The following is a 55,044-nucleotide window of genomic DNA, read 5'->3' as shown; positions in this document are numbered from 1 at the left end:
GTGGCGGAATTTGCTATCAATTAAATAGCTATCCGCGCATGTCCATCAAGCGCCAGGGCCATGAAAATCCTGGATCTCGAGCCTAGATCACCAGCGGGTCCACATCCACCAGCCAGCGCACCAGCCCCTTGTGCGCGGGCTGGGCGCGCGTGGCCTGCAGCACCGGCTGCCAGGCGGCCAGGAAGCGCTGCAGCGCGGCGCGGCTCGGGCTTTCCATCAGCATCTGGGCGCGCTCCACGTTGGCCACGCGCTGGATGGTCAGCGGCACCGGGGGGAACAGCGTGACCGCGTCCAGCCCCGGCAGGCCGGCGGCATGGGCGGCGGCCGTGGCGGCGGCCAGGAAGCCCTGGGCCACCTCCTGCGTGCGGGCATCGGCGCGCACCAGGGCCTGGTAGGCGAACGGGGGCATGGCGGCTTCCTCGCGCTCCTGGAGCTGCTGGGCGGCGAAGGCGGGGTAGTCGTGGGTGCGCAGCGCCTCATACACCGGGTGCTTGGGGTGGTAGCTCTGGATCCACATCTCGCACTGGGTGCCCTGCGCGGCCATGTAGGCGGCGTCGCGCCCCGCGCGGCCGGCGGCCTGCATGAGCAGCGCGAACAGGCGCTCGGGCGCGCGGAAGTCGCTGCTGAACAGCGCGCCGTCCGGCTGCACGGCCGCCACCAGCGTGATGCGCCGGAAGTCATGGCCCTTGGCGATCATCTGCGTGCCCACGAGCACATCCACCTCGCCCGCGTGCACCTGTGCCAGCTGGGCCTCCAGCGCGCCCTTGGCCTTGGTGGTATCGGCGTCGATGCGGGCGATGCGCGCGGGCGTGCGGTCGGGCCGCAGCACCTCGGACAGCAGGGTGGAGAGCTGCTCCTCCAGCTGCTCCGTGCCCCGCCCCATGGAGTGGATGTCGGGGCTGCCGCAGGTGGGGCAGGCGCGGGGCACGCGCACGGTGTAGCCGCAGTGGTGGCAGCGCAGGGTGCGGTCGGCCTTGTGGAAGACCTGGTGGGCGCTGCAGTGCGGGCAGTCGCTTTTCCAGCCGCAGTCGGCGCAGTGCAGCACGGGGGCGTAGCCGCGCCGGTTGAGCAGCACCATGCTCTGCTCGCCGCGCGCCACGCGTTCGGTGATGGCGGCCAGCAGCGGCGCGCTGAAGATCGCGCGGCGCGGCTGCTGGTTCATGTCCACGCGGCGCACCCGCGCCAGGGCGCCCGCGCCGATCCGGCTGGGCATGGCCAGGCGCGCGTAGCGCCCGCCCTCGGGGTCGTCCGGCGTGGGCGGGCGGCTGGCGTGCCAGCTTTCCAGCGAAGGCGTGGCCGAGCCCAGAAGCACCTTGGCGCCCTGCTCGCGCCCGCGCCAGATGGCCAGGTCGCGCGCGGAGTAGCGGGCGCCCTCCTGCTGCTTGTAGCTGGGGTCGTGCTCCTCGTCGACCACGATGAGCTTGAGGCCCGGCATGCTCGCGAACACCGCCATGCGCGTGCCCAGCACGATGCGCGCGGCGCCGCCGTGCGCGGCCAGCCAGCTCTTGAGGCGCTGGGGGTTCGTCATGCCGCTGTGCAGCGAGACGACGGCCCCCGCGCCGAACCGCGGGGTGAAGCGGGAGACGAAGCGCTCCTCCAGCTGGGGCGTGAGGTTGATCTCGGGCACCATCACCAGCGCCTGCGCCGCCGGGTCCGCCTCCAGCATCTCCTGGGCGCAGCGCAGGTACACCTCGGTCTTGCCGCTGCCGGTGCTGCCGAACAGCAGGAAGGGGCCGGATTCTGAAGAAATCCGGGCCCTGGCGCTTTCCTGTTCAGCGGTGAGTGCTATTGTTTGCATAGCGTCCGTGGTGTCCCCGGCCGCCTTCGCGGGGCGGCGCAGGCGGCGGGCCAGCTGCTCGGGCCGCAAATCGCGCAGCTGGGGCGGCAGGGCCGCCAGCGCCACTTCGCCCAGCGCGCGCTGGTAGTAGCGCGCGGCAAAGGCCACCAGGCGGCGCCAGGGCAGGTCCAGCGGGGCCACGCCCTCCAGCACGCCCGCGATGGGGCGCAGGGTGGCCCCCTCGGGCAACTCGCCGGTGCCCTCGGCCGCGTCCCACACCACGCCCAGCACTTCGCGGCTTCCGAGCGGCACCCGCACCAGCGTGCCGGGCGGCAGGGCCTGGGGGCTGGCGTAGCTGAGCAGGTCCCCCACGCCGCTGTGGGACGGGGTGTGCAGCGCGACGTGGACGATGGCGAGGGAGGCGGACACGGACGGGAGCGAGTTACAGAGGCTTGTGGAGGCGGTGTGGAGGTTCGGGGGCTAAGTGCTTGATTTGTTGGAGCGAGCGAGTAATCCCGTCTTTCTGTGGATAACTTTGTTGACATCCTGCCCCGGCACCCTGCCGACCCGCATGAATACTGGGCCTGAACAGATTGCACACAAAATCGGCAGCTCCAAAAAATCCTTATGAATCAATCATCTGAAGGATTTTCGGTACAAATTCTGTGCTAGGGCTGCCGGGCCCGATTATGTTGCGTCGCATCAAGATTTGTGTGCATAAGTCGAACATCGATCGGCCGTCAAGGCCCGGGGAAGCCCCAAAATTGTGCTAGCCGCCCCATTCCCTGCTGAGGCTTTCCTGCGATGTAGGCCGCAAGTGCTTGATTTGCCTCAGGTTTTGCGAGAAATCCAGAATTTCTGTGGATAACTTTGTTGATATCCCCTGTGTTTGGCGTGCAAGCCCTTGTGCCGCCGTGCTTTCGCCGGAATGCCCGCAAAAAAAGCAGTCCTGCTACATCCTTTGAAATCAATGACTTACGTGCTGGTTGAGAATATTTCCGTTCGGGCCTGCCCGGCGTGCCGCGCCGCGCGGACGGCGCGGGCCCTGCGCCAGTTTTGTGCATAAGTCAGGCCTTCGGCCGCACGGACTGGCTGGAAATGCGCCCGCGCGGCCGGGCATTGTCGCAGGGCGCGGCGGGCGGCCCTGAGGTCGCTTTGCTTCAAGACGGCGGGCACCGGCCTCGCCAAGATGCCGCCATGGCTTCCTCCTTCTCCTCCCACCCCCCTTTCCCCGCCGAGGCGGCTCCCACGCTGGAGCGCGATGGATTCATGCTGGCCCGGCTGGACGACGTGGTCCAGGCCGCGCGCTCCGACAGCCTGTGGTTCATGACCTTTGGCCTGGCCTGCTGCGCCGTGGAGATGATGCACGCGGCCATGGCGCGCTACGACCTGGACCGCTTCGGCATCATCCCGCGCTCCAGTCCGCGCCACAGCGACCTGATGATCGTGGCCGGCACGCTGACCAACAAGATGGCGCCCGCCATCCGCAAGGTCTACGACCAGATGCCCGAACCCCGCTATGTGATCTCCATGGGCTCGTGCGCCAATGGCGGAGGCTACTACCACTACAGCTACTCGGTGGTGCGGGGCTGCGACCGCATCGTGCCGGTGGACGTGTACGTGCCCGGCTGCCCGCCCACGGCCGAGGCGCTGCTCTACGGCATCCTGCAGCTGCAGGGCCGGATCCGGCGGCCCCGGGTCATCCCGCGCTAGCACCGGCTAGCGCCGCGCGCCAGGCGCCGCTGGCATTTGCGCGGGCCGGCGCAGCAGCCAGTCCGCGTCGTCGGCGGGCTGTTGCGCGTGGGTCCTGAGCGCCGCGGGGGAGCGCTCGTAGAGCGTGCGTGCCTCGCGGCTGAAATGGGCCTGGTCGGCGTAGCCGTGCCGCAAGGCCGCGTCGACGACGCTCGCGCCCGCGTCGCGCATGGCCAGCAGGGCGTGTTCGGCGCGCAGCATGCGCTCGACCTCGCCGGGGCGCAGGCCGGTGATCTGGTGCGCGCGCCGCTGCAGGTGGCGGGGCGTCCAGCCCAGCTCCCGGGCGAGGGCCTGGCGCGCCGGGCGCTCCCAGCGCCCCTGCAGCACGCGCAGCCAGGCCGCATGCTGCCGCGCCACGGCGGCCCAGCGGGGCGCCAGGAACGCCTCGCACAGGGCCATGCGGGCACCGTGGCCGGGGGCGGCGTGCATCGCCTCGAGCCAGCAAAGCCAGTCGGCGCGCCCGGGGCCGGCGGGCAGCCAGTCGCGCGCGTCCTGCACGCGGTCGGTGAGGGGCTGCAGGTCCTGCCCCGTCAGCAGCGCGAGCGCGCCTGGCTGGAAGGCCAGGCAGAAGAAGTCGCCCGCGGGTTCGGAGGTGGAGTGGTAGGCGTGCCGGTGCGCTCCCGAGAGCGCCGTGCGGGGCAGCCATTGGTCCGTGGCCTGGCCCGCGCATTCATGCAGGTGCACGGCGCCGCGCACCAGCCAGAGGATTCCGGGGTACGGGCTGGCCGGCACCCGCGTGTCGCGCGGAGCGCCGGCGGGCAGCGCGGCCAGGTCGCGCCAGATGTAGGCGCGCACGCAGCCGGCGAGCGCGGGCGGGGGCGCCAGCAGGGCCGATGCGGGCAGTGCCGCCATCGCTGGTGGCCGGTTCAGCCCTGGCGCTGCGCCCGGGAGTGGCCGTGCACCGCCTCGACCAGCGCGGCCACATGCTCGGGTGGCGTGAACTGGCTGATGCCGTGGCCCAGGTTGAAGATGTGGGTGGGGCCGGTGGTGGTGGGGTCGGTGTGCGGCGTGCCGAAGCTGTCCAGCACGTGGCGCACCTGCTGCGCGATCTGCGCGGGGGGCGCGAACAGCACGTTGGGGTCGATGTTGCCCTGCAGCGCCTTGCCGGGGCCGCCGGCCTGGCCGCCGACGATGGCCCGGGCCTTGCCCAGGTGGGCCGTCCAGTCCAGGCCCAGCACCTCGCAGTCGATGCCCTTCATGTCTTCGAGCCAGATGCCGCCACCCTTGGTGAAGACGATGCGCGGCACGTCGGTGCCGTCCACGCCGGTGCGCTTCAACTGCGCCAGCACGCGCGTGGTATAGGCCAGGCTGAACTCCTGGAAGGCGCCGTCGGCCAGCACGCCGCCCCAGCTGTCGAAAATCATCACGGCCTGGGCGCCCGCGTCGATCTGGGCATTCAGGTAGGCGGCCACGCTGTCGGCGTTGATGGCCAGGATGCGATGCATGAGGTCGGAGCGGCTGTACATCAGGCTCTTGACGAGGCGGTAGTCGTCGCTGCCCTTGCCCTCGACCATGTAGCAGGCCAGGGTCCAGGGGCTGCCCGAGAAGCCGATCAGCGGCACGCGGCCGTTCAGGGCCTTGCGGATGCTGGTGACGGCGTCAAACACATAGCGCAGCTTGTCCATGTCGGGCACGGCCAGTTCGGCTACGGCGGCCTCGTCGCGCACCACCTTGGCAAAGCGCGGACCCTCGCCTTCGGCAAAGGTCAGGCCCAGGCCCATGGCGTCGGGCACGGTGAGGATGTCGGAAAACAGGATGGCGGCGTCGAGCGGGAAGCGCTCCAGGGGCTGCAGGGTCACTTCGGTGGCGTAGTCCACATTCGTGGCCAGGCCCATGAAGCTGCCCGCCTGGGCGCGCGTGGCCTTGTATTCCGGCAGGTAGCGGCCCGCCTGGCGCATGAGCCACAGGGGGGTGTAGTCGGTGGCCTGGCGGCGGCAGGCGCGCAGGAAGGTGTCGTTGGAGAGGGGTGCAAAGCTCATGCACCGATTGTCGCAGGGTGGGCGGAGGCTCGGCTGATCTGTGCCAAGGGCGCGCCTCTGCCAGCGCCACCGTGGAACCGGCTTTGCCGGGCCACGGGTGGCGTCCCCCCTCAGGGGGGAAGACGCGAAGCGGCTCAGGGGGGAGCTATCTCTCGGCGATGTAGTGCGACATGCGCACGACCTCGCCGGGCGCCAAGAAGGCCCGCACTTCCGTCTCCAGCGCCTGGTCGGCCATGGTGGCGCGGGCGCGCTGGTGCAGGTAGTCGGCCCAGGATTCGACGATGAAGCGCTCCACGTAGCGCGAGGGTTCGCCCAGGTCCTTGTACACGCGCCAGAAGGTGGCGCCGTCGCGCCGGCGCGGGGCCTTCATCTGGCTGATGGTGTCGAGGAATGCGGCGTCGGTGCCGGGCGCGATGCGGTAGCCCACCTCCACGGCCACGGGGCCCGCCTCGGGCAGGGGTTCGGCCTCGATGAACAGCTCATCCCAGGGGGTGGCCTGCGTCACCTCGTGCAGCGCGCCCATGCGCAGCGGCATGGGGCGCGCCAGCAGCAGGCCCACGCCCATGAGCGCGGCGGCCACGTACAGTGTGGGGGCCAGGCCCATGATGTCGGACGCCGCGCCCCAGAACGCCGAGCCCATGGCGAACGCGCCCAGCGCCGCCACCATGTGCATGGCCACGGCGCGCGAGCGCACCCACTGCGGCGCGCTGGCCTGCGTGGCGGTGTTGAAGGTGGACATGGCCGACATCCATGCGGCCCCGGCGAACAGCATCGCGATGTAGACCAGCCAGGCCATCTTGGTCAGCGCCGCGACCAGCATGGCCATGGCGAACACCACCCCGCCCGCGCCCACGATGGCCTCCATGCCAAAGCGCGCGCGCAGGCGCCCCAGCACCAGGCCCACGGCCACGGCCCCGGTGCCCAGGCAACCCATGAGCAGGCCGAAGCCCTGTGCGCCCGTGCCCAGCTGGCGCTGGGCGATCACCGGCAGCAGCGCCCACAGGGCCGAGCCCGCCGCGCTGAAGGCCATCACCCGCACCAGCTGCGCGAGGATGATGCGCGAGTGCCAGGCAAAACGCAGGCCGCTCAAGGTGCCGCCCCACAGGCGTTCGGCCGGCAGCTTGGACGGGGGATGGGCCTTGGGCGGCCAGCGGCGGATGGACTGCCACATCACCAGCGTGGTGGTCACCGTGACGGCGAACACCCAGCCCGCGCCCAGCTGGGCAAACACCAGGCCGGCCATCGTGGGGCCCACGGCGCGCGCGGCGTTGTAGGCAATGCTGACGGCGGTGATGGCCTGCGGCCACTCGTCGCGCGGCACGGGGTCGATGACCGAGGAGTTCCATGCGGGCGTGAGCACGGCCGTGCAGCAGCCGCACACGAACACCAGGAACAGCACCGACGCCGGGCCGCCCCAGCCGCCCAGCACCAGCAGCGTGAGCAGCGCGCTGGCCCCCACCTGCGCCAGCAGCGCGCCGGAGATCAGGCGCCGCCGGTCGGTGGTGTCGGCCAGCACCCCCGCCGGCAAGGCCAGCAGGAACATGGGCATGAACACGGCCGTCTGCACCAGCGCGGCCAGGAACGAGGAGCCCGTGAGCTCCACCATGAGCCAGGCGGCCGCCATGGTCTGCATGCCGCTGCCCACGAAAAAGATGCCACCGCAGATCCACAGCCCCCGGAACGCGGGTTGGCGCAAGGGGCTCCACAAAGAGGTTGGGTGCTGGGACATGAAAGGTGGTCTGCGGGGGGCGTCGTGGTGGGGCCGTCGGGCGGGAGAGACTCGGCTGGGCGGGCGCGCGGCCGCTTTCCGGCGGCGGCGGCATGCGGAATGGAAGGATATCGCCTCATCCCTGTTTTGGGGCGGTGCCGGCGGGATGCCCCTCAGTCGGTGTGCCGTCCGCCCCGCAGCCGGTAGGTGCGCGGCACGTCGGTGCGCGCCGCGACCAGCGCCTCGGCGCGCTGCTGCATGTCGGACAGCGCATGGTCCAGCGCCCGCACATCCGGCGCTTCCAGGCCGGCCAGCAGTTCCTGGTTGAGCGCCTTCACCTGCGGGAACAGCCCGTCGTGCACCGCCTGGCCCGCGGGCGTGAGGGTCAGCACGGCCTGGCGCCGGTCGCCGGGCATGGCGTCGCGGGTGATGAGTTTCTTGGCCAGCAGCGAGGTGACGGCCCGCGAGGTGCGTGCGCGGTCCAGTCCCAGGCGCCGGGCCAGCTCGGCCGGGGGCATGCCGGGGTGCTGGGCCAGCATCATGAGCAGGCCCCACTCGCGCCGCGTGATGCCGTAGCCGCCCTCGCACAGCCGCACCACCAGGCTGCCCGCCACGGCGAGCAGGCGGTTGAGCCGGTACATCAGCAGGTCGTTGGCGGCCTGCGGGTCGGTCAGGCGGTGGCCGGGCGGTGCGGGCATCAGGGTATTTCCGGGCGAGAATTGATTAGATCAATTGATTGTGTGGCCAATACAGTGCGCCCATCAACCTCACCACCTGCGCGGCCGCGCAGGGCCCATGCCCTTGCCCTGGAGATATTTCGACCATGTGGAAACCCCTTGCCTTTGCGTTCGCCACCGCGCTTGCCCTGTCCGCGTCCCTGGTCCAGGCGCAGGAGACGCCCCTGCGCATCGTGGTGGGCTATGCGCCCGGGGGCGCCACCGACCGCGTGGCCCGCATCGTGGCCGACAAGCTGGGCACCAAGCTCGGCACACCCGTGATCGTGGAGAACAAGACCGGGGCGGGCGGCCGCCTCTCGGCCCAGGCCGTGAAGGCCGCGCCCGCCAACCAGCCCACCCTGCTGCTGGCCAACCCCGCCGTGATGCTGGTGGCGCCCCTGGTGTTCCCCGACGCGGGCTATGACCCCGAGCGCGACTTCCGTCCCGTGAGCCACGTCAACAGCTACGAGTTCGGCGTGGCCGTGGCCAGCGCCGTGCCCGTGAAGGAGCTGCCGCACCTGATGGCCTGGCTGCGCGCCAACCCGGACAAGGCCAACTTCGGCGTGCCCGCCACGGGCAGCCTGCCGCATTTCTTCGGGCTGATGGTGGGCGATGCCGCCAAGGTGCGCGCCGAGGTGGTGGGCTACCGGGGCTCGGCGCCGCTGCTCAACGACCTGCTGGGCGGGCAGGTGCCCGTGGCGTTCGACACCTTCGACACCCTGCTGCCCCAGCACGAGGCCGGCAAGATTCGCATCCTGGCCGTGTCGAGCGCCAAGCGCAGCCCGCTGGACCCGAAGATTCCCACCTTCAAGGAAGCCGGCATGGACCTGGCCGCCACCGGCTGGAACACCTTCTTCGCCCCGATGAGCATGCCCAAGGCCCAGGCCGAACGCCTGGCCGGGCTGATCGTGGAGGTGATGAAGGACCCCGACACCCAGCGCAAGTTCGAGACCGCCAAGATGGAACCCGTGGTGGCGACCATGGCCCAGACCGATGCCATGCTCAAGGCCTACCGCGCGCAGTGGGCGCCGGTCGTGCAGCGCTCGGGCTTCAAGCCTTGACAGGAAGCACCCCCTGAGCGGCTTTGCCGCTTCCCCCTCGAAGGGGACGGCGGCCTTGCTGCGGGGCGGCCCTTGCTTGCCGCCCCTCGCCTCGGCCGTGCCTGTTGCAAAGGCAATGGGCGCGGTTTAGTGAAACTGGACTTCGAGATGACCATCAAAACCCGCCCCAACATCATCTTCATCGTCGCCGACGACCTGGGCTATGCCGACCTGGGCTGCTACGGCGGGCGCGAAGCGGCCTTCGGCCCGGTCTCGCCCGTGCTCGACGGCCTGGCCGCGCAGGGCTTGAAGCTCACCCAGGGTTATTCCAACTCGCCCGTGTGCTCGCCCACGCGCTTCGCGCTGATGACGGCGCGCTACCAGTACCGCCTGCGCGGCGCGGCCGAGGAGCCCATCAACAGCAAGAGCCGGGGAAGCACCACGCTGGGCCTGCCGCCGTCGCACCCCACGCTGCCCTCGCTGCTGCGCGCGGGCGGCTACCGCACGGCGCTCATGGGCAAATGGCACCTGGGCTACCCGCCGGCCTTCGGGCCGCTGCAGTCAGGCTACGAAGAGTTCTTCGGCCCCATGTCGGGCGGGGTGGACTACTTCACGCACTGCAGTTCCAACGGCACCCATGACCTGTACCTGGGCGAAGAGGAAAAACAGCAGGACGGCTACCTCACCGACCTCATCACCGACCATGCGCTCGGCTACGTGGAGCGCATGGCGCCGGGCGCACAGGCCGGCACGCCGTTCTTTCTGAGCCTGCACTACACGGCGCCCCACTGGCCGTGGGAGACGCGCGATGACGGGGCGCTGGCGCAGGAGGTGAAGGGCAACCTCTTCCACCTGCATGGCGGCAACATCGAGACCTACCGCCGCATGATCCACCACATGGATGAAGGCATTGGCCGCCTGATGGACGCGCTGCGCCGCCACGGCATCGAGCGCGACACGCTGGTGGTCTTCACCAGCGACAACGGCGGCGAGCGCTTCTCGGACAACTGGCCCCTGGTGGGCGGCAAGATGGACCTGACCGAAGGCGGCATCCGCGTGCCGTGGATCGCCCACTGGCCCGCCGTGATCGCACCGGGCGGCGTGAGCCCGCAGACCTGCATGACCATGGACTGGTCGGCCACGATGCTCGATGCGGCCGGCGTGGCGGCGCATGGGGACTACCCGCTCGACGGCCGCTCGCTGATGCCGGTGCTGCGCGATGCCGCCCTGCACGATGCGCCGCCCCTGTTCTGGCGCATGAACCACCGGGGTCAGCGCGCCATGCGCCAGGGCGACTGGAAATACCTGCGTGTGGACGGCAACGACTACCTGTTCGATCTGTCGCAGGACGAACGCGAGCGCGCCAACCGGGCTCCCGTGGAACCCGAACGGCTGCGGGCGATGCGCGCGGCCTGGGAGGCATGGAATGCGTCCATGCCCGCGATCCCGGACGACGCGACGGTGAGCCTGGGCTACTCGGTCAAGGACATGCCGCAGCGGTGACGGGCGGCCGGCGGCTGTCGGCTGTCGGCTATGGTGTGGGGGGCGCATGCCATCCGCCCGTCTTCCTTCCGAATCCATGCCTTGAAGATGCCCCCGTTGACTTCCTTTCCCCTGCGCGCGCCCATCGCCGTGTTTCTGGCGGGGCTCGCGGCCGCGCTGCACATCGGCAAGATCCCACCCGCCATCACCGTGCTGCGGGAGACGCTGGGGGTCTCGCTGGTCGAGGCGGGCTTCCTGCTGTCGGCGGTCCAGCTGGCGGGCATGCTGCTCGGCGTTCTGGTGGGGGCGCTGGCCGATGGTTTTGGCCTGCGGCGCAGCATGCTGTATGGGCTGGGCGTGTTGTGTATCGCCAGCCTGGCGGGCGTGGGGGCCCGCCATCCGGCGGACCTGCTGGCATTGCGGGCGCTGGAGGGGCTGGGTTTCCTGTGGGTTGTGCTGCCGGCGCCCAGCTTGATGCGGCAGCTGGTGCCCGCTGCCAGGCTGCCCGCCTTCATGGGGCTGTGGGGTGCCTACATGCCCGCCGGCGTTGCCCTGGCGCTTCTGGCGGGGCCGGTGGTCATGGGGCTGTGGAGCTGGCAGGCCTGGTGGGGTCTGCTGGGTGTGCTGGCGGGCTGCGCGGGGCTCTGGCTGGCCCTGGCCGTTGGCCCGGATGCGCTGCGCGCCACCGTGGCGCGGCCGCGCACGGACCCGCTGTCTCCCGCGGTGGTCCTTCTGGCGCGGCGGCTGCGGCTCACCCTGGCCAGTCCCGGGCCCTGGGTGGTGGCGGTGGCGTTTGGCATGTACTCCTGCCAGTGGCTGGCCGTCATCGGGTTTCTGCCCTCCATCTACATGCAGGCGGGCGTCAGCGGCGTGGCTGCCGGTGCGCTGACCGCACTGGCCTGCGCGGCCAACGTGGTGGGGAACCTGGGGGCCGGTGGCTTGATGCGGGCGGGTTGGCGCACGCACCGTCTGTTGTCCCTCGGTTTCGGCGGCACGGCATTGGCCACGGTGGTGGCCTTCAGCCCCTTGGCGGGGGATGGCGCGGTTCTTCGGTTCGCTGCCGTGGTGGCGTTTTCAGCGGTGGGCGGGATGATTCCGGCCACCTTGTTTGCCCTGGCGGTCCGGGTGGCGCCCAGCGAGCACACGGTGTCCACCACGATGGGCTGGGTGCAGCAGTGCTCGGCCTGTGGCCAGTTCCTGGGCCCGCCGCTGGTGGCCTGGGTGGCGGGCCTGGCGGGCGGCTGGCATTTCACCTGGGCGGTCACCGGCGTGGCTTCGGTGGTGGGCCTGGGGCTGTCGTGGTGGGTGCGCCGGCAGCACCCGGCCTGAGACCGCAAACACGTCCTGGCGGAGCGGGCAGGGGCCGCGGCGCCCCGCCACCTGCCGCCCGCCCGATCACGCTGCCGCAGCGGACCCCGCCTGCACATGCTCGCGCCGCTGCACGATCACGAAGCGGTCGGCCACGAAGGCCAGGTTGGTGTAGCTGGCGTTGGCGGCCGGGTTGCCGCCCGTGGCGTGGTAGTCCGAGAACGACGCCGACTGGTTCACGAACACCCCCTGCGTGAGGTTGATGGACAGCGCCACGCGCGTGCGCCGGCCCAGGGCGATGGCGGCGTCGATGTAGGCGCGGTCGGTGGAGTACACGCCCAGGGTCAGTGCGCCATGCTCGCGCAGCGTGGCCTCGGCCACCTGCAGGCTGGCGGCGCCCGAATCGGTGGCCACCAGGTAGGACACGGGGCCGAAGCATTCCTGGCCGTAGATGGCGCTGTCGGCCTGCTCCAGCGCCACGATCACGGGCGTGTGGATCTGTGCGTTCGCGAACTCGGGGTGGGGCAGGGCGCGCGAGGCCAGCACCAGGCGGCCCTGGCCGCTGGCCCGCTGCATGCGCGCCACGGTCTCGGGCGAGCCCACGGCGCCCAGCACCGAGGTGGCCACGCGCGGGTTCGAGGCCAGCTCGGTCACGGCGGCGGCGAGGTCCGCGCCCACCTGCTCGAAGCTCTTGTGCCCTTCGTCGGTGGCGATGCCGCCGCGCGGCACCAAAATGTTCTGCGTGGTGGTGCACATCTGGCCGCTGTACAGCGACAGCGTGAACGCCAGGTTGCGCAGCAGGGCCGCGTACTGGTCGGTGGATTCGATGATCACCGTGTTCACTCCGGCCATCTCGGCATACACGCGCGCCTGGCGGGCGTTGTCGATGAGCCAGCGGCCGAACTGGTTGCTTCCCGTGAAGTCGATGCTGGCCACCGCGCTGTGCGTGGCCAGGGCCTGGGTGTCTTCGGCGCGGGGGCTCAAGGCCAGGGTCACGGTGTTCGGGTCCAGCCCCTGCTCGGCCAGCACCTCGCGCAGGATGTTCACCGAGATCGCGGCCGGCAGCACGGCATGGGGATGGGGCTTGACGATGACCGGGTTGCCCGTGGCCAGCGCGGCGAACAGGCCGGGGTAGGTGTTCCAGGTGGGGAAGGTGGCGCAGCCGACCACCAGCGCGACGCCGCGGCCCACGATCTCGTAGTGCTTTTGCATCACCAGCGGCGGGTTCTTGCCCTGGGGCTTGTCCCACAGCGCCTCGCCGGGCACGTCGGCCATGGCCTTCCAGGCGTAGGCGATGGCTTCGAGCGCGCGGTCCTGGGCGTGCGGGCCGCCGGCCTGGAAGGCCATCATCGGGCCCTGGCCGGTGGTCAGCATCACGGCGTGGGCGATCTCATGGCTGCGGCGGTGGATGCGCATGAGCGCCTCCAGCAGCACGCCCACGCGGCCTTGCGCGCCCAGTGCCTGCCACGCGGGTTCGGCCGCCTGGGCCGCTGCCACCAGCGCGTGCACGTCGCAGTCGGGGTAGCGCACATCCAGCGCCACGCCGTAGGGCGAGCGTTCTGTCGCCAGCCGGCCCTGTTCACCGGGCTGCTGCAGCGGGAAATCCTTGCCCAGCAGGGCGGCCACGGCCGCCTGGCCGTCGGCCTGGCCGGTCTCGCCATAGACCTTGGGCGAGGGCGATTCGGGGAAGGGCGTCCAGTGGCCGCGCGTGGCCAGTGCGTCCAGGGCGCCATCGAGCAGGGCACGGTGCGTATCGAACAGGGGCATGTATTTGTCTCCGTTAAGGGTTTGCCCTGAGGGGTTTGACTTGTGTCAGGGTTGTGGAAAGTTTATTCTCTACCGAACGGTCGGTCAATAATGTTTGCGGCCGATCAATACAACGTTTCCCCACTTTGGTAGGCAGGAGCATCCATGTCTGAACCCCTTGTCCTTGTGACGCAGTCGGGCGCCGTGCAAACACTGGCGCTCCACCGGCCCGCCGCGCTCAACAGCTTTACCGCCGAGTTGCATGCGCAACTGCTGGACGCCCTGGAGGCCGCTGCGGCTAACACCGAGGTGCGCTGCGTGGTGCTCACGGGCACGGGCCGGGCCTTCTGCGCCGGGCAGGACCTGGCCGACCCGGCCGTGGCGCCCGACCTCACGCCCGGCGCCGCGCCCAAGGACCTGGGTGAAGTGATCGAGAAACTCTACGGCCCGCTGTGCCTGCGCATCCGCAGCATGCCCATCCCCGTGGTGGCCGCCGTCAACGGCGTGGCCGCCGGCGCGGGCGCCAACCTGGCGCTCTCGTGCGACCTGGTGCTGGCTGCGCGCTCGGCCAGCTTCATCCAGGCCTTCACCAAGATCGGGCTGGTGCCCGACACCGGCGGCACCTGGCTGCTGCCGCGCCTGGTGGGCCGTGCGCAGGCCCTGGGCCTGGCGTTGCTGGGCGACAAGCTGCCCGCGGCCGATGCCGAGCGCCTGGGCCTGATCTGGCGCTGCGTGGACGATGCGGCCCTGCAGGACGAAGCCCAGGCCCTGGCCCAGCGCCTGGCCGCCATGCCCGTGACGGCGCTGGTGGCCACGCGCAATGCGATGGATGCCTCCGCGCAGATGGACTACGGCCAAGCCCTGGCCCGCGAGGCGGCCGTGCAGCGCACGCTGGGCGCCTCGGCCGACTACCGCGAGGGCGTCGAGGCCTTCATCGGCAAGCGCGCCCCCGTCTTCAAAGACCGCTGATCGAGTAGCCCCATGGATTCCTCTACCACCGCCATGGACCCCCAGGCCATCGCCGAGCACGTGCGCACCGGCATGCTCGCCAACGACCGCGCTACGCAGGGCCTGGGCATCGCCATCACGGCCATCGCGCCGGGCCGGGCCACGCTCGAGATGACCGTGCGCGCCGACATGCTCAACGGCTTCGACATCTGCCACGGCGGCTTCATCACCACACTGGCCGATTCGGCGTTCGCCTTCTCGTGCAATGCGCGCAACGACATGACCGTGGCCTCGGGCCTGTCCATCGACTTCCTGGCGCCCGCGCGCGAGGGCGACCGCCTCACGGCCGTGGCCACCGAAGTCTCGCTGGCCGGCCGCACCGGCGTCTACGACGTGAACGTGCACAACCAGCGCGGCGAGGCCATCGCGGTGTTCCGCGGCCGCTCGTACTGCATGAAGGGCAAGCACACCGTGCCGCTTGCCGATGCCGCCGGCCGCTGACCCCATCACCATTACAGGAGACATCCATGGCCGTGCGCCACCCCGCTCCAGGCGACCTGGAGCCCATCGAAACCGCCAGCCGCGACGAGGTCCAGGCGCTGCAGCTGCAGCGCCTGCGCTGGACGCTGCAGCACGCCTACGACAACGTGCCGCACTACCGGCGCGCCTTCGATGCCAAGGGCGTGCACCCGTCGGACCTGACGCAGCTGTCCGACCTCTCCAGGTTCCCCTTCACCGTCAAGAAGGACCTGCGCGACAACTACCCCTTCGGCATGTTCGCCGTGCCGCGCGAAAAGGTGGCGCGCATCCATGCCTCCTCGGGCACCACGGGCAAGCCCACGGTGGTGGGCTACACGCTCAAGGACATCGACACCTGGGCCGACCTGGTGGCACGGTCCATCCGCGCAGCGGGTGGGCGCGCCGGCGACCTGGTCCACATCGCCTACGGCTACGGCCTGTTCACGGGCGGCCTGGGCGCGCACTACGGCGCCGAGCGCGCGGGCTGCACGGTGATCCCCATGTCGGGCGGTCAGACCGAAAAGCAGGTGCAGCTGATCCGCGACTTCGGGCCCAGCATCATCATGGTCACGCCGTCCTACATGCAGGTCATCAACGAGGAGTTCGTGCGCCAGGGGCTGGACCCGCGCGAGAGCTCGCTCAAGATCGGCATCTTCGGCGCCGAGCCCTGGACCGAGGCCATGCGCCGCGAGATCGAGACCAAGGCCGGCATCGACGCGGTGGACATCTACGGCCTGTCCGAAGTGATGGGCCCGGGCGTGGCCAGCGAGTGCATCGAGAGCAAGGACGGCCCCGTGGTCTGGGAAGACCACTTCTACCCCGAGATCATCGACCCCGAGACGGGCGAGGTGCTGCCCGACGGCCAGGAGGGCGAACTCGTCTTCACCTCGCTGAGCAAGGAGGCGCTGCCCATGATCCGCTACCGCACGCGCGACCTCACGCGCCTCTTGCCTCCGACCTCGCGCGCTTTCCGCCGCATGGGCAAGATCGTGGGCCGCTCGGACGACATGCTCATCATCCGCGGCGTGAACGTGTTCCCCACGCAGATCGAAGAGATCGTGCTGCAGAACGAAAAACTCTCGGGCCAGTACCAGATCCTGGTGGCGCGCGACGGCAACCTCGACCAGGTCACCGTGCGCTGCGAGTTGCAGCCCGGCGTGGCCGACGGCGAGCGCCCCGACCTCACCGGCTGGGTGCAGCACCGCATCAAGACCCTGGTGGGCATCACCTGCCAGGTCGAGGTGCTGGCCACCGATTCCATCGAACGCACGCTGGTGGGCAAGGCCCGCCGCGTGATCGACCAGCGCCCACGCTAACCCTTCACGAAAGGACCACACCATGTACACCCAGGCCATGGACACCATGGGCAAGGAAGGCGGCGACGCCGGCAACAAGGCCCTGCGCAGCGCCGAGGAGATGCAGCGCCAGGAGGCCTTCGACGCGCGCATCGACGCGGGCGAATTCATCGAGGCCAAGGACTGGATGCCCGATCACTACCGCAAGACCCTGCTGCGCCAGATCAGCCAGCATGCGCACTCGGAGATCGTCGGCATGCTGCCCGAGGGCAACTGGATATCGCGCGCGCCCACGCTCAAGCGCAAGGCCATCCTGCTGGCCAAGGTGCAGGACGAGGGCGGCCACGGCCTGTACCTGTACGCCGCGGCCGAGACGCTGGGCAGCTCGCGCGACCAGATGCTGGATGCGCTGCACACCGGGCGCGCCAAGTACAGCTCCATCTTCAACTACCCCACGCTGACCTGGGCCGACATGGGCACCATCGGCTGGCTGGTCGATGGCGCGGCCATCATGAACCAGGTGCCGATCTGCCGCTGCTCGTACGCGCCGTATGCGCGCGCCATGGTGCGCATCTGCCGCGAAGAAAGCTTCCACCAGCGCCAGGGCTACGACGCGCTGCTCACCATGATGCAGCAGGGCACCGACGCCCAGCGCGCCATGGTGCAGGACGCAGTCAACCGCTGGTGGTGGCCCTCCATCATGATGTTCGGCCCGCCCGACGACCAGTCGCCCAACTCCGCGCAGTCGATGCGCTGGGGCATCAAGCGCGTCTCCAACGACACCCTGCGCCAGAAGTTCATCGACGCCACGGTGGAGCAGGCCCGCGTGCTGGGCGTGACGCTGCCCGACCCCGACCTGCAATGGAACGAGGAGCGCCAGGCGCACGACCACGGCGCCATCGACTGGAGCGAGTTCTGGCGCGTGATCGGCGGCGACGGCCCTTGCAACGAAGAACGCCTGGGCGCGCGCGTCAAGGCCTGGGACGACGGTGCCTGGGTGCGCGAAGCCGCCCTGGCCCATGCCGCCAAGCACGCCCCGGTGCGCGCTGCCGCCTGATTTCACCGAGATCCGAGATTTCCCCATGACGACCCCATCCTCTCCCTCCACCCCCGCCGCCGATCCCGCCATGGCCACCGAATGGCCGCTGTGGGAAGTCTTCGTGCGCAGCAAGGCCGGCCTGGACCACAAGCACTGCGGCAGCCTGCATGCGGCCGACCCGCGCATGGCCATCCAGCTGGCGCGCGACGTCTACACCCGGCGCCAGGAAGGCACCAGCGTCTGGGTCGTGCGCTCCGACCAGATCGTGGCCAGCGACCCCGGCGAGAAGTCCATGTACTTCGATCCCGCGCAGGACAAGGTCTACCGCCACCCCACCTTCTACGTGCTGCCCGAGTCCGTGGACCACATGTGAGCGCGCCCGCCATGCAAGCCACCAGCATCCACACCAGCCAGGACCCGGCCGTGCAGTACCTGCTGCGCATCGGCGACACCTGCCTCATCCTGGCCCAGCGCCTCTCGGAATGGTGCGGCCACGGCCCCGTCCTCGAAGAGGACATCGCCCTGTCCAACATGGCGCTGGACCTCGTGGGCCAGGCGCGCGCCGTGCTCACCCGCGCCGGCCAGCTCGAAGGCCGCGGCCACGACGAAGACCAGTTGGCCTTTCTGCGCGACGAGCGCGACTATGTCAACGTGACCCTGGTGGAGCTGCCGCGCGGTGACTTCGCCTTCACCATGGTGCGCAACGCCATGGTGGCCACCCTGTTCAAGCTGCTGTGGGAGCGCCTGGCCAGCTCCAGCGACACGGAGCTGGCCGCCATTGCCGGCAAGGCCCTCAAGGAGGCGCGCTACCACCAGCAGCATGCGGCCGACTGGGTCGTGCGCCTGGGCGACGGTACGGTCGAATCGCGCCGCCGCACCGAAGCGGCTTTGAAGGCCCTGTGGCGCTACACGCCCGAGCTTTTCGTGGTCGACGCGGTGGACGAATCCGCCCACGCCACCGGTCTGGGCCCGCGCTGGGCCGACCTGCAGGACGCCTGGACCGGCGAGATGGCGCAGATCCTGGCCGCTGCCAGCCTGGCCACGCCCCAGGAGTCAGCGTTCCGCAGCACCGGAAAGCAGGGCGTGCACAGCGAGCACATGGGCTACATCCTGACCGAGATGCAGTACCTGCAGCGCAGCTTTCCCGGAGGCGTGTGGTGATGATGGCCGAAGCCGTGGCGCCTTTTGAGACCGCCGACGCGCGCATTGCCCGCGCTTGGCAGGTGCTCGACGGCGTGCCCGATCCCGAGGTGCCCGCGGTCTCCGTGTGCGACCTGGGCATCGTGCGCGCCGTGCGCCTGGCGGGCGATGGCCTGGAGATCGTGCTCACCCCCACCTATTCGGGCTGCCCGGCCACCGAGGTGATCGAGCACGACGTGCTCGCCGCCATCGTGGCGGCCGGCCTGGGCCCGGCCCGCGCCACGCTGCAGCGTGCCCCGGCCTGGACCACCGACTGGATCACCGAACGCGGCCGCGCGCGCCTGCTGGCCTACGGCATCGCGCCGCCCGGCCCGCTGCCGCCGGGCACCGAGGTGCCGCTGCGCTTCATGCCGCGCACCGGGGCTGCAGCGCCGGCTTTGGCCTGCCCGCGCTGCGGCAGCCTGCAGACCGAGCGTCTCTCGGCCTTCGGCTCCACGGCCTGCAAGGCGCTGTACCGCTGCATGGCCTGCCGCGAGCCCTTCGAACATTTCAAGCCGCTGTGACGGCCACCCACCACAAGACACCGACATGAGCGTTATCTTCCATCCCCTGCGCGTGCGCGCCATCGAGCCCGACACGGCCGAGGCCGTCATCGTCTCCTTCGACGTGCCGCCCGAGCTGCGCGAGGTCTTCGGCTTCACCCAGGGCCAGTACCTCACGCTGCGCACCGACATCGGTGGCCAGGACCTGCGCCGCTCGTACTCCATCTGCGCCGGCGTGGACGACGCCGAGCTGCGCGTGGGCGTGCGCAAGGTCAACGGCGGCGTGTTCTCCAACTGGATCAACGCGCAGCTCAAGGTGGGCGACACCCTGCAGGTCATGGCGCCGCAGGGCCGCTTCTTCGTGCCCATCCAGGCTGCCGCGCAGCGCCACTACCTGGGCATCGCGGGCGGCAGCGGCATCACGCCCATCCTGTCCATCATGAAGACGGTGCTGGCGCGCGAACCCCGCAGCCGCTTCACGCTGATCTACGGCAACCGCACGCTGCAGTCCACGATGTTCAAGGAGGAGATCGAGGACCTCAAGAACCGCTACCTCACGCGCCTGGTGCTGCACCATGTGTTCTCGGCCGAGCAGACCGACGCGCCGCTGAACATGGGCTTCGTGAACCGCGAGAAGCTCGCCGAGTTCCTGAAGGCGCTGATCCCCGCGCAGAAGATCGATGAGGCCTTCATCTGCGGCCCCTTCCAGATGAACGACGAGGCCGAGGCCGCGCTGCTGGCCGGCGGCGTGCCGGCCGAGCGCATCCACGTGGAGCGCTTCGGCGTGGCCCTGCCCGCAGGAGGGCAGGTCGGCGCGGTGGTGCACGAGGCGCTGCCGGGCGATGCCAAGACCTCCCGCATCGCCATCGTGCGCGACGGCCTGCGGCGCGAATTCCCGTTCTCGGGCGAGCAGGCCAGCATCCTCGATGCGGCCTCGGCCGCCGGGCTGGAGGTGCCGTTCTCGTGCACCTCGGGCGTGTGCGGTACCTGCCGCGCCAAGTGCGTGGAGGGCGAGGTGCGCATGGAGCGCAACTTCGCGCTCGACAAGAACGAGGTGGCCGCCGGCTTCGTGCTCACCTGCCAGTGCCGGCCGCTGTCCGACAGCGTGGTGCTGTCGTTCGACGAACGCTGATGGTCGCTATGACGGCATCCACCGCTGCACACGGTGCCTGGCATCGGCAAGGAATGGGCCGCCGTGGGCCTGCGATGCCCCCGGATGCGGCAAGATGGCGCCCCTTCACTCCAGGATGCAAAGGAAAACTGCCCATGGCCCGAGGACGCTCCCCCGGATACGACGACCAGCGCGAAATGATCCTCCGCCATGCCGCCGAACTGTTCGCACGCCGCGGCTATCCCGCCACCTCGATGAACGAGGTGGCCGAGGCCTGCGGCCTGTCCAAGCCCACGCTGTACCACTACTTTCGCGACAAGTACAACCTGCTCGTGCACATCGCCGACGGCCATGTCTCGCGCCTGCAGGCGCTGGTGGAGGAGGTCGAGGCCCAGCAGCTCGCGCCCGAGGCGCGGCTGCGCGAACTGATCCACCGCTTCGTCGAGGAATACGCCGAGGCCCAGCACGCCCACCGCGTGCTGACCGAGGACGTGCGCTTCCTGCAGCCCGAGGACAGCGAGCGCATCCTGGGCAAGGAGCGCGCCGTGGTGGCCGCCTTCGCCACCGCGCTGGGGCAACTGCGCCCCGACACCGATGCCGCCGGCCTGACCAAGGCGCTGACCATGCTGCTGTTCGGCATGATCAACTGGATGTTCACCTGGCTCAAGCCCGACGGCGAACTCGACTACGGGACCATGGCGCCCATCGTTGCGGACCTGTTCTTTGGTGGATTTCCTGCCGTCCGAATGCCCATTGAACAGGCCCAAAGACCCGCGCGTCCATGACAATGGCCACGCACGTTCACCACCGCGTACCCGATACCGGCCGACAAGAGCCGGAACAGCGCTGAATCTTCCTTGCTTGCCTGCGCTGACAACACCATCCTTTCTTTTCCACAGGAGACAAACGCATGAAAAAAACCCGCTTCGCACAAATCGCGCTGGTGGCCGCAGCCGCCGCCATGGCCTGCGGCGCCGCCCTGGCCGACATCACCGTCGGCGTCACGGTGTCGGCCACCGGCCCCGCCGCCTCGCTGGGCATCCCCGAGAAGAACACCATCGCCCTGATGCCGCGCACCATCGGCGGCCAGAAGGTCAACTACATCGTGCTCGACGACGCGTCGGACACGACCACCGCCGTGGGCAACACGCGCAAGCTGATCAGCGAAAGCAAGGTCGACATCATCCTCGGGTCGAGCACCACGCCCAACTCGCTGGCCATGATCGACGTGGTCGCCGAAGCGCAGACGCCCATGATCTCCATGGCCGCCTCGGCGCGCATCGTCGAGCCCATGGACGCCAAGAAGAAGTGGGTCTTCAAGACCCCGCAGAACGACATCATGATGTCGCTGGCCATCGTGGACCACATGGCCAACGCCGGCGTGAAGACCGTGGCCTTCATCGGCTTTGCCGACGCCTACGGCGAAGGCTGGTACCAGGAGTTCGGCAAGGCCGCCGCCATCAAGAAGATCCAGATCGTGGCCAACGAGCGCTATGCGCGCACCGACACCTCGGTGACGGGCCAGACGCTGAAGATGATCTCGGCCAAGCCCGACGCCGTGCTCATCGCCGGCTCCGGCACGCCGGCCGCATTGCCCCAGAAGGCGCTCAAGGAGCGCGGCTTCACCGGCAAGGTCTACCAGACCCACGGCGTGGCCAATGCCGACTTCCTGCGCGTGGGCGGCAAGGACGTGGAAGGCACCTTCCTGCCCTCCGGCCCGGTGCTCGTGGCTTCGCAGCTGCCCGCCTCGCACCCGGTGAAGAAGTCGGCCAGCGCCTACGTGGCCGCCTATGAGGCCGCCCACGGCAAGGACAGCGTCTCCACCTTCGGCGCCCATGGCTGGGATGCCGGCGTGCTGATGGCCGCCGCCGTGCCGGTGGCCCTGAAGAAGGCCAAGCCCGGCACCGTGGAATTCCGCACGGCCCTGCGCGATGCGCTCGAGCAGATCAAGGAAGTGCCCGGCGCGCACGGCATCTTCAACATGTCCGAGAACGACCACCTGGGCCTGGACCAGCGCGCCCGCGTGATGGTCAAGATCGAGAACGGGACCTGGAAATACATTCCCTGACCCCCTGAGGCGCTGCGCGCCTTCCCCTCCAAGGGGACGCCACCCGTGGCCTGGCGAAGCCAGTTCCACGGTGGCGCTGGTCTGGGGCGCGCCGGTTTCGTGGTGTCCGTCTCTTCGGCGAAGAGCTGTCTGGAAATACCATGAAAATGGCCTCTGGCGCTTACTGGTAAAGCGCTGGCAGCTATTAAATATGTAGTAAGTGCTGGTCGACCTGCTTCTCAAAGAAAGCTGAATATGGATTTGCAGATTGCCCTGCTGCTGGGGCAGGACGGCATTGTCAATGGCGCCATCTACGGACTGATGGCGCTGGCGCTGGTGCTGGTTTTTTCCGTGACCCGGGTGATCTTCATCCCCCAGGGCGAGTTCGTGGCCTTCGGGGCGCTGACCATGGCCATGATGCAGGGCGGGCGCATCCCTGCCACGCTGTGGCTGCTGCTGGGCATGGCCGCTGTGGTGCTGCTGGTCGAGGTGGTGCGCTTTCAGCGCGGCAGCCCCGTGAACTGGCCCGCCACCGTGGTCTGGTGCCTGGTGCTGCCGCTGCTGGCGTGCGCACTCATCATCGGGCTGCGCCCCACCTCGCTGGGCATGCAGGCGCTCACCACGCTGATCCTCATCACGCCCATGGGGCCGCTGTTGTACCGCCTGGCGTATCGCCCGCTGGCCGATGCCACGGTGCTGATGCTGCTCATCGTCTCGGTGGCGCTGCATGGCGTGCTGGTGGGCCTGGGCCTGCTTTTCTTCGGCGCCGAAGGCTCGCGCACGCCACCGTTCTCGGAGGCGCGCTTCGACCTCGCGGGCATTCCCATCTCGGGCCAGTCGCTGGTGGTGCTGGGCGTCACGCTGGCGCTGGTGATGCTGCTGTTCCTGTTCTTCGGCCGCTCCATGGTGGGCAAGGCGCTGCGCGCCACGGCCCTCAACCGCGTGGGGGCGCGCCTCATGGGCATTCCCACCGAACTCTCGGGCGACGTGAGCTTCGCCCTGGCCGCGCTGATCGGTGCGGTCTCGGGCCTCTTGATCGCCCCACTCACCACCGTGTACTACGACACGGGTTTCCTGATCGGCCTCAAGGGCTTCGTCGCGGCCATCGTGGGCGGCCTGGGCAGCTATCCCATGGCGCTGCTCGGCGCGCTGATCGTGGGCCAGCTGGAGGCCTTTGCATCGTTCTGGGCCAGTGCCTACAAGGAGGTTCTCGTGTTCACGCTGATCGTTCCCGTGCTGTGGTGGCGCTCGCTCAACAGCCGCCATGTGGAGGATGAGGAATGAGCACGCCCGTCAAGACGAATATGGCTGCCGGCACACAAGATGCAGGCACATCGCGCGGCATCGCCACGCGCACCCAGCTCACGCTCGCGGCCGTGGCGCTGCTGGCCCTGTGCTGGGGCTTCCTGCCCGATTTCACCGTGGTCATGCTCAGCTACATCGGCCTGTATGCCATCGTCGCGGCGGGCCTGGTCATGCTCACCGGCGTGGGCGGCATGACCTCCTTCGGCCAGGCGGCCTTCGTGGGCGTCGGCGCCTATGCCACGGCCTGGATCTGCACGGCGCCCGCGTCGGTGCAGGCGCTCTCGGGCATCGTCGGCATGGCCGGCCTGCCCTGGGTGGGGCTGGTGCTCGGCCTTGTGATCACCTTCGCGGTGGCCTGGGGCCTGGGCTCGGTCACGCTCAAGCTGTCGGGCCACTACCTGCCGCTGTGCACCATCGCCTGGGGCCTGTCGCTGTACTACCTGTTCGGCAACATGGAATTCCTGGGGGGGCAGACCGGCATCACCGGCGTGCCGCCGCTCGTCGTGGCGGGCCTCTCGCTGGCCTCGCCGCGCGCCATCGGCGTGCTGATCTGGGCGGTGCTGCTGGTGTCGCTGTGGCTGCTGCACAACCTGCTCGACTCGCGCGAGGGCCGCGCCATCCGTGCGCTCAAGGGCGGGCGGGTGATGGCCGAGTCCATGGGCGTGGACACGGCGCGCTACCGCATCAAGCTCTTCGTGCTGGCGGCGCTGCTGGCGGCGATCTCGGGCTGGCTGTATGCGCACCTGCAGCGCTTTGTCAGCCCCACGCCGTTCAACCTCAACATCGGCATCGAGTACCTGTTCATGGCCGTGGTCGGCGGCGCCGGCCACCTCTGGGGCGCGGTGCTGGGCGCCACCCTCATCACCCTGCTCAAGGAAAAGCTGCAGGACGTGCTGCCCTCGCTGCTGGGCACCAGCGGCAACTTCGAGGTCATCGTCTTCGGCCTGCTCATGGTCTTCGTGCTGCAGCGCTTTGCCGACGGCCTGTGGCCCACGCTGAACCGCCTGAGCGAGCGCTGGCTGCGCCGCGAGGCGCCGCGCGCGGTGCGCGAGGCTGCACAGCTGGGCCAGCGTACCTTGCCCACGGCCGGCACGGTGCTGCTGCAGGCGCGCAACGTGACCAAGCGCTTCGGCGGCCTGGTCGCCAACAACAATGTCTCCATGGACGTGAAGGCCGGCGAGGTGCACGCGCTGATCGGCCCCAACGGGGCTGGCAAGAGCACCTTCTTCAACATGATCTCGGGTGTGGACGACGCCACCGAGGGCGAGGTGCGCCTGGTGGACCAGGCCATGCTGCGCCGCCCCTCGCGCGCCTTCGCGCGCCTGGGCATGGCGCGCACCTTCCAGCACGTGCGCCTCTTGGGCCAGCGCAGCGTGGTCGAGAACGTCGCCCTGGGCGCGCACCAGCGCGCCCACCGCGGCTGGATCGCCTCCATGCTGCGCCTGGACCGCGCCGAGGAAGCCGCCCTGCTGGCCGAGGCGCGCCGCCAGATCGAGCGCTGCGGCCTGGGTGCCCATGCCGATGCGCCCGCCGCCTCGCTGGCCCTGGGGCAGCAGCGCATCGTCGAGATCGCGCGTGCCCTGGCCGGCCAGCCGGCCATCCTGCTGCTCGACGAGCCCGCCGCCGGCCTGCGGCATCTGGAAAAGAAGGCCCTGGCCGACCTGCTGCGCCAACTGCGCGCCGAGGGCCTGGGCATCCTGGTGGTGGAGCACGACATGGAGTTCGTGATGAACCTGGCCGACCGCATCACCGTGCTGGAGTTCGGCACCGTGATCGCCGAGGGCACGCCCGTGGAGGTGCAGAGCAACCAGCGCGTGCTCGATGCCTACCTGGGCGGTGCCGACGACGACCTGCCCGCCGCTGCCGCCACCGAAGGAGCCCGCGCATGACCGCCTTGCTGCAACTGCAGGACCTCTCCGTGTCGTACGGCCCCGTGGAGGCCGTCCACCAGGTCCGGCTTGACGTGAACGAGGGCGAGATCGTCACCGTGATCGGCCCCAACGGCGCCGGCAAGACCACGCTGCTGTGCGCGGCCATGGGCCTGCTGCCTGCCACCGGCTCCATCACCCTGGCCGGCGAGCGCATCGCCCGCCCCAGCGTGGAAGCCATGGTGGCGCGCGGCGTGGCCCTGGTGCCTGAAAAGCGCGAACTCTTTGGCGAGATGTCGGTGGAGGACAATCTGCTGCTCGGCGGCTTCTCGCGCTGGCGCAAGGGCCAGCGCGACCAGGCGCAGCGCATGGAAGAGGTGTTCGGCATCTTCCCGCGCCTGCGCGAGCGCCGCGTGCAGCTGGCCTCCACGCTCTCGGGCGGCGAGCGGCAGATGCTGGCCATCGGCCGTGCGCTGATGGCCCGCCCGCGCCTGTTGATGCTCGACGAGCCCTCGCTCGGCCTGGCGCCGCTCATCGTGCGCGAGGTGCTGCAGGTGGTGTCCTCGCTGCGCCAGCACGGCGTGTCGGTGTTGCTGGTGGAGCAGAACGCCCGCGCCGCCTTGCGCGTGGCCGACCGCGCCTATGTGCTGGAGATGGGCGCCGTGGCGCTCACGGGCGCCGCGCAGGACCTGCTCAACGACCGCCGCATCATCGACACCTACCTGGGTATGGGAGGGGCGGCGCACGCCCGGGCCGAAGCCCATTGAAAGTCCCGAGGACCGCCGCGCAGCGCAGCGACCGTCCTGTTTCGCCCTTTCGCAGGCCTTGGGGCTGCGGAAGGGCTTTTGCGTTGTGAAGATCCATGAATACGACAGGAGACAAAGCATGAAGACAGGCGTTCAGCCAGGGTTGGCACGCAGGGCGTTTTTGCGTTCGGGTGGGGCATTGGCCGCGGGTCTGGCGGGAACGGCCTGGGCCCAGGACAGCGCGGGCGTGACCGACAGCGAGATCGTGATCGGCCAGTCCTGCCAGCTGAGCGGCCCGCTCGCGGCGCTGACCAGCGAGGTGCGCCAGGGCGCGGCCCTGTATTTCGACCATGTGAATGCCTCGGGCGGCGTGCGCGGCCGCAAGATCCGCGTGGTCGCCATCGACGATGCCTACGACCCCAAGAAGGCCGCCGAGAACACGAAGAAGCTGATCGACGAGGACAAGGTGCTCGCGCTGTTCCAGTACGCGGGCACCCCGCCCGCGCTGGCCGCCCTGCCGATCGCCGAGGAGCGCGGCGTGCCCTTCATCGCGCCGTTCACGGGCTCCGACGGCCTGCGCCAGGCCAGCAGCCGCTACGTGTTCAACATCAAGGCAGGCTATGCGACCGAGCTCGATGCCACCGTGAAGCAACTGGCCTCGGTGGGCATCGCGCGCATCGCGGCGGTCTACCTCAACAACCCCTTCGGCACGGGCGGGCTGGCCTCGGTCGAGAAGTCGGTCAAGAACCACAAGGTGGAACTCGTGGCCCAGGCCCCGCTGGAGGTGGATGGCTCGAAGATGGCGGACGCCGTGGCCTCGGTGGCCAAGGCCACGCCCCAGGCCATCATCGTCATCAGCGCGGGCAAGCCCAGCGTGGATTTCGTCGATGCCTACCTGGCGGCCGGGCACCGTTCCACCTTCTACATGCTCTCGGTGATCAGCAACGCCCAGCTGGTCAAGGCGCTGGGCGAGCGCGCGCGGGGCGTGGTGGTGTCGCAGGTCGTGCCCTCGCCGTGGAACCAGAGCATGCCGATCTCTCGCGAGTTCCAGACCCTGGCCAAGGCCAAGGGCATCACCGAGTACACCTTCAGCCAGATGGAGGGATTCATCTCCGCCCGCTTCTTGGTCGAGGCGCTGCAGCGCGCGGGCGCCAAGCCCACGCGCGCAGGGCTGGTGCAGGCCATGGAGTCGATGAAGAGCGTGAACCTGGGCGGCTACCCCGTGGAGCTGTCGGCCACGCAGCACAGTTCGGGCAAGTTCGTGGATCTGCTCATGATGGGCCGCGACGGCCGGTTCACCAAATAGGCCGCACAGGCAGCACGCGCTGCTCAGGAGTTGAGCAGCGCACCTCCCTCGGAGGCTTCCAGCAAGCGCGTGAGCAGCGGGTGCATGACCTTGCGCGCGTTGTAGATCAGGTGGAACTGCTCCTGCACGTCGGGCGTGGCGCCCACCTGCACCAGCCCATGGGTTTGTTGCAGGTGCGCGCCCACCGACACGGGGGCCGGCATCACACCCATGCCCGTGGCGGCAAAGGTGCTGAGCAGGGCGCTGTCCTCGAACTCGCCCGCAATGCGTGGGCGGATGCGTTCGCGCTCCAGCCAGTGGTCGATGCGCGCACGCATGGCCGCATGGTCCGTGGGCAGCAGCACGGGCACCACCGCCAGGCTCTGCGGAAACTGCCGCGCCGCCGCTTCGGCCCACACGGGTGGGGCATACCAGGCCACGGCGCTCGTGCCCAGCAGCTGGCTGGTGGTCTTGAGGGCCGGGTTGGGCGGCGCGGCGCGGTCGGCCAGCACCGCGTCGAGCTTGTGCAGCGCGAGCTCGCCGAGCAGCGGCTGGAACTCCCCCTCGTGGCACAGCAGGCGCAGGTGGGGCTCGTCGAGCACGGGCGTGAGCAGCCGGTGCATGGCCAGCTTGGCGATGCCGTCCGAGATGCCCAGGTTCAGCCGCAGCGTCTGGCCGCTGGCGGCCTCGCGCACGCGGTGGGTCAGCTGCTCGCCCAGGGCAAAGATGTGGTCGGCCTCGTGCAGCGCGGCCACGCCGGCCTCGGTGAGCACCAGGCTGCGCCCCTCGGTGCGCAGCAGGCTGGTTCCCAGGGCCTGCTCAAGGGAGCGCACCTGCGCGCTGATGGTCTGCACGGCCATGTCCAGCCGCTCGGCGGCGCGCGCGATGCCGCCCTCCTTGGCGACCACCCAGAAGTAGTACAGGTGGCGGTAGTTGAAGCTCTGGCTCATGGTCTTGCGTATCCCAGTGCGTTGAAGGGGTATCGGTGCAGGAACTGATTGGTTCGTAAAAACCGAACAAATAGTACCGTGAAGGCAGGTTTTTAAGATGCAAAAGCATCCCTACAGTGCGGGCTTGTCCTGAATGCCAACCCATTGCACCGGAGAGAACCCATGCGCCACGCCGCACCCCTTCCCCTGTCCGCCCCGACCCCGGGCCTGCCACCCCTGCCGCGTTCGCGGCGCTGACGCCGTCGCGCGAAGGAGCAAGACTTCATGGAAACGATCGGAACCTGGTGGATGTGGGCGGGCTTTGCCGTCTTCGTGGTGGTGGCCATCGGCATCGACCTGCTGGTGATGGAGCGCCAGGGCGCGCACAAGGTCACGATGAAGGAGGCCGCGCGCTGGAGCCTGCTGTGGTTCTCGCTGGCCTTCGTGTTCGTGGGCATCCTCTGGTGGTACCTGGACGGCAGCCAGGGCCGCGAGGTGGCCAACACGGTGTCGATGCAGTTCATCACCGGCTACCTGGTGGAAAAAAGCCTTTCGGTGGACAACATCTTTGTGTTCCTGATGCTGTTCAGCTATTTCGCCGTGCCGCCGCAGTACCAGAAGCGCGCGCTCATCATCGGCATCATCGGCGCGATCGTGCTGCGCACGCTGCTCATCCTGGCAGGCGCCTGGCTGCTGGCCACCTTCCACTGGCTGCTGTACGTGTTCGGCGCGTTCCTCGTGGTGACGGGTGCCAAGATGTGGTTCGCGGCCGGGCAGGAGCCCGACATCGCGACCAACCCCGTGCTCAGGTTGCTGAAGAAGCGCATCCGCATCACCGACCAGTTCGACGGCGAAAAGCTCTCCACGCTGGTCCAGGGCGTCAAGCACTACACCCCGCTGTTCGTGGTGCTGGTGCTCATCGGCACCACCGACATCATCTTCGCGGTGGACAGCATCCCGGCCATCTTCGCCATCACCAGCGACCCGTTCATCGTGCTCACGGCCAACATCTTCGCCATCCTGGGCCTGCGTGCGCTGTACTTCCTGCTGGCGGACCTGGCCGACCGCTTCCACCTGCTGGCCTATGGCCTGGCCCTGGTGCTGGTGTTCATCGGCGGCAAGATGCTGCTCATCGACCTCGTGAAGATTCCGATCGGCTACGCGCTGCTGGTCACGGCATCGCTGATCGCGGGTTCGATCTTCCTGTCGCTGCGCAACTCGGCCCCGGGCGCCCACAAGCCCCTGGCATCGCCATCCAAGGACTGAAGGGAGTAGGAGACCATGCAATTGCTCGATGCCATCATGCTCTGTGTGCTGGTGGGCCTGGTGGGGGCGACGGTGACGGCGTACCGCGCCGGCAATGAGCGGCGGGACGTGCGCCTGCTGGCGGGCCTTGCCGCCCTGTGGGGCGCCGGCACGGCCGCGGCCCTGGCGTGGAGCTGATCAGGGTGGTGATGCAGATGCTGTGCACCCTGCGCCGCTGGCTGCGCGGCCTGGAACCCCGGGCCCGCGTGCACCTGGACCGGGGCTGGCTCGCCCGCTTGCGGCCCTGGCTGGAGCGGCGCGAGCTGTTCCGCTTTCAGCGCCAGCCGCTGGCGCGCGGTGTGGCGGCCGGCATGTTCTGCGGGCTCATTCCCGGCCCGCTGCAGATCCCCGGCACCCTGCTGGTGTGCGCGTGGCTGCGCGGCAACGTGGTGGCGGGCGGCGTGGCCACCTTCTATACCAACCCGTTCACCACCGTGCCGCTGTATGCCCTGGCCTTCTACCTGGGCGCGCTGGTGATGCCCGGCACGCAAACCCTGCCGCCATGGAACAGCGTGGCGCCGGGCGGCGATTTCTCCGTGCAGGCGATGGCGGCCTGGATCCAGGCCCTGGGCACGCCACTGCTGGTCGGCCTGCCCACGCTGGGATTGCTGCTCGCGGCGCTGGGTTACGCCGTGGTGCAGGTGCTGTGGCTGGCCCCCGCCCTGCAGCGCAAGCGCCGGCTGGCGCGCTGCCGCTCAGCCGCCGCGTAACGGACGAATCGGCGCTGCTCGCTTTCCGAAGCGCGAAATCCCGCAGATCCTGGAGTCCACGGGCAGCGAAACCGGCGCGCTGCTATCGCCAGTGCCACCGCGGGACTGGCTTGGCCAGGCCGCGGGTGGCGTCCCCCTGAGGGGGAAGCGGCGCAGCCGCTCAGGGGGCTCAATCCAGCTTGACGCCCACCTTGGTGATCACACGCCCCCACTTCTCGCGTTCGGCGCGCGCGAAGCTCCCCATCTGCGCGGCGGTGCCGGGCAAGGGTTCGACACCCAGGGCCTGCAGGCGCGCACGCGTGCGGGTGTCGGCAAGGGCGGTTTGAAGGGCCTTGCTGAACTGGGCCACCGCCTCGGCCGAGGTGCCATGGGGGGCGACCAGCCCCTGCCACGCAAAGCCCTCGAAGCCCTGCAGGCCCTGTTCGGCAATGGTGGCCACGTCGGGCATGGTGCCCACGCGCTGCGGGCTGGCCACGCCGATGGCCTTGACCTTGCCGGCGGCAAGGAACGGGTACACGGTGGCGCTGTCGATCCACATGGCCGGGACCTGGCCGCCGATCACGTCCTGGATGGCCGGTGCCGCACCCCGGTAGGGCACGTGCGTGAGCCTGAGGCCGCTTTGCTCGCGGAACAGCTCGCCCACCAGGTGGTGCGGGCTGCCGGGCCCGGCCGAGGCCCAGTTCACGCCGTCGGGCAGGCCCTTGGCCCAGGCCATGAACTCCTTGAGGTTCCTGGCGGGCACGTTGTTGGACACCACGAGGAACATGGGGAAGCGCACCAGCAGGCCCACGGGCTGGAAGTCCTTCTCGGCGTTGTAGCTCAGCTTGCTGAACAGGAACGGGTTGGCCGCCAGCGTGGCGAAGTCGGCCGAGAAGATCAGGTTGCCGAAGTCCTTGTTGCGCGCGCTGTACTCGGCCGCGATGTTGGTGCCCGCGCCGGGCTTGTTGTTGATGACGATGGGGCGGCCCAGCGTGGCCGACATCGACTCGGCGATGGTGCGCGCGACGATGTCCGAGCCGCCGCCGGCGGCATAGCCCACCACCCATTCCAGCGGCTTGGTGTCCTGGGCATGGGCCAGGGGGAGGGTGGTGGCCAGGGCCAGCCCGGCAAGGGTGGCGAGGAAGTGTTTGCGCAGCATGGTGTCGTCTCCGGGGTGTCGTCAAAAGAATCGGGCAAAGCCGGGGCTTGCACCGTCCGTGCGGTGCCAAGCCCCGGGGGGCGGATGGGGTGCGGGGGCGCGGCTAGGCCGCCAGGGCGTGCGTGGGCACCACGGGCGTGATGGCCTGGGTGGCGCGCCGGTCTGCCAGTGGCATCGCGGCGCCGCGCGCCAGCTGCAGGGCATGCAGCAGCGTGGCCTGGTCGCCGATGTGGTTGGCCAGCAGCAGCACGAGGCGGGCGTTCATGGCGTGGCTCTCGGGCGTGGACAGGCCCTGGTGCGCAGCGATCAGCGCCTCGTAAAAATCGTCGCAGGCCTGCAGGTGGGGCTGGGTGTTGAGCATGATGAAGGTGTTCCTTGTCAGGGGGCCGGCGCCGTGGCGTGGGCCAGGGCGGCACGCACCGCCGCTTCGGTGGGGGTGCGCCAACGTGCGCACACATGCTGGTCGGGGCGCACGAGGTACACGGTACGTGGCTGGGCATCGAGCCGCTGCGCGGCCAGCGCCTGGTGGTCGATCACGTCGATGCCGATCTGCAGCACCCGCACATGGGCCAGGTCCCGGGCCCAGGTGGGGGCGGGGCCAAACACCAGCAGCGTGAAGTCCGGCCCCAGCTCTCGCAGCAGCCACGTGGGGCGGCCCTGTTTTGTCAGGGGAGCGTCGAGCAGCACCGCGCCGGGCACCTGCGTGCCCGCGAAGGTGTCGGCGTCGGGCGTGTTCAGCGGCGACTGGTGCAGCGTGGCCGGCACCGACAGGCGTCCGCTGTTGACGATGCGGCGCGCAAACGCATGCTCGCGCGCCAGGTGCAGCGCCGCGTCGCGGAACAGGCGGCTCACCTCGCTCTTGGGCGTGATGAAGTCGGTGGCGCGGGTCGAGTTGCACAGGTTCTCGTCCGCCGCGTACTCGCGCTCGGGCCCGTAGGTGGCCAGCAGGGCAGGGCCCACCCGGCCCTTGAGCACCCAGTCCAGCTTCCAGGCCAGGTTCTCGGCATCCTGCACGCCGCTGTTGGCGCCGCGTGCGCCAAAGGGCGAGACGCCATGCGCGCTGTCGCCCGCGAAGACCACGCGGCCGTGCACGAACTGGTCCATGCGCAGGCAGGCAAAGGTGTAGACACTCGCCCAGTCCAGCTCGAACTGCGCATCCGCGCCCAGCAGCGCCTGCACGCGCGGGATGATGTTCCCGGGCTTCTTTTCTTCTTCCGGGTCGGCGTCCCAGCCCAGCTGGAAGTCGATGCGCCACACGTTGTCCGGCTGGCGGTGCAGCAGCACGCTCTGGCCGGGGTGAAAGGGCGGGTCGAACCAGAACCAGCGCTCGGTCGGGAAGTCCGCATCGCCCGCCAGCTTCACGTCGGCGATCAGGAACCGGTCCTGGAAGATGCGGCCCTTGCTTTCCAGTCCCATCATCTGGCGCAGGGGCGAACGCGAGCCGTCGCAGGCGGCCACCCATTGCGCATCCACCTGGTAGGGGCCTTCGGGCGTGTCGATGCTGAGCAGGGCGCCGTCGTTGCGTGCGGCCACGGCGGTCACCTTGTTGTGCCAGCGGATGTCGATGCCGGGCAGCTGCAGCGCGCGCTCCACCAGGTAGGCCTCGGCGTAGTACTGCTGCAGGTTGATGAACGCGGGGCGCTCGTGGCCTTCTTCGGGCAGCAGGTTGAATTCGTAGAGCTGCTCGTCCTTGAGGAACACCTTGCCCACGTTCCACGACACGCCCTTGTCCACCATGCGCTGGCCCACGCCCAGGCGGTCCCAGATTTCGAGCGTGCGCTTGGCGAAGCAGATGGCGCGCGAGCCGATGGAGAGCTTGTGGTCGTTGTCCAGCACCACCACGCGCTGGCCGCGCTGGGCCAGGTCGATGGCGAGCGACAGGCCCACGGGGCCCGCGCCCACGACTACGATGGGGTGCGGCGCGGGCGCGGCGCTGTCCTGGTCGGGTGAGCGCACGTAGCCGAAATCGATGGCCTGCACGTCCGGGCCGCTCGCGTGGAACGCCTCGGCAGGAATGTCTCTGGGGTTCATCTTTTGTCTCCTCCAGCCTCAGTGGCTCAGCCTTCCAGAGATTTCCACATCTGAATGTCGCGCTCGGCCGTCCAGATGCGCGGGTCGGGGTACTGCGTGGCCTCGTCGTAGGCGCGGGTCACGTCGAACGGCATGCAGTGGTTGAAGATCACCCAGTGGCCGTACTTGGGTTGCAGCTTCGCGAAGGTGGCCTCGTACACCTTGCGCAGGTCCTCGCCTTGGGCGGCGCTGGCCTTGACGCTTTCGTACAGGTCGCTGATGAAGGCGCGCGTGCCCGCCAGGCTCGCCTGCACCTGCTCGGGCGTCTGGAGCGCGGCGCCCCGGCCGGGCACCAGCTTCTCGGGTTTCAGGGCGGCCAGGTTGTCCAGGGTCTGCGGCCAGTCCTGGAAGTACGCATCGCCCGCATACGGCGTGGCGTCGAACTCCACCAGGTCTCCGGAAAAGAGGATTTTCTCCTGCGGCAGCCAGGCCACCGTGTCGCCCTTGGTGTGGCCCCGGCCCAGTTGCAGGATCTGCACTTCCACGCTGCCCAGCCACAAGGTCATCTTCTTGTTGAAGGTCATGGTCGGCCAGGTCAGGCCCTCGGGCACGCTCTCCACGTTCTGGAACAGGCGCGGAAAGCGGCCGATCTCGCTGTCCTTGTCGAACTGGCCGCGCTCCACGATCAGGTCGCGCGTGTCTTCGCTGGCGATGATGTGCTCGGCGCCGTAGGCGCTGGCACCCAGCACGCGCACGGCGTGGTAGTGGGAGAGCAGCACGTACTTGATGGGCTTGTCGGTGACTTCGCGGATGCGGCGGATCACGTCCTGCGCCATCACCGGCGTGGCCTGCGTGTCGATGACCATCACGGCGTCGTCGCCAATGATGATGCCGGTGTTGGGGTCGCCCTCGGCGGTGTAGGCATAGGCGTGGTCGGAGAGCTTGTCGAAGCTCACCTTCTTCACTTCGAGGTCGGCGGCGGAGGCAAAGGTTTTGACGGTGCTCATGGTGGTGATTTGTTAATGATGAATGCGTTTATCTAAACGGAATGTGTTGATGTTAGGCAAGAAATTCGTTTATGTCTAATGCATTCGTTTAGGTGAAAACCCGAAGAGGCTTGCCTTGCCGCCAGGCGTGGACAATCGGGCCCATGCCCATCACGACCCCCGACCTGCCCCTTGCCGATGACGAAGACACGCCCCGCAGCCCGCGCGGCATCCAGAGCGTGGAGGTGGGTGGGCAGTTGCTGAAGGTGCTGGCGCGCACCGGCCGGCGCATGGCGCTCAAGGACCTGGCCCGCGCGGCGGACATGACGGCCGCCAAGGCCCACCCCTACCTGGTGAGTTTTGGCAAGCTGGGCCTGATCGAGCAGGACGCCGTGAGCGGCCACTACGGCCTGGGCCCCTTGGCCATGCAGCTGGGCCTGATCAGCCTGCAGCAGGTGGACCCGGTGCGCCTGGCGATCGCCGAGCTGCCCGCGCTGGCCCAGCGCATCGGCTACACCGTGTCGGCCTCGGTGTGGGGCGACAGCGGCCCGACCATCATCCGTGTCGAGGAAGGCCCCACGGCCGTGTACGTGGCCATGCGCCACGGCACCACGGCCTCGGTGCGCCACACGGCCACGGGCAAGGTGTTCGCGGCCTTCGGGCCGCGCGAACGCGTCGCCGCAGCCTTGGCGGCCGAAGGGTTCGCGGGCGCGCTGGATGAACCCGCGTTCGCGGCCGAACTGGAGGCGGTGCGCACGCACCAGATCAGCGAGGTGACTGACCAGCTCCTGCCCGGCATCAGCGCGCTGGCCACGCCGGTGTTTGACGGGTTCGGGCAGCTGGTGCTGTGCCTGGCGGTGATCGGGCCCAGCGCCACGCTGCGGACGGGGCCCGCCAGCCCGGCGGCGCGGCATCTGCGCGAGGCCGCGCGGAGCCTGTCACAACGGCTGGGGGCGCCGGTGAGCTCCGCCTAGTGCGCCAGGGCGTTCAGGCGGTTGCGCGCCCCAGCGCCTGGTCGATATCCCACAGGATGTCGTCCACATCCTCGATCCCCACCGACAGCCGCACCATGTCCGCGCTCACGCCCGCGCGGGCCAGCTCTTCTTCGCTCAACTGGCGGTGGGTGGTGGAGGCGGGGTGGATCACCAGCGTCTTGGCGTCGCCGATGTTGGCCAGGTGGCTCAGGAATTCGCAGGCGTCGATGAACTTCTCGCCCGCCGCCGCGCCGCCCTTCACGCCAAACGTGAGGATGCCCGAGGCTCCGGGCGTTCCGTCCACGGCGCGGAACTGCTTTTGTGCCAAGTCGAAATACGGCGAATCTGCCAAACCGGGGTAGTTGACCCACGCCACCTGCGGGTGGCTTTGCAGAAACTTCGCCACGGCCAGCGCATTGCGGCAGTGTTCACGCATGCGCAGGTGCAGCGTTTCGGCGCCTTGCAGCAGCTGCCACGCGTTCATGGGCGACAGCACGCCGCCAAAGGTGCGGTTGACCTCCATGCGCGCCTTCATGGTGTAGCCGAAGTCGCCGAAGGTCTCGTAGAACTTCACGCCGTGGTAGGCGCGGCTGGGCTCCACCATCTCGGGGAACTTGCCGTTGTCCCACGGGAACTTGCCGCCCTCCACCACCACGCCGCCCATGGTCGTGCCGTGGCCGCCGATGTACTTGGTGGCGCTGTGCACCACGATGTCGGCGCCCAGGGCCAGCGGGTTGCACAGGTAGGGGCTGGCCACCGTGTTGTCGATGATGAGCGGCACGCCGTGCGCATGCGCCACCTCGGCCACGGCCGCGATGTCGAGCACGTTGACCAGCGGGTTGCCGATGGTCTCGCCGTACACGGCGCGGGTGTGGGGGCGCATGGCGCGGGCAAAGTTCTCGGGGTCGGCCGGGTCCACGAACGTGGTCTCGATGCCGAGGCGGCCAAAGCCCACGCCGAGCTGGCCCACCGTGCCGCCATAGAGCGTGCTGGCCGCCACGATGTGGTCGCCGGTCTTCAGGATGGCCAGCAGCGCCGCCATCTGCGCGGCCATGCCGCTGGCGCAGGCCAGCGCCGCGCGGCCGTTCTCCAGGCTGGCGATGCGCTCCTCGAACACGGCCACCGTAGGGTTGCTGATGCGGCTGTAGACGTTGCCGAAGGTCTGCAGGTTGAACAGGCTGCTCGCGTGTTCGGCGTTGTCGAACACGAAGCTGGTCGTCTGGTGGATCGGCGTGGCGCGTGCGCCGGTCACGGGGTCGGGCTGGGCGCCGGCGTGGATGGCGCGGGTGCCGAAGCCGAAGTCGCGGTCGGCGCCGGAGGGGTGGTCTGATGAGGACATGGTCTTGAATGAAATTGGCCGCAAGCGCTTGATGGTCAAGCGCTGGATGCTATGAATTTGCTAGTAAGGTAGTTGCCGCAGGCGCTTGGCGCTGATGACGCGCGTGTTCACGCCCATCCAGCCCAGGCCGCCAAACAGCCGCGCGTGCTCGATCTTCACGCAGCGGTTTTCGACCACCTGCAGCCCGGCGGCTTCCGCCCGCAGGCGGGCGGCCTCGTTGAACACGCCCAGCTGCAGCCACAGGCAGCGCGCGCCGATGGCGATCGCCTCCCCGGCCAGCGGGGGGATGTCCTCGCTCTTGCGAAAGCAGTCCACCATGTCGATGCGTTCGCCCCGGGCCGCGAGCGCCCGGGCGGCATCGGCCACGCTGGCGTAGGCCGTCTCCCCCAGAATCTGCCCACCCTCGCGCGCGACGAGCGGATTCACCGGCACGATGCGGTAGCCATGCGCCTGCATGTACTTGGCCGCGAAATAGCTGGGCCTGTGCCATTGGGGCGACAGTCCCACCACCGCAAGGGTGCGGCAGTGCGTCAGAATATCGCGCAGGGTGCTGATGGTGTCGGGCGTGCGTGTCATACATGGCAGTGTATGGGGACGGACTGCTGCGGCGCCAGAGCACCGTTGTCCATCCACACTGTGGCCCCGCCCCAGATTCCGAGGAGATCCCGTGCAGAACCCCCCACGCGCTCGCCGCGCCACTGGCCTTGTGGCCGCCGCCGTTGTCCTGTCCACCGTTGCCCTGAGCGCCTGCACGCCGCCCCGCGCGCCCGATGTCCCCAAGGTCCAGCGTGTCACGACCTACGCCTGTGACCGTGGCCCCATGCTGGTGGTGCACTGGCCCGCCCAGCCCGATGGCCCGGCGCTGCTGGAGATCAACGGCCGCACCGTGCCGCTGCAGCCTGAGCGTGTGGTCACCGGCTTTGGGTACGGCGACGGTGGCACCTACATCCGTGGCCAGGGCAACACGATGTTCTTCCAGGCGCCCCGTGTGCTGCGCGTGAACTGCGTGGCGCGCTGAGCCGAGCCCGCCACACTCGTAAAAACTGGCGCGCTCCCCACACCAGTGCCACCGTGGAACTGGCTCCGCCAGGCCACCGGTGGCGTCCCCCGCCGGGGGAAGGCGCGCAGCGCCTCAGGGGGGCTTCCTACTTGTACTTGATGCTGCAGCCATAAGGCTGTGTCGTCGCCGCCGAGATCGGCTTGCCCGCCAGCGCCTCCGACAGCCCCACCTTCACGTAGTTGGTGGCCTTCTCGATGTCGGCCGGCCGGGCCGAGGGGATACTGTCGATGCCGCCCGCATAGACCAGCACGCCCTGCGGGTTGACGATGTACAGGTGCGGCGTGGTGCGCGCGCCATAGCTTTTGCCCACGGTGCCCTCCTCGTCCATGAGCACGGCGGTGGGCACGGCCTTGCGCTCGGCGAGCCAGGCCGTGAGTTTGGCGGGCTCCAGGTAGTCGCTGCTGGCCTTCTCGGTGGAATTGACCGCCAGCCACACCACGTTCTGGCCAGTGGCGTGCTTCTGCGTGGCGGGCATGTTGCCGCTGTCGTAGTGCTTGCGCACGAAGGGGCAGCCGGGATTGGTCCACTCCAGCACCACATGTTTGCCCCTGAAGTCCGACAGGCGCACCGTCTTGCCGGCGGCGTCCTTGAGCGTGAAGTCCGGGGCGGGCTGGCCCACGGTCGCGGCGGCCTGGGCACCCAGCGCCACCAGCGCGGCGGTGGCAATCAACGTACGGCGAAGCATCTTCATGGCGGACTCTCCTGAAGGGTTGGCTGTCGATGGAAAAGAAACGGGGTGAAAACCTCTACAACTGGGCAATGGTGGCGCGCACCTCGTCCACGCTGAGCACCTCGGTCAGCACCACGGGCGGCTTGCCGGGCCGGTAGAACACGTACACGGGCACGCCGCTGCGGCCCAGCGCCGCCAGCGCGGCGGTGATGTCGGGGTCGCGGCGCGTCCAGTCCGCGCGCAGCAGGGCCACGTTCCTGGCCTGCAGGTCGGCGATCACGTCGGCGTCGGCCAGCGTGGTCTTCTTGTTGTATTGGCAGGTCACGCACCATGCGGCGGTGAAGTCCACGAACACAGGGCGGCCCGTGGCCACGATCTGCTCGGCCGCGCCGGGTGCCCAGGGCTGCCAGCCGTTGGCGGAAACCTGCGGGGCGGCCTGCGTGGCGGGCATGGTGGTGATATGCGGCGCAAAGGCCCAGACCAGCAAGGCCATCGCCGCGATGGACACACTGGCCATCCACACGCGCGCGCGGCCCGCCAGCGACAGCGCCCACACCACCAGCGACAGCCCCACCAGCAGGATCAGCAGCGCACCGGCGCCGTCGATGCCGCTTTGCTGGCCCAGCACCCACACCAGCCAGACCACGGTGGCCAGCATGGGGAAGGCCATGAGCTTGCGGAAGGTGTCCATCCACGCGCCGGGGCGCGGCAGCGCGCGGGCCACGGCGGGGATGAAACTCGCGGCCAGAAACGGCAGCGCCAGGCCCAGGCCCAGCGCCGCGAACACGGCCAGCGCCTGCGGCGCGGGCAGGGTGGCCGTGAGGCCCAGCGATGCGCCCATGAATGGTGCGGTGCAGGGCGATGCCACGGCCACGGCCAGCACGCCGGTCAGGAAGCTGTCGGCCACCGGGTGGCGCGCCTGCAGGCTGGCCACCGAGGACGGCAGGAACTGCCCGAACTCGAACACCCCCGCCAGGTTGAGCGCGATCAGCGTGAACAGCGCCGCCAGCGAGGCCACCACGGCCGGCGACTGCAGCTGAAAGCCCCAGCCAATGGCCTCGCCCGCCGCGCGCAGGCCCAGCATGAGCGCGCCGAGCAGCATGAACGACAGCACCACGCCCGCCCCGTAGGCCATGCCGCTGAGCCGGTGCGCGCGGCGGTCCTGCGCGTGCCGGGTGAAGCCCACCACCTTGATCGCCAGTACGGGGAACACGCAGGGCATGAGGTTGAGGATGAGGCCGCCGAGCAAGGCACCCAGCAGCGCCGCCGCGAGGGTGAGTGGCGATGCGCCGGAGCCTGCGGCCGACGCTGCCGCTCCTCCCGCTTGCGCTGCATTGGCCTTGAGCGCGGCCTCCAAGGCGGGCGACACGCTGGCCACCGAGGCCGCGGGGGGCCAGGTGCCCAGCACCTTGAGCTCGGCCCGGTAGCCGGTGCGGGTGTCGGGGCCGGTGGCGTGCGCGGCCATCTGCTCGGCCAGCACCACGGGCATCAGCGTGGGGCTGTTGCTGCGCTGGGCAGACAGGGGAATCTGCGCGGTCCAGACGGTGCCGTTCCAGGCCTGCTTCCAACTGGCGGCGTTGTCGATGACCTCGGCGGTTTCGGGGAACAGGTCCAGCGTCTTGCCCCGCAGCGCCACGGGCAGGCCCTGCACGCTGACCTGCAGCGCATTGCCGTCGGAAATCTGCGCCTGGCTGTCCGGCACGATGCCGCCGGTGCCCGCCAGCACGGGCCGGGGCTGCGCCTGGGCGGCCGCCTCGAACGCGGCGCCGTTCAGGGCCGTGGTGCTGCGCAGGGGCAGCTGCAGCGTGAATTCGCCCTCTTCGGGGATGCACTCCTTGCGGCAGACCAGCCAGGAGGCGCGCAGCTTGATCGTGGCGTCCCTGGCGAGCGGCCCGGCGGCAAAGCTGCCGGCCACCGTGACGGGCACGGGCAGCAGCACCGTGCCTTCATAGCCGTAGTTGGCCAGGGTGCCGATGGGGATCTTGCGGGGCAGGGGCCAGGCGATCTCGCCCGCGTCCAGGCCGGCGGGCAGCGTCCAGGCCAGGTCGGTGGGCAGGCCGGAGTCGCCGGGGTTCTTCCAGTAGGTATGCCACTCGGGCTGGTGGGTGATCGAGAGGCCCAGCCACAGCGGCTGGCCGGGCGCCACGCCCTGGGGGGCATGGGCCATCAGCTCGGCCCGCACATACGGCGTGGTGACCACGCTCGTGCCCTGGCCGCTGGTTTTGGAGCTGAATTGGGCGCTGGCGCTTGTCCATAAAGCGCTGGCAGCTATGAAAAGCAGAGTGACCGCAAGGCGGTGGAGCAGGCGTTGGGGCATGGTTGCAGTGTGGGAGCAGGCGCGGCGCCGTTGGTTCCGGCGCCCGGCCGTCCATTCAGTGAATCCGCCATTGTGCGCGGGACCGCCCTCCCTCTGGAACGGGGCGCGCCCCGCGGGCCCCCTGGGGAAACGGGCGCAGCAGCTCCGGCAGGAGGCGCCGGGGACCGCCCCGAAGAGCCGCCGCGTCTCGTGGCGGCACGGGGGCTACTGGGTGTTCAGGCTCAGTTCCGCACGCGGTGTCCACTTGTCGGGCTGGCTGCCCGACTTGGGCGCGGCCACGAACAGCCGTTCGGCGGGCAGCTTCTGCGCCACCAGATAGGCCCGGATCGCCTGGCCGCGTTCCTGCGCGAGTTCGGCGGCCATCGCGTCGGTGGCGCTCTGGCTGGTGATCAGCAGGGTTTCCATCTCGGGCACCGTGAGGTCCTTGGCCAGGCCCACCAGGTTGCGCGGCTTGGGGATGTCGGCGCGGCGGTACACCTCCTTGAGCAGGGCGGGGTACTCGGCCGCCGACACGGGCGCTGCCGTGTCGCCCCCGCCCGCACGGCGCTTTTCGGCGGCCACCAGCTGCTGCAGGCGTTCGCGCTGCAGGCCTTCGCGCTCGTCCTTGAGGCTCGCCATGCCGGTCACGGTGATCTTGAGGGCCGGCCGGTCGGTCAGCGCCTTCACCACCTTGTCCAGATTCTGTTTCGCCTCGGCCGTGAGCGCGGCGCTGCCCGACGCGAAGGCCACGTGGCTCAGCTCGTTGCCGCCGCCAAAGGCGCTGGCCAGCAGGCTGAAGGGGGCGGTGAGGGCCTTGCCGATGAGGTTGACGATGATCCGGCCGATCACCGGGCCCAGGCGGAACTGCGGGTCGTTCAGCGAGCCGCTGATGGGCAGGTCCAGGTCGATCACGCCGTCGCGGTCGGCCAGCAGCGCCACCGCCAGCTTCACCGGCAGGCTGTTGGGCGCACCCTCCACCGGCTCGCCAAAGGTCAGCTGGTTGAGCACCAGCCGGTTGCTGGCCGTGAGCTGGCCGCTCGGCAGCACCTTGTAGTTCACGTCCATGCTGAGCTTGCCGCGCTCGATGCCGTGTCCGGCGTACTTCACCGCATACGGCGTGAGCGGCGGCAGCTCCAGGTCGCGCACCTTGCCCACGATGTCGAGCGCCAGGGGCTTGGCCAGCGGGTTGAGCTTGCCGGTGACTTCCAGCGACGCCGAGCCCTCGGCACGGCCGCGCAGCTCCAGGTCGGCCAGCATGGGTTCGCCGCCCGGGGCCTCGGAAGAGAACGCGCTGAGCCGGCCGGTCAGCTCCGAGAGGTCGGCCGAGTAGTTGGGCCGGATGAAGAAGTCCGAGAACGCCACCCGGCCATTGACCAGGCTCACCGGCCCGAACTGCACCACCGGGGCCAGCGGGTCGGCCTGGGCCACTGCGGCGCTGGCGGGGGCCGCGGCGGAGGCAGAGGCCGCGGGGCCGCTCGCTGCGGCGCTGGCGGCGTTCGCGGCCTGCGCCTCGGCGGGGGTCTTGGCGATGTCGCTCAGGTTGATGCGGCCGGCCTCGTTCACGGTGATGCGCGCGAAGAAGTCCACCAGGCTGGTCTCCTTGACCTCCACGCGTGGCGCCGTGCCCGGCGCCGTGGCCACGGACAGGCCGCGCAGGCTCAGGCTTTTCCAGGCCAGCAGTTCCTCGCCCACCTGCGCCTCGGTCTTGGGCGTGGAGGCGGCCGTGCTGTTGGCCTTGAGTTCGTCGACGGCGGCGTCGCCCGCCAGGCGCAGGCTGGTGCCCTTGTCGTTCTGCGCCAGCGCGACCTGGCCCCGGAAACCCACGTCCGCGCGCAGCAGCTCCACCGACAGCTGGCTGGCCAGGTAGCCGTCCAGCGCATGCAGCGGCAGCCGCGCGATGTCGAGCTTGCCCTGCGCGGCCAGGGGCTGCAGGGCCAGGGTGCCCTGGTAGTCGATCCGGCCTGCCTCGGGCTTGCCCGCGCCCCTGGCGCCACCCTTGCCGGGCGCGGCCACGCGCGCCGAGAGCTGGAAGGCCTCGGGCCTGGCGCCGTCGCTGGCAAGGTTCCTGGCGCTCAGGTTCAGGGCGGAAACTTCCAGGGCCACGGGCCGTGCCTGGGCGTTGTCGGCGAAGGAGACCACGCCCCCCTGCACGGCGAAATCGGCCACGCGCAGCTTCCAGGGGGCGGCCGCGGCGGTGCCCGGGGGCGGGCTGGCGGGGGCGGGCGACGGGCTGGCGCCCTTGGCCCAGCGCTCGAACATCCAGCGCCCGTCCGCGCCCCGGTCCACCGTGGCCTGCGGCTGGCTGAGGGTCAGCTTCTCCAGCGTGACCGTGCGGGCATCCAGCGGCACCTGGGCGCCCTGCACCTCCAGCCTGCCCAGGCTGGCCAGCGTGGTCTTGCCCTGCTTCACCGACAGTTGCTCCAGGGCCAGGGGGCCGGCCGTCAGGGTGACGCCGGTGGCGCCGGCCTGCGCGGCCTTGGGGCTGGGCGCCTCCCACAACACGGCCACGTCGCCCGTCAGCTGTCCGGACACCTGCGGCTCCAGCGCCTGCGCCAGATAGGGGGCCGCCAGCTGCAGGGCCAGCGCGTTGACCGAGACAGTGGTCTGCGCCCGCCGGTCGGTGGCTTCGCCCACGAAGGCCAGGGCGCTGCCTTGCACGTTGAGGCCCCCCTTGAAGGTGAAGGGCTTCGACGATTCAGTGAAGGGCAGGGCGATGCCGGCGGCGTCCAGCGTGAAGTCGGTGGCCTGCAGCGCGGCGGCAGGGCGCGTGCCCTGGTCGGCCCAGCGCACGGTGCCGCCCCGCACCGCGGCGCTGGCGACGGACACCTCCCACGGCGCGGGCGCGCGGGGGCTGCGGCCCTGGCGCGCGCGGGGCCCGGTGCAGCGCCGCTGGCGGGTGTTGGGGGCGCTGCCTCGGAGCTGGCGGGCCCGCGCGCGGCGCTGGCCGGCGCGGCCTGTGCGACCTGCGCGGGGGCCGACGGCGCCTGGGCCAGCTGGGCCCAGTTGATGTCGCCCGACGCGTTGCGCGTGGCGGTCACCACGGGCGCGGTCAGCTCCACATGGCTCAGATGCACGATCTGTTCCAGCGGCCGCACATCGGCCATGTCGATCTTCAGCCCGTCGTAGGCCAGCAGGTCCTGGCCGCCCCGGTCGGTCATGCGCACATCGCGTGCCTGGACGGTCCCGCTGAGCTTCACGGCCATGCGGGGCGCCTGCTCGAACGCCACTTTCACATCCACATCCAGCGTGGCGCCCTGCACCTTGACCGGCAGGCTCGCGGGCAGGTACCCCAGATAGGGCGCGAGATTCAGCCCCTGCCAGCGGACGTTCGCGTCGGCATGGGTGGTCTGGGCGAAGGGGGTGCCCTGGGCGGAGGAGTCGAAGCGGCTGCCGCCCAGCACGAACGCCAGGTGGGGCTCGACCTTCACGTCGCGCTGGCTGGAAAGGGTGCTCACGAACGGCACCTGCAGCGCCAGCTCGCGCACCTCATGGGTCTTGCCCACGCTGCTGTCGGTGAAGTCGATGCTGCCGCCGGTCAGCGCCAGGTTGTAGAGCGCCAGGCGCGCCGGCCCCGTGTCGGGCTCGTTCGTGGGCGCGGTGACCTTGGCGATGATGTCGTCCACGTCGTAATGGCCATCGCCGCGGTGCGTGAGGCGCAGCACGGGGTTTTCCACGGTGAAGGCATCCACCACGGGCGCCAGGCGCAGCAGTGACTGCAGTTCGCCGTCGGCGTAGATGCGGCCGATGGTGAGCTGGGGTGGCGCGCCCTCGTCGGCGCCGGCCACCGCCACGTCGCGCAGGGCCAGCTCCAGCGTCCAGGGCTTGAAATCGATCGCGCCCACCGTCACGGCACGGCCCAGCTGCGCGGTGGCCGCGCGCTCCAGCGGGCCCTTGAGCAGCGGCGGCACGGCCAGCCAGGTCAACAGCCACAGCCCGGCCAGGGCCAGGGCGGCGCGCACGATGGGGCGGAACCAGCGGTGCTGGCGGACGGAGGCAGGGGTGACGGAGCGCAGGGAAAACGGCATGGCGGCAGGCAGAAGTGAGCGCCGCCGTCCCAGGAGGCCTGGTGCAAGACCGCGTGCGCGGGCCGCTATTGTCCCTGTTGTACGTCAGGCCGCGTAAACCAATGCAACGGGGGTACCGCCCTGGCTCAAGATTGTTGACATTTGAGGGGGTGGCCAGGGCGTGGGCTCACTGGGCAAAGCCCGGTGCCACCCTGCGGGTGGTGGCCAAGTGCCACGTCTTTTGGTGCGCACTCATTTGCGCTGCGCACCCATGAGTGCTCCCCAAGGAAAAGCGCTCTTCGCTGCGCTCACTGGGCAAAGCCCAGCACCACCCTGCGGGTGGTGGCGCTTTTCTTTTCAATCTTCGTCACCACGATGGCGCCGATCTCGGACGTGTTGGCCACATGGGTGCCGCCACAGGGCTGCAGGTCGATCAGCGGTGCACCGCTGTCACCCCCGATGCGGATGGTGCGGATGCGCCCCGTGCCGCGCGGGGGCTGCACGCTCATGCTCTTGACCAGGGCGGGGTTGGCGTCCAGTTCTTCGTCGCTGATCGAGGCCACCGTGAGCGGGTGCGCGGCGGCCACCAGGGCGGCGATGGCGGCGGTGAGGGCTTCCTTGTCGAGCGGGTCGGTCATCGCGAAGTCCAGCCGCGCGTAGTCGGGGGTGATGGAGCAGCCGTTGACCAGCTGCGGCACCACATGGCACAGCAGGTGCGAGGTGGTGTGCAGGCGCATCATGCGGTGGCGGCGTTCCCAGTCGATGCGGGCGGTCACGGCGGTGCCTGCCGCGAGCTGGGCCACGCGGTCTTCCTGCCCCGGGGCGGGGACATGCACGATGTCGCTGGTGGCATGGCCTTCGGCGTCCTTGCCCTTGCGGGTGTCGGCGATGGCGATGCCGCTGCCGTCGGCGAGCAAGAGCACGCCGCTGTCGCCGGCTTGGCCCCCGCCCAGCGGATAGAACACCGTGCGGTCCAGCACGATGGCGCCGGTGTCGGTGATGGCGGTGACGTGCGCATCGCATTCGCGCAGGTACGCGTCTTGTCGGAAGATGTCTTGGGTCATCCGGTGATGGTAGCGGCATGGGCGGCGCCCCGTGGCTGCAGGGATACCACGGGCGCGGGCCGCCGGCTGCCATGGGCTGGGCAAGGCGGCGCCGAAGTGACGCGGCCCCGGACAGGCCCTAACATCGCGGCATGACCGCTGCCGCCGCGACCTCCTCCGCCCGCCCCGCCTTGCCCTCCCGCTTCTGGGCCGACCTGTCCACCCGCGACTTTGCCGCGCTGCAGGGCACGGGCCAGGCCGGCCAGGTGGTGGCCGTGCTGCCCGTGGCCGCCGTCGAGCAGCATGGCCCGCACCTGCCGCTGTCGGTGGATGCCACCCTGCTGCAGGGCGTGATCGACGCGGCGCTGCCGCAGCTGCCCGCCGACCTGCCCGTGCTCTTCCTGCCGCCGCAGAACGTGGGCCTGAGCCCGGAGCACATCCGCTTTCCGGGCACGCTCACGCTGTCTCCAGCCACGGTGATCGCGCTGTGGACCGAGATCGGCGAATGTGTGGCCCGTGCGGGCATCAAGAAGCTGCTGCTGTTCAACGGCCACGGCGGCCAGGTGAGCGTGATGGACATCGTGGCGCGCGAACTGCGCACGCGCTGCGACCTCATCGTCTACAGCGCCAGCTGGTTCAGCCTGCCGCTGCCCGATGCGGTGGCGGGCCAGTTCAGCGGTGAGGAGCACCGCTTTGGCATCCACGCGGGCGAGATCGAGACCTCGATGATGCTGCACCTGGCGCCTGGCGCGGTGCACATGGAGCACGCGCGGGATTTCCGCTCCACGTCGCAGGACCGGGCGGAGCGTTACGCCATTCTGGGCAACGGCAAGAGCGCCAAGCTGGGCTGGCAGATGCAGGACTACCACCCCGCGGGTGCCGTGGGCAATGCCGCTGGCGCCACGGCGGGCAAGGGGCGCGCGGTGGTGGAGGCCGCGGCGGGCCAACTGGTGGCGTTGCTGCAGGAGCTTGCGGACCTGGCGCCGCAGACGGTGCGCCCCGATACGGAATGGGAATAGGCCCGGATGTGCTGGCCGAGCCCGCCGTGGCCCGGCGGCGCCATGCTTCGCCGGGCTTTGCCACGGCTGCGCCCGTGAGCTCGAACCCCGTGCCCTGAACCCGGTTCCGGGCGCGCTGGATGGTCAGGCAGGGGAACAGGCGGGCCCGCTGGCGGCTATGCGTGCGTGATCCAGTCCAGGTGCGGCCCCTCGTTCAGGTGCGGCAGGGTGTTGAAGGTCTGCATCATCAGCCGCTTGGGCGCGATGGAGAACTCCGTCACCGCGCTGTTGCGCAGGCGCATGTTCAGGGCGATCGTCACCTCGGGCGCCGTGCCCAGCACCTCGCCCACGGCGGTCGAGATGGGTCCGCCGCTGCTCACCAGCAGCACGTTGTGGCCCACGTGGTGATGGCGCACATGGTCCAGTGCCGCGCGCACGCCGGCGGAGAATTCGTTCCAGCTGGGCATGCCCTGCGGGCTGATGACGCCGGCCATCCACTGCGCGAGCGCGTCGCACAGGATGCGAAAGTGCGCGCGGTAGCGCTCTGGCGTGTCGGCCGGGCCCAGGGGCTGGGGGTGGATGGCGGCGATCAGCGCATGGCTGTCGTACTCGTTGAGCCCCGGCAGCCGCAGTACCTCGGGCGCGGTCCGCAGGCCCTCGGCGATGCCTTCCAGCGTTTGTGTGTGGCGGCGCAGCGTGCCGGTGATCACGGCGTCGAACGCCAGGCCGCGCGCGCGCCAGTATTCGCCCAGGCGCACGGCCTGCTCACGGCCCCGCGCGCTCAGCTGGTCGTAGTCATCCGCGCCAAACGAGGCCTGGCCGTGGCGCACGAGGTAGAGGGTTCCCATGCGGCGGATTGTGGCCAGATCCGGGCCTTGGCGCTTGTCGCACAAGCGACCAATGCTACTGAAGATGTAGCAATTGAGCCTGTATGGACAAGGCTGTCAGGTCGCCAGGACGCTGCCGAACACCGGCGCGTCGACGTTGCCTCCCGTCAACGCCAGGCCCACTGCCTGCCCCTGGAGCTGCGCGCGCTCCTGCAGCGCCGCCGCCAGCGCGGCCGCGCCCGCGCCCTCGGCCACGTTGTGCGTGTCGGTGAAAAGGGCACGCATGGCGGCGGCCACCTCGTCGTCGCTCACCTGCACGATGTGGTCGATGTGCGGGGCGATGATGGCCAGCGCCTCCCGGTCGGCCACGCGGCAGGCCATGCCGTCAGCCAGGCGCGTGGTGACCGGCGCCTCGACCACGCGGCCTGCGGCCAGCGAGTCGGCGTAGGTGGTGGCATGGCTGCTGACCACGCCCACCACGCGCACGCCGTGGCCCAGCGCCAGCTTGGCCGCGATGGCCGAGCACGCGCCCGAACCCTGGCCGATGGGCACGTACACCACGTCGAGCTGGGGCACGGCGCGCAGGAACTCCCACCAGTAGGTGCTCACGCCGCGCAGCAGGTCGGGGTGGAAGCTGGGCACCATGTGGGCGCCGCGCTCGGCCGCGAGGTCCATGGCGAACTCGCGCGCCTCCTGGAAGTCGCTGCCGTGCTCGATGAGCGTGACGCCCAGCGCGCGCATGGCGGCGTTCTTCTCGACCGAGTTGCCTTCGGGCACGACGATGGTGCAGGCCACGCCGTGGCTGCGCGCGGCCCAGCCCATGCTCTGTCCGTGGTTGCCGCGCGTGGCGCTGATCACCTCCCGGGGCATGGCGCCGCGCCGGGCGAGCTGGTCGAAGTAGGTCAGGCCGCCGCGGATCTTGAAGGCGCCCACGGGCGTGTGGTTCTCGTGCTTGAGCCAGCAGTCGGTGCCCAGGCGTTCGCTCAGCAGGCCCCAGCGGTACTGGGGCGTGGGCGGAAAGTCGCGGTACACCACCTGCGCGGCGGCCTCGATGTCGGCCAGGGTGGGCAGGAGGGGGGCGGTGTCGAGGCGGGCGTTCATGCGGCGGCTTTCTTTTCGGTGAGCAGTCTGAGGGCGAGCAGGCCGAGCACCGTGCCCATGAAGTAGCGCTGGGCCCGCATCCATGCGGCGTTGCGGTTGAGGAACAGCGCCACGCGGGCGGCGCACAGGATCAGCAGTGCGTTGACGGCCGCGCTGGTGGTGATCTGCACCGCGCCCAGCGTCAGGCTCTGCAGCAGCAGGTGGCCGCGCTCGGGGTGCAGGAACTGCGGGAAGAACGACAGGTAGAACATGGCGACCTTGGGGTTCAGGAGGTTGGTCATGAAGCCCATGAGGAACAGCGTGCGCGGGCCGTCGTGCGGCAGGTTGCGGGCCTCGAAGGGCGCGGCGCCGCCGGGCTTGACGGCCTGCCAGGCCATCCACAGCAGGTAGGCGGCCCCGGCGTAGCGGATGGCATCGAACGCCACGGGCACGGCGGCCAGCAGCGCGGTGAGGCCCAGTGCCGCCGCCAGCAGGTGCACCAGAAAGCCCAGCACCACGCCCGCCAGCGAGATCAGCCCCGCGCGCGGCCCCTGCGTGAGGCTGCGCGAGACGCAATAGACCATGTTGGGGCCGGGCGTGAGCACCAGCACGAGGGCGGCGAGCGCGAAGAGCAGCAGTTCCTGTGCGGAAAAGAGCATGGTGGTTACTCCGGAATGAAGGATGAAAGGGTGACCGGGCCGCGCGGCGTGGAGAGCTGGGCGGTGAGGCGGGGCACATCCCCCGCGCCCACGGCCACGTGGGCCGCCACGCCGACTGCTGCGCAGGCGGCCTGCAGCGTGGCCGATTGCGGGTGCTGCAGCGCCAGGGACTGCAGTTGCACGCCAGATGCCGGCAGGCTGTCGCAAGGGTGCGCATCGCTCCACTGGATGAGCGTGGGCAGGCAGCCGTCCATCAGGCGCAGCCCATCGCCGCGCACGGTGATCTGCCACTGCAGCAGCCCTTGCGGCGTGGGACGGCTGGCGGTGACGATGGCGCCGCGCTCCATGCCGAGCGCCGACAGCGCGGCGCACCCTTCGGCCACGTCGGGCACGGAAGCCACCCAGTGGATGAGCCGTGGGCCGTGTTGCGCCACCTGGTGCTGCAAGGCGGCATCATCCATGTCAAACCAGCGTCTGGCGCTTTCTGGTATTGCGCGAGCAGCTCCTGGGTTGATAGCAATGATCTCCAGGTAGGTGCGTGGATGCGCGGTGCTCCCGACATTCAGGATGCGGTTGTGCGTGCCCATCAGCGGGTGTTCGCCGCCTGCCGTGGGCGTGATGCCCAGCGTGCGTTCGCACCACGACACGCCCGAGGCCAGGTCGGCCGCGAGCACGACCAGATGGTCCACGCAGGGCGGCCTGGGCGCGGCGGCCGTCACAGCAGCACCTCGCCCGACACGCAGGTGACGGAGCTGCCGCCCACCCAGATGGTGTCGCCGTCCTGCTCCACGAACACGCGGCCCGCGCGGGCCAGGCAGGTGCCCTGGCTGGCCACGTACCGGGTGGGGGCCAGGCCGGCGCCGATGAGCCACTGGGCCAGCGCGGCGTTGAGGCTGCCGGTCACTGGGTCTTCGGCCAGGCCGTTGTTGCCGGGGAAGAAGGCGCGCACCTCGAAGGCAATGCCCTCGGCGTCGGTGCTGCCGATGACGCCCACTTTTCCACGCGGGCTCACCACGCCCACGTCCAGATGGCCGAGGATGCTGGCGTCCGGCCTGAGCGCCAGCACCTGCTCGGCCGAGCGCAGCATCACGCCGCGCCAGTTGGGACCGTTGTCGCACCAGGCGTGGTGCAGGATGTCGCCGCGCGCCACGCCCAGGCCGCGCGCGATCAGGGCGACATCGGCTTCGGGCAGCGGGCCGCTCTTGATGAGCGCGGGCGCCGCGAACGCGAGGCGCTCGCCGTCCTGGCGCAGCGTGACCAGGCCCACGCCGCACTCCTGCACCACGGTGCCGGCCACCCGGGGCTGGCCCCCGGCCTGCAGCCAGGCGTGGCAGCTGCCCAGCGTGGGGTGGCCGGCAAAGGGCAGTTCGCGCCCGGGGCAGAAGATGCGCACGCGGTAGTCGGCACCGCCGGCGCGGCCTTCGGGCGTGGGGGGCAGCAGGAAGGTGGCTTCGGACAGGTTGGTCCAGTTGGTGAACTCCTGCATGGCCTCGGTGCTGAGGCCGGTGCCATCGAGCACCACCGCCAGCGGGTTGCCGCGGTAGGGCTGGTCGGTGAAGACGTCGACTTGCTTGAAGGGGCGCTGTTGCATGGTGGTCGTGGTCCTTGGAACAAAAAAGTGGTGAAACGGGCGGCGGATCGATCGGGGGAGGGCACGCCGGGGGCTGACCGGGGACGTGGCTCGGTGTTTTTCAGCTGTGTTCGGTGGGCGCCGGGGGGAGCCCACGGGGTCGGGGTTCAGCCGCTGGGGCGTGGGGTCTTGGGCGAGGTCATAGCAGCACCGTGCCTTCAATGCAGGTGACGGCGCGCCCGCCCACCCAGAGCTGGTGGTCGTCGTCCTGGCGGATGTGCACGCGGCCCGCACGGCCCAGGCACTCGCCCTGGGCCACCAGGTAGCTGCGCGGGGCCAGGCCGTCGGCGATCAGCCATTCGGCGAGGCTGGCATTGAGGGTGCCGGTGACCGGGTCTTCCGGGTTGCCCATGGGCGCGGCAAACGCGCGCACCACCACGCCGGGCCGGCTGGTGTCGCTGGCGGTGGGGCCCACATGGATCACGCCCACGTCCTGGCCCAGGTCCTTCAGGCGCGCATGGTCGGGCTTGAGGCCCAGCACGGTGTCCGCGCTGTCGAGCAGCAGGCCCAGCCACACGGGGCCGTTGTCCAGCAGCTGCGCGCCCTGGATCTGCTGGGGGCGCACGCCGAGCGCGCTGGCGATCAGCGGCACCAGCGCGGGGCTGGGCGCGCTGCGCTGGAGGGGCGGTGCGGCAAAGGCCAGTGTGTCCTTTGCCTGCGCGATGCGCACCAGGCCCAGCGCGCACTCCTGGATCGCCAGGCCGCTCTGGCGCGGCGTGTTGCCCGCCTGCAGCCAGGCGTGGCAGGTGCCCAGCGTGGGGTGTCCGGCAAAGGGCAGCTCGCCATTGGGGCTGAAGATGCGCAGGCGGTAGTCGGCGCCCGCAGCGCGCCCGGCCTCGGTGGGGGGCAGCAGGAAGGTGGTTTCCGACAGGTTGGTCCAGGCCGCGAAGCGGCGCATGTCGCTGTCGTCCAGGCCGTCGGCATCCAGCACCACCGCGACCGGGTTGCCGTAGCCGGGCCGGTCGCTGAAGACGTCGATCTGCTTGAAGGGGCGCTGGTGCATGGTGAGGTTCAGGAGAGAGGCTGGTCCAACACGCCCCGAGCGCCGGGGCGTGTGCTGACCGTGTTGTACCACCGCTCCAGGTGCGGCCGCGCGATGCGGTCCTGCGGCAGGCCCCACCAGCGGTGGATCTCGCAGCCCACCGGAATGTCGGCCATGGTGAACCGGTCTCCCGCCATGAAGGGCTGGCGTGCCAGGTGCGCATCCAGCATCGCCAGCAGGGGCTCGGTGGCCGCCACCGACGCGGCAATCAGCGCATCGCTGCGCTGCGCGGCCGGCGTGCGTATCCACTGGATGAAGGCATCGCGCCCGGCCGGGTTCAGTGTGGTCTGCTGCCAGTCCATCCACTGCTCGGCCACGAAGCGCTCGCGCAACGCATCAGGGTACAGCTCGCCCATGGAATGCCGGGCACACAGGTAGCGCACGATGGGGTTGGACTCCCACAGCACGGCGCCCGTGTCGTCATCCTCGATCAGCGGGACGAGGCCGTTGGGGTTGAGCCCGAGGTAGCGGGCCTCGCGCACGATGCCGAACTGCCCCCCCGCATCGGTGCGCTGCAGCGTGATGCCCAGCTCCTGCGCCGCCCACACCACCTTGCGCACGTTGATGGACGAGAGCCGTCCCCAGAGCCTCAGCATGTTGAATCAACTTTCATGGTGCGTTGCGCGGCCCGTGACGCAGCAGGAAGCGGGCGCGGCCCAGGCGAGGTGGCCGCGCTGCGCCACAGGGGTTGTTCACTTGCTATCGCGGATCGCGGCGGCCAGCGCGGCGATGCCCGTGGCGATCTGCTCCACCGTGGACGTGACGAACGACAGGCGCAGCGAGCGCGGGTCGGCGTTGTCGGCATAGAAGGCCGCGCCGGGCACGAAGGCCACATTGCGCTCCACCGCCTTGGGCAGCAGCTCGATGGCGCTCATGCCCTCGGGCAGGCGCACCCACAGGAACATGCCGCCGTCGGGGCGGTTCCATTGCACGGACAGGCCCTGCATCTCCTTGTCGAGCGCGGCCAGCATGGCCTCGCACTGCTGCTTGTACAGCGCCCGGATGGTGGGCACGTGGCGGTCCAGGAAGTTGCCCTTCATCACCTCGGCCACCAGGCGCTGGTTGTAGCCGGGCGTGTGCAGGTCGGCCGCCTGCTTGGCCTGCAGCAGCTTGGGGTACACGGCCTTGGGCGCCACGACGAAACCCAGGCGCAGGCCGGGGGCCAGCACCTTGGAGAACGAGCCCATGTAGATGCAGCCCTCGGGGTTGCGCGCCGTGAGCGGTGCGGGTGGCGGCGTGTCGAACCACAGGTCGCCGTAGGGGTTGTCCTCCACCAGCGGCAGGTTCAGTTCGGCGGCGGCCTGCACCAGGGCGGCGCGGCGGGCTTCGCTCATGGTGCGGCCCGTCGGGTTCTGGAAGTTGGGCAGCACGTACAGGAAGCGCGCCTTGCCGGCGCCCGTGCCCACCTTGGCCTTCAGGTCGTCAATCAGAACGCCTTCATCGTCGCTGGCCACGGACACCACGGCGGGCTCCATGGGCGTGAAGGCCTGCAGCGCGCCCAGGTAGGTGGGTGTTTCCACCAGCACGCGGCTGTCCGTGTCGATCAGCACCTTGGCGATCAGGTCCAGCGCCTGCTGCGAGCCGGTGGTGATCAGCACCTGGTCGGCGTCCACGTCCCAGGGCAGGAAGTCGGCGATGGCCTGGCGCAGCGGGGCGAAGCCTTCGCTGGCGGCGTACTGCAGCGCGGCCGGGCCGTCGTTGGCCAGCACGGCGGCGGAGGCTTCGGCAAAGGCCGAGACCGGGAAGGTCCTGGGCGAGGGCAGTCCGCCGGCCAGGCTGATGATGCCGGGCTTTTCGGTGACCTTGAGGATTTCGCGGATGACCGAAGGGTTCATGCGCTCGGCGCGGCGCGCCAGGGTCCAGGTGCTGGTGGGCGGAAGGTCGTTCAGTTTCATTGTCGTTCTCCTCCGGGCGGTCCCCAAAAGACCACCCATGTTGCAAAGTCGTCAGAAAAATTCTCGAAGCGGTGCACTTGCCCCGCCGGTACAAAAAAGGCGTCGCCAGCAGCGCAGCGGTGGCGGGTTCCGTCCTGCACGAATTCTCCGCTCCCGCGCTGGATGAAGTACAGCTCGTCCTGCGCGTGGGGCTGCTGAGGGTCCTGTCCCCGGGGCGCGTACAGCTCGGTGCGCATGCTGCCATGGCGCAGGAGTTCCACGAACCGCTCTCCGGCAGGGCCGGGCAGTTGCTGCAAACCTTGATCCACGGAGTATTTCACAGGGCCTCGTGCGTCGTTGTTGTCGTGTGATGCTGCCAGCGGCGTGTGGTCAGTCGACGATGAAAAGCGTAGCGCCCTGGGGCGACTCGGAGCGGTGGGGCTCCGCGTTGTCGGCCACCTGGTAGCTCATGCCCGGCGTCAAAGTGAATGTGCGCCCGTCTTCCAGCTCGGTGTGCAATTCTCCGCTCACGCACAGCAGCACGTGGCCTTTGACGCACCAGTGGTCCGAGACATAGCCCGGCGTGTACTCGACCATGCGCACGCGCAGGTCGCCGAACTGCTGGGTGCGCCAAAAGGCCTGACCGGACTGCGCCCTCTTTTCCTCGCGGGGCAGGGCAGACCAGTCGGTGGTGGCAAACGGGATGTTGTGCATCTGCATCTTCTGGACTCCTTCAAACGCGCCACGGCCTGGATCGCGGCGCACACGGGGTGTTGGCGGTCATGCGGTGGCTCCCTGGTGAACGGGCATCTTCTTGCCCGCAAAAACGGTGGCGATCACGGCCAGTGCGAAGCACGCGGTGACCAGGTCCAGCCGCTCGCCCAGCAGCGGTACGGCGAAGAGCAGGCTCAGGAAGGGCTGGATGAGCTGCAGCTGGCTCACGCGCACGGCACCCAGCGCGAGGGCCCGGTACCAGGCAAAAAAGCCGATCCACATCGAGAACAGGGCCACGTAGACGAAGCCCAGCCAGCTCATGCCGCCGATGGAAGAGGGCACGGCGGGCGCGAACCACCAGGCCACCGGGATGGTCAGCGGAAGGCTGCACACGAGCACCCAG

At 69.8% G+C, this 55,044-nt stretch carries 53 protein-coding genes (1 of these 53 only partly in view); 24 read left to right on the top strand and 29 right to left on the bottom strand.

Translation table 11 applies throughout. The features are described from left to right. Window positions 1-82 precede the first annotated feature (82 nt). Window positions 83-2,206 carry a replication restart helicase PriA gene (gene priA, locus AC3RCE_RS22870; protein WP_492254038.1) on the bottom strand — a complete coding sequence of 708 codons (2,124 nt, stop codon included), beginning with the start codon at window positions 2,204-2,206 and terminating at the stop codon, window positions 83-85. Between the two features lie 840 nt (window positions 2,207-3,046). On the opposite strand from priA, the gene AC3RCE_RS22865 reads away from it, so the two are divergent. Then, complete coding sequence (locus AC3RCE_RS22865; protein WP_370627860.1) at window positions 3,047-3,490, top strand: NuoB/complex I 20 kDa subunit family protein; 444 nt, start codon at window positions 3,047-3,049, stop codon at window positions 3,488-3,490. A 6-nt stretch (window positions 3,491-3,496) separates the two neighbouring features. Here AC3RCE_RS22865 and AC3RCE_RS22860 read toward each other — a convergent pair whose 3' ends face one another. From AC3RCE_RS22860 to AC3RCE_RS22845, 4 genes are all read right to left on the bottom strand, one after another. After that, entirely contained in the window at window positions 3,497-4,381 is an 885-nt protein-coding gene (locus AC3RCE_RS22860; RefSeq protein WP_492245091.1) for a helix-turn-helix transcriptional regulator, read from the bottom strand. Between the two features lie 14 nt (window positions 4,382-4,395). Beyond that, entirely contained in the window at window positions 4,396-5,508 is a 1,113-nt protein-coding gene (gene hemE, locus AC3RCE_RS22855) for a uroporphyrinogen decarboxylase (protein ID WP_218341286.1), read from the bottom strand. A 145-nt stretch (window positions 5,509-5,653) separates the two neighbouring features. Further along, entirely contained in the window at window positions 5,654-7,237 is a 1,584-nt protein-coding gene (locus AC3RCE_RS22850; protein WP_218296896.1) for an MFS transporter, read from the bottom strand. 152 nt (window positions 7,238-7,389) lie between these two features. After that, on the bottom strand, window positions 7,390-7,914 hold the full coding sequence (locus tag AC3RCE_RS22845) for a MarR family winged helix-turn-helix transcriptional regulator (protein WP_369643533.1): 525 nt from the start codon (window positions 7,912-7,914) through the stop codon (window positions 7,390-7,392). 125 nt (window positions 7,915-8,039) lie between these two features. Here AC3RCE_RS22845 and AC3RCE_RS22840 point away from each other — a divergent pair, with 125 nt between their 5' ends. From AC3RCE_RS22840 to AC3RCE_RS22830, 3 genes are all read left to right on the top strand, one after another. Further along, on the top strand, window positions 8,040-8,993 hold the full coding sequence (locus AC3RCE_RS22840) for a tripartite tricarboxylate transporter substrate-binding protein (protein WP_492254037.1): 954 nt from the start codon (window positions 8,040-8,042) through the stop codon (window positions 8,991-8,993). Window positions 8,994-9,140: 147 nt separating this feature from the next. Then, window positions 9,141-10,475, top strand: coding sequence for a sulfatase family protein (locus tag AC3RCE_RS22835; RefSeq protein WP_492254036.1), 1,335 nt, complete (start codon window positions 9,141-9,143; stop codon window positions 10,473-10,475). 87 nt (window positions 10,476-10,562) lie between these two features. Next, window positions 10,563-11,783 (top strand): MFS transporter, encoded by a 1,221-nt coding sequence (locus AC3RCE_RS22830; protein ID WP_492255426.1) that lies wholly within the window; start codon window positions 10,563-10,565, stop codon window positions 11,781-11,783. 66 nt (window positions 11,784-11,849) lie between these two features. Here AC3RCE_RS22830 and paaN read toward each other — a convergent pair whose 3' ends face one another. After that, the gene (gene paaN, locus AC3RCE_RS22825) at window positions 11,850-13,529 is read right to left on the bottom strand and encodes a phenylacetic acid degradation protein PaaN (protein ID WP_492254035.1); all 1,680 of its coding nucleotides are present in this window, start codon (window positions 13,527-13,529) and stop codon (window positions 11,850-11,852) included. Between the two features lie 144 nt (window positions 13,530-13,673). Here paaN and AC3RCE_RS22820 point away from each other — a divergent pair, with 144 nt between their 5' ends. From AC3RCE_RS22820 to AC3RCE_RS22755, 14 genes are all read left to right on the top strand, one after another. Then, window positions 13,674-14,477: an enoyl-CoA hydratase-related protein gene (locus AC3RCE_RS22820; protein WP_218341289.1), complete on the top strand. Its 804-nt coding sequence runs from the start codon at window positions 13,674-13,676 to the stop codon at window positions 14,475-14,477. A gap of 12 nt (window positions 14,478-14,489) precedes the next feature. Then, window positions 14,490-14,957: a hydroxyphenylacetyl-CoA thioesterase PaaI gene (paaI, locus tag AC3RCE_RS22815; protein ID WP_218341290.1), complete on the top strand. Its 468-nt coding sequence runs from the start codon at window positions 14,490-14,492 to the stop codon at window positions 14,955-14,957. A gap of 26 nt (window positions 14,958-14,983) precedes the next feature. Then, the gene (paaK, locus tag AC3RCE_RS22810; protein WP_492254034.1) at window positions 14,984-16,291 is read left to right on the top strand and encodes a phenylacetate--CoA ligase PaaK; all 1,308 of its coding nucleotides are present in this window, start codon (window positions 14,984-14,986) and stop codon (window positions 16,289-16,291) included. Between the two features lie 22 nt (window positions 16,292-16,313). Then, a complete protein-coding gene (gene paaA, locus AC3RCE_RS22805) occupies window positions 16,314-17,327 on the top strand; it encodes a 1,2-phenylacetyl-CoA epoxidase subunit PaaA (protein WP_492254033.1) in 1,014 nt (337 codons plus the stop codon). Between the two features lie 25 nt (window positions 17,328-17,352). Then, the gene (gene paaB, locus AC3RCE_RS22800) at window positions 17,353-17,682 is read left to right on the top strand and encodes a 1,2-phenylacetyl-CoA epoxidase subunit PaaB (RefSeq protein ID WP_186457925.1); all 330 of its coding nucleotides are present in this window, start codon (window positions 17,353-17,355) and stop codon (window positions 17,680-17,682) included. Between the two features lie 11 nt (window positions 17,683-17,693). Next, window positions 17,694-18,470 carry a 1,2-phenylacetyl-CoA epoxidase subunit PaaC gene (paaC, locus tag AC3RCE_RS22795; protein ID WP_492254032.1) on the top strand — a complete coding sequence of 259 codons (777 nt, stop codon included), beginning with the start codon at window positions 17,694-17,696 and terminating at the stop codon, window positions 18,468-18,470. Next, on the top strand, window positions 18,470-19,012 hold the full coding sequence (gene paaD, locus AC3RCE_RS22790; protein ID WP_492254031.1) for a 1,2-phenylacetyl-CoA epoxidase subunit PaaD: 543 nt from the start codon (window positions 18,470-18,472) through the stop codon (window positions 19,010-19,012). The genes paaC and paaD overlap by 1 nt, the downstream gene beginning before the upstream one ends. Window positions 19,013-19,037: 25 nt before the next feature. After that, the gene (gene paaE, locus AC3RCE_RS22785; protein WP_492254030.1) at window positions 19,038-20,123 is read left to right on the top strand and encodes a 1,2-phenylacetyl-CoA epoxidase subunit PaaE; all 1,086 of its coding nucleotides are present in this window, start codon (window positions 19,038-19,040) and stop codon (window positions 20,121-20,123) included. Window positions 20,124-20,257: 134 nt separating this feature from the next. Further along, window positions 20,258-20,887: a TetR/AcrR family transcriptional regulator gene (locus tag AC3RCE_RS22780; RefSeq protein WP_492254029.1), complete on the top strand. Its 630-nt coding sequence runs from the start codon at window positions 20,258-20,260 to the stop codon at window positions 20,885-20,887. Window positions 20,888-21,012: 125 nt separating this feature from the next. Next, window positions 21,013-22,170: an ABC transporter substrate-binding protein gene (locus tag AC3RCE_RS22775; RefSeq protein ID WP_492254028.1), complete on the top strand. Its 1,158-nt coding sequence runs from the start codon at window positions 21,013-21,015 to the stop codon at window positions 22,168-22,170. Between the two features lie 234 nt (window positions 22,171-22,404). Further along, complete coding sequence (locus tag AC3RCE_RS22770; protein WP_492254027.1) at window positions 22,405-23,433, top strand: branched-chain amino acid ABC transporter permease; 1,029 nt, start codon at window positions 22,405-22,407, stop codon at window positions 23,431-23,433. Beyond that, a complete protein-coding gene (locus tag AC3RCE_RS22765; RefSeq protein WP_492254026.1) occupies window positions 23,430-25,343 on the top strand; it encodes a branched-chain amino acid ABC transporter ATP-binding protein/permease in 1,914 nt (637 codons plus the stop codon). Before AC3RCE_RS22770 ends, AC3RCE_RS22765 begins: the two co-directional genes overlap by 4 nt. Further along, on the top strand, window positions 25,340-26,089 hold the full coding sequence (locus tag AC3RCE_RS22760; RefSeq protein WP_218341295.1) for an ABC transporter ATP-binding protein: 750 nt from the start codon (window positions 25,340-25,342) through the stop codon (window positions 26,087-26,089). The genes AC3RCE_RS22765 and AC3RCE_RS22760 overlap by 4 nt, the downstream gene beginning before the upstream one ends. Before the next feature lie 118 nt (window positions 26,090-26,207). After that, window positions 26,208-27,374: an ABC transporter substrate-binding protein gene (locus AC3RCE_RS22755; RefSeq protein WP_492245103.1), complete on the top strand. Its 1,167-nt coding sequence runs from the start codon at window positions 26,208-26,210 to the stop codon at window positions 27,372-27,374. Window positions 27,375-27,397: 23 nt separating this feature from the next. Here the strand turns inward: AC3RCE_RS22755 and AC3RCE_RS22750 are convergent, their stop codons facing one another. Further along, window positions 27,398-28,303, bottom strand: coding sequence for a LysR family transcriptional regulator (locus AC3RCE_RS22750; RefSeq protein ID WP_492254025.1), 906 nt, complete (start codon window positions 28,301-28,303; stop codon window positions 27,398-27,400). 264 nt (window positions 28,304-28,567) lie between these two features. Here AC3RCE_RS22750 and AC3RCE_RS22745 point away from each other — a divergent pair, with 264 nt between their 5' ends. Genes AC3RCE_RS22745 through AC3RCE_RS22735 form a run of 3 tightly spaced genes read left to right on the top strand, consistent with a single transcriptional unit; the run spans window position 28,568 to window position 30,297 of the window. Beyond that, entirely contained in the window at window positions 28,568-29,548 is a 981-nt protein-coding gene (locus tag AC3RCE_RS22745) for a TerC family protein (RefSeq protein WP_492254024.1), read from the top strand. A gap of 15 nt (window positions 29,549-29,563) precedes the next feature. Next, window positions 29,564-29,725 carry a hypothetical protein gene (locus tag AC3RCE_RS22740; RefSeq protein WP_218296916.1) on the top strand — a complete coding sequence of 54 codons (162 nt, stop codon included), beginning with the start codon at window positions 29,564-29,566 and terminating at the stop codon, window positions 29,723-29,725. Then, window positions 29,716-30,297: a DUF2062 domain-containing protein gene (locus AC3RCE_RS22735; protein ID WP_492254023.1), complete on the top strand. Its 582-nt coding sequence runs from the start codon at window positions 29,716-29,718 to the stop codon at window positions 30,295-30,297. The genes AC3RCE_RS22740 and AC3RCE_RS22735 overlap by 10 nt, the downstream gene beginning before the upstream one ends. 169 nt (window positions 30,298-30,466) lie before the next feature. Here the strand turns inward: AC3RCE_RS22735 and AC3RCE_RS22730 are convergent, their stop codons facing one another. From AC3RCE_RS22730 to AC3RCE_RS22715, 4 genes are all read right to left on the bottom strand, one after another. Beyond that, window positions 30,467-31,435, bottom strand: a complete 969-nt coding sequence (locus tag AC3RCE_RS22730; protein ID WP_492254022.1) for a Bug family tripartite tricarboxylate transporter substrate binding protein — start codon at window positions 31,433-31,435, stop codon at window positions 30,467-30,469. A 103-nt stretch (window positions 31,436-31,538) separates the two neighbouring features. After that, window positions 31,539-31,799 (bottom strand): DUF2783 domain-containing protein, encoded by a 261-nt coding sequence (locus tag AC3RCE_RS22725; RefSeq protein WP_218297010.1) that lies wholly within the window; start codon window positions 31,797-31,799, stop codon window positions 31,539-31,541. Between the two features lie 14 nt (window positions 31,800-31,813). Continuing rightward, complete coding sequence (locus tag AC3RCE_RS22720) at window positions 31,814-33,466, bottom strand: FAD-dependent oxidoreductase (RefSeq protein WP_369643520.1); 1,653 nt, start codon at window positions 33,464-33,466, stop codon at window positions 31,814-31,816. A gap of 26 nt (window positions 33,467-33,492) precedes the next feature. Next, window positions 33,493-34,452 carry an MBL fold metallo-hydrolase gene (locus AC3RCE_RS22715; RefSeq protein ID WP_492254021.1) on the bottom strand — a complete coding sequence of 320 codons (960 nt, stop codon included), beginning with the start codon at window positions 34,450-34,452 and terminating at the stop codon, window positions 33,493-33,495. Between the two features lie 143 nt (window positions 34,453-34,595). Here AC3RCE_RS22715 and AC3RCE_RS22710 point away from each other — a divergent pair, with 143 nt between their 5' ends. Beyond that, window positions 34,596-35,405: an IclR family transcriptional regulator gene (locus AC3RCE_RS22710; protein ID WP_492254020.1), complete on the top strand. Its 810-nt coding sequence runs from the start codon at window positions 34,596-34,598 to the stop codon at window positions 35,403-35,405. A gap of 13 nt (window positions 35,406-35,418) precedes the next feature. Here the strand turns inward: AC3RCE_RS22710 and AC3RCE_RS22705 are convergent, their stop codons facing one another. Both AC3RCE_RS22705 and AC3RCE_RS22700 read right to left on the bottom strand, forming a co-directional pair. Further along, the gene (locus AC3RCE_RS22705) at window positions 35,419-36,744 is read right to left on the bottom strand and encodes an O-acetylhomoserine aminocarboxypropyltransferase/cysteine synthase family protein (RefSeq protein WP_492254019.1); all 1,326 of its coding nucleotides are present in this window, start codon (window positions 36,742-36,744) and stop codon (window positions 35,419-35,421) included. A 60-nt stretch (window positions 36,745-36,804) separates the two neighbouring features. Further along, complete coding sequence (locus AC3RCE_RS22700) at window positions 36,805-37,320, bottom strand: CoA-binding protein (RefSeq protein WP_492254018.1); 516 nt, start codon at window positions 37,318-37,320, stop codon at window positions 36,805-36,807. Between the two features lie 91 nt (window positions 37,321-37,411). Between AC3RCE_RS22700 and AC3RCE_RS22695 the strand changes: the two genes are divergently transcribed. Beyond that, entirely contained in the window at window positions 37,412-37,762 is a 351-nt protein-coding gene (locus AC3RCE_RS22695; protein ID WP_218296924.1) for a hypothetical protein, read from the top strand. A gap of 127 nt (window positions 37,763-37,889) precedes the next feature. Here the strand turns inward: AC3RCE_RS22695 and AC3RCE_RS22690 are convergent, their stop codons facing one another. The 5 genes from AC3RCE_RS22690 to AC3RCE_RS22670 form a co-directional block, all read right to left on the bottom strand. Next, the gene (locus tag AC3RCE_RS22690) at window positions 37,890-38,495 is read right to left on the bottom strand and encodes a thioredoxin family protein (protein ID WP_218341302.1); all 606 of its coding nucleotides are present in this window, start codon (window positions 38,493-38,495) and stop codon (window positions 37,890-37,892) included. 55 nt (window positions 38,496-38,550) lie between these two features. After that, the gene (locus tag AC3RCE_RS22685; RefSeq protein ID WP_492254017.1) at window positions 38,551-40,791 is read right to left on the bottom strand and encodes a protein-disulfide reductase DsbD family protein; all 2,241 of its coding nucleotides are present in this window, start codon (window positions 40,789-40,791) and stop codon (window positions 38,551-38,553) included. Window positions 40,792-40,995: 204 nt separating this feature from the next. Next, window positions 40,996-43,179 (bottom strand): DUF748 domain-containing protein, encoded by a 2,184-nt coding sequence (locus tag AC3RCE_RS22680; protein ID WP_492255425.1) that lies wholly within the window; start codon window positions 43,177-43,179, stop codon window positions 40,996-40,998. 107 nt (window positions 43,180-43,286) lie between these two features. Beyond that, window positions 43,287-44,795, bottom strand: a complete 1,509-nt coding sequence (locus AC3RCE_RS22675) for a DUF748 domain-containing protein (protein ID WP_492254016.1) — start codon at window positions 44,793-44,795, stop codon at window positions 43,287-43,289. Window positions 44,796-45,082: 287 nt separating this feature from the next. Further along, complete coding sequence (locus tag AC3RCE_RS22670; protein WP_492254015.1) at window positions 45,083-45,838, bottom strand: alanyl-tRNA editing protein; 756 nt, start codon at window positions 45,836-45,838, stop codon at window positions 45,083-45,085. 131 nt (window positions 45,839-45,969) lie between these two features. Here AC3RCE_RS22670 and AC3RCE_RS22665 point away from each other — a divergent pair, with 131 nt between their 5' ends. Next, window positions 45,970-46,836 carry a creatininase family protein gene (locus AC3RCE_RS22665; protein WP_218296929.1) on the top strand — a complete coding sequence of 289 codons (867 nt, stop codon included), beginning with the start codon at window positions 45,970-45,972 and terminating at the stop codon, window positions 46,834-46,836. A 155-nt stretch (window positions 46,837-46,991) separates the two neighbouring features. Here the strand turns inward: AC3RCE_RS22665 and AC3RCE_RS22660 are convergent, their stop codons facing one another. From AC3RCE_RS22660 to AC3RCE_RS22610, 11 genes are all read right to left on the bottom strand, one after another. Then, window positions 46,992-47,663: a histidine phosphatase family protein gene (locus tag AC3RCE_RS22660; RefSeq protein WP_218296930.1), complete on the bottom strand. Its 672-nt coding sequence runs from the start codon at window positions 47,661-47,663 to the stop codon at window positions 46,992-46,994. A gap of 96 nt (window positions 47,664-47,759) precedes the next feature. Continuing rightward, window positions 47,760-48,743: a threonine dehydratase gene (locus tag AC3RCE_RS22655; RefSeq protein ID WP_492254014.1), complete on the bottom strand. Its 984-nt coding sequence runs from the start codon at window positions 48,741-48,743 to the stop codon at window positions 47,760-47,762. Next, window positions 48,740-49,381, bottom strand: a complete 642-nt coding sequence (locus tag AC3RCE_RS22650; RefSeq protein WP_218341811.1) for a LysE family translocator — start codon at window positions 49,379-49,381, stop codon at window positions 48,740-48,742. The genes AC3RCE_RS22655 and AC3RCE_RS22650 overlap by 4 nt, the downstream gene beginning before the upstream one ends. A gap of 5 nt (window positions 49,382-49,386) precedes the next feature. Further along, window positions 49,387-50,070 carry a VOC family protein gene (locus tag AC3RCE_RS22645; protein WP_492254013.1) on the bottom strand — a complete coding sequence of 228 codons (684 nt, stop codon included), beginning with the start codon at window positions 50,068-50,070 and terminating at the stop codon, window positions 49,387-49,389. A gap of 26 nt (window positions 50,071-50,096) precedes the next feature. Continuing rightward, complete coding sequence (locus tag AC3RCE_RS22640; RefSeq protein WP_492254012.1) at window positions 50,097-50,972, bottom strand: PhzF family phenazine biosynthesis protein; 876 nt, start codon at window positions 50,970-50,972, stop codon at window positions 50,097-50,099. Window positions 50,973-51,150: 178 nt separating this feature from the next. Further along, window positions 51,151-52,014: a PhzF family phenazine biosynthesis protein gene (locus AC3RCE_RS22635; protein ID WP_492254011.1), complete on the bottom strand. Its 864-nt coding sequence runs from the start codon at window positions 52,012-52,014 to the stop codon at window positions 51,151-51,153. A gap of 8 nt (window positions 52,015-52,022) precedes the next feature. Then, on the bottom strand, window positions 52,023-52,649 hold the full coding sequence (locus AC3RCE_RS22630; RefSeq protein WP_492254010.1) for a glutathione S-transferase: 627 nt from the start codon (window positions 52,647-52,649) through the stop codon (window positions 52,023-52,025). 96 nt (window positions 52,650-52,745) lie between these two features. After that, the gene (locus AC3RCE_RS22625; RefSeq protein ID WP_492254009.1) at window positions 52,746-53,948 is read right to left on the bottom strand and encodes an aminotransferase-like domain-containing protein; all 1,203 of its coding nucleotides are present in this window, start codon (window positions 53,946-53,948) and stop codon (window positions 52,746-52,748) included. Beyond that, complete coding sequence (locus AC3RCE_RS22620) at window positions 53,945-54,208, bottom strand: cupin domain-containing protein (RefSeq protein WP_492254008.1); 264 nt, start codon at window positions 54,206-54,208, stop codon at window positions 53,945-53,947. Before AC3RCE_RS22620 ends, AC3RCE_RS22625 begins: the two co-directional genes overlap by 4 nt. Window positions 54,209-54,317: 109 nt before the next feature. Then, window positions 54,318-54,647 (bottom strand): DHCW motif cupin fold protein, encoded by a 330-nt coding sequence (locus tag AC3RCE_RS22615; RefSeq protein WP_492254007.1) that lies wholly within the window; start codon window positions 54,645-54,647, stop codon window positions 54,318-54,320. Window positions 54,648-54,707: 60 nt separating this feature from the next. Continuing rightward, window positions 54,708-55,044, bottom strand: the 3' end of a protein-coding gene (locus AC3RCE_RS22610; RefSeq protein WP_492254006.1) for a DMT family transporter. 578 nt of this gene lie beyond the right edge of the window; 337 of the gene's 915 nt are visible here — the last part of the coding sequence; its start codon lies beyond the right edge, outside the window; the stop codon is at window positions 54,708-54,710.

The sequence above is a fragment of the Acidovorax sp. GW823-FHT05D11 genome (assembly GCF_058795695.1).
Note: the sequence above shows the minus strand (reverse complement) of the source record. Positions and strands in the feature narration are given on the sequence as shown.

Bases quoted from the DNA above. Each gene is read 5' to 3' on its own strand.
- AC3RCE_RS22865 (WP_370627860.1), top strand. From the start codon at position 3,047: ATGCTGGCCCGGCTGGACGACGTGGTCCAGGCCGCGCGCTCCGACAGC.
- AC3RCE_RS22860 (WP_492245091.1), bottom strand. From the start codon at position 4,381: ATGGCGGCACTGCCCGCATCGGCCCTGCTGGCGCCCCCGCCCGCGCTC.
- hemE (WP_218341286.1), bottom strand. From the start codon at position 5,508: ATGAGCTTTGCACCCCTCTCCAACGACACCTTCCTGCGCGCCTGCCGC.
- AC3RCE_RS22850 (WP_218296896.1), bottom strand. From the start codon at position 7,237: ATGTCCCAGCACCCAACCTCTTTGTGGAGCCCCTTGCGCCAACCCGCG.
- AC3RCE_RS22845 (WP_369643533.1), bottom strand. From the start codon at position 7,914: ATGCCCGCACCGCCCGGCCACCGCCTGACCGACCCGCAGGCCGCCAAC.
- AC3RCE_RS22840 (WP_492254037.1), top strand. From the start codon at position 8,040: ATGTGGAAACCCCTTGCCTTTGCGTTCGCCACCGCGCTTGCCCTGTCC.
- AC3RCE_RS22835 (WP_492254036.1), top strand. From the start codon at position 9,141: ATGACCATCAAAACCCGCCCCAACATCATCTTCATCGTCGCCGACGAC.
- AC3RCE_RS22830 (WP_492255426.1), top strand. From the start codon at position 10,563: ATGCCCCCGTTGACTTCCTTTCCCCTGCGCGCGCCCATCGCCGTGTTT.
- paaN (WP_492254035.1), bottom strand. From the start codon at position 13,529: ATGCCCCTGTTCGATACGCACCGTGCCCTGCTCGATGGCGCCCTGGAC.
- AC3RCE_RS22820 (WP_218341289.1), top strand. From the start codon at position 13,674: ATGTCTGAACCCCTTGTCCTTGTGACGCAGTCGGGCGCCGTGCAAACA.
- paaI (WP_218341290.1), top strand. From the start codon at position 14,490: ATGGATTCCTCTACCACCGCCATGGACCCCCAGGCCATCGCCGAGCAC.
- paaK (WP_492254034.1), top strand. From the start codon at position 14,984: ATGGCCGTGCGCCACCCCGCTCCAGGCGACCTGGAGCCCATCGAAACC.
- paaA (WP_492254033.1), top strand. From the start codon at position 16,314: ATGTACACCCAGGCCATGGACACCATGGGCAAGGAAGGCGGCGACGCC.
- paaB (WP_186457925.1), top strand. From the start codon at position 17,353: ATGACGACCCCATCCTCTCCCTCCACCCCCGCCGCCGATCCCGCCATG.
- paaC (WP_492254032.1), top strand. From the start codon at position 17,694: ATGCAAGCCACCAGCATCCACACCAGCCAGGACCCGGCCGTGCAGTAC.
- paaD (WP_492254031.1), top strand. From the start codon at position 18,470: ATGATGGCCGAAGCCGTGGCGCCTTTTGAGACCGCCGACGCGCGCATT.
- paaE (WP_492254030.1), top strand. From the start codon at position 19,038: ATGAGCGTTATCTTCCATCCCCTGCGCGTGCGCGCCATCGAGCCCGAC.
- AC3RCE_RS22780 (WP_492254029.1), top strand. From the start codon at position 20,258: ATGGCCCGAGGACGCTCCCCCGGATACGACGACCAGCGCGAAATGATC.
- AC3RCE_RS22775 (WP_492254028.1), top strand. From the start codon at position 21,013: ATGAAAAAAACCCGCTTCGCACAAATCGCGCTGGTGGCCGCAGCCGCC.
- AC3RCE_RS22770 (WP_492254027.1), top strand. From the start codon at position 22,405: ATGGATTTGCAGATTGCCCTGCTGCTGGGGCAGGACGGCATTGTCAAT.
- AC3RCE_RS22765 (WP_492254026.1), top strand. From the start codon at position 23,430: ATGAGCACGCCCGTCAAGACGAATATGGCTGCCGGCACACAAGATGCA.
- AC3RCE_RS22760 (WP_218341295.1), top strand. From the start codon at position 25,340: ATGACCGCCTTGCTGCAACTGCAGGACCTCTCCGTGTCGTACGGCCCC.
- AC3RCE_RS22755 (WP_492245103.1), top strand. From the start codon at position 26,208: ATGAAGACAGGCGTTCAGCCAGGGTTGGCACGCAGGGCGTTTTTGCGT.
- AC3RCE_RS22750 (WP_492254025.1), bottom strand. From the start codon at position 28,303: ATGAGCCAGAGCTTCAACTACCGCCACCTGTACTACTTCTGGGTGGTC.
- AC3RCE_RS22745 (WP_492254024.1), top strand. From the start codon at position 28,568: ATGGAAACGATCGGAACCTGGTGGATGTGGGCGGGCTTTGCCGTCTTC.
- AC3RCE_RS22740 (WP_218296916.1), top strand. From the start codon at position 29,564: ATGCAATTGCTCGATGCCATCATGCTCTGTGTGCTGGTGGGCCTGGTG.
- AC3RCE_RS22730 (WP_492254022.1), bottom strand. From the start codon at position 31,435: ATGCTGCGCAAACACTTCCTCGCCACCCTTGCCGGGCTGGCCCTGGCC.
- AC3RCE_RS22720 (WP_369643520.1), bottom strand. From the start codon at position 33,466: ATGAACCCCAGAGACATTCCTGCCGAGGCGTTCCACGCGAGCGGCCCG.
- AC3RCE_RS22715 (WP_492254021.1), bottom strand. From the start codon at position 34,452: ATGAGCACCGTCAAAACCTTTGCCTCCGCCGCCGACCTCGAAGTGAAG.
- AC3RCE_RS22710 (WP_492254020.1), top strand. From the start codon at position 34,596: ATGCCCATCACGACCCCCGACCTGCCCCTTGCCGATGACGAAGACACG.
- AC3RCE_RS22705 (WP_492254019.1), bottom strand. From the start codon at position 36,744: ATGTCCTCATCAGACCACCCCTCCGGCGCCGACCGCGACTTCGGCTTC.
- AC3RCE_RS22700 (WP_492254018.1), bottom strand. From the start codon at position 37,320: ATGACACGCACGCCCGACACCATCAGCACCCTGCGCGATATTCTGACG.
- AC3RCE_RS22690 (WP_218341302.1), bottom strand. From the start codon at position 38,495: ATGAAGATGCTTCGCCGTACGTTGATTGCCACCGCCGCGCTGGTGGCG.
- AC3RCE_RS22685 (WP_492254017.1), bottom strand. From the start codon at position 40,791: ATGCCCCAACGCCTGCTCCACCGCCTTGCGGTCACTCTGCTTTTCATA.
- AC3RCE_RS22675 (WP_492254016.1), bottom strand. From the start codon at position 44,795: ATGCCGTTTTCCCTGCGCTCCGTCACCCCTGCCTCCGTCCGCCAGCAC.
- AC3RCE_RS22670 (WP_492254015.1), bottom strand. From the start codon at position 45,838: ATGACCCAAGACATCTTCCGACAAGACGCGTACCTGCGCGAATGCGAT.
- AC3RCE_RS22665 (WP_218296929.1), top strand. From the start codon at position 45,970: ATGACCGCTGCCGCCGCGACCTCCTCCGCCCGCCCCGCCTTGCCCTCC.
- AC3RCE_RS22660 (WP_218296930.1), bottom strand. From the start codon at position 47,663: ATGGGAACCCTCTACCTCGTGCGCCACGGCCAGGCCTCGTTTGGCGCG.
- AC3RCE_RS22655 (WP_492254014.1), bottom strand. From the start codon at position 48,743: ATGAACGCCCGCCTCGACACCGCCCCCCTCCTGCCCACCCTGGCCGAC.
- AC3RCE_RS22650 (WP_218341811.1), bottom strand. From the start codon at position 49,381: ATGCTCTTTTCCGCACAGGAACTGCTGCTCTTCGCGCTCGCCGCCCTC.
- AC3RCE_RS22640 (WP_492254012.1), bottom strand. From the start codon at position 50,972: ATGCAACAGCGCCCCTTCAAGCAAGTCGACGTCTTCACCGACCAGCCC.
- AC3RCE_RS22635 (WP_492254011.1), bottom strand. From the start codon at position 52,014: ATGCACCAGCGCCCCTTCAAGCAGATCGACGTCTTCAGCGACCGGCCC.
- AC3RCE_RS22630 (WP_492254010.1), bottom strand. From the start codon at position 52,649: ATGCTGAGGCTCTGGGGACGGCTCTCGTCCATCAACGTGCGCAAGGTG.
- AC3RCE_RS22625 (WP_492254009.1), bottom strand. From the start codon at position 53,948: ATGAAACTGAACGACCTTCCGCCCACCAGCACCTGGACCCTGGCGCGC.
- AC3RCE_RS22615 (WP_492254007.1), bottom strand. From the start codon at position 54,647: ATGCAGATGCACAACATCCCGTTTGCCACCACCGACTGGTCTGCCCTG.